54 protein-coding genes and 1 pseudogene (1 of these 55 only partly in view) are annotated in these 56,050 nt (G+C 72.0%); 20 read left to right on the forward strand and 35 right to left on the reverse strand.

Annotated elements, in window-relative coordinates:
* Positions 1-106: 106 nt before the first annotated feature.
* The 7 genes from AAFN69_RS18810 to AAFN69_RS18840 form a co-directional block, all read right to left on the reverse strand.
* Positions 107-1,873, reverse strand: a complete 1,767-nt coding sequence (locus tag AAFN69_RS18810; RefSeq protein WP_347729712.1) for an ABC transporter ATP-binding protein — start codon at positions 1,871-1,873, stop codon at positions 107-109.
* A complete protein-coding gene (locus AAFN69_RS18815; RefSeq protein ID WP_347729713.1) occupies positions 1,870-2,859 on the reverse strand; it encodes an ABC transporter permease in 990 nt (329 codons plus the stop codon). Before AAFN69_RS18815 ends, AAFN69_RS18810 begins: the two co-directional genes overlap by 4 nt.
* Positions 2,856-3,794, reverse strand: coding sequence for an ABC transporter permease (locus AAFN69_RS18820; protein WP_347729914.1), 939 nt, complete (start codon positions 3,792-3,794; stop codon positions 2,856-2,858). Before AAFN69_RS18820 ends, AAFN69_RS18815 begins: the two co-directional genes overlap by 4 nt.
* A gap of 110 nt (positions 3,795-3,904) precedes the next feature.
* Positions 3,905-5,632: an ABC transporter substrate-binding protein gene (locus tag AAFN69_RS18825; protein WP_347729714.1), complete on the reverse strand. Its 1,728-nt coding sequence runs from the start codon at positions 5,630-5,632 to the stop codon at positions 3,905-3,907.
* Between the two features lie 395 nt (positions 5,633-6,027).
* Positions 6,028-6,123, reverse strand: coding sequence for an Ms4533A family Cys-rich leader peptide (locus tag AAFN69_RS18830; protein WP_347729715.1), 96 nt, complete (start codon positions 6,121-6,123; stop codon positions 6,028-6,030).
* A 129-nt stretch (positions 6,124-6,252) separates the two neighbouring features.
* The gene (locus AAFN69_RS18835; protein ID WP_347729716.1) at positions 6,253-7,536 is read right to left on the reverse strand and encodes a DUF3152 domain-containing protein; all 1,284 of its coding nucleotides are present in this window, start codon (positions 7,534-7,536) and stop codon (positions 6,253-6,255) included.
* Between the two features lie 156 nt (positions 7,537-7,692).
* Positions 7,693-8,661 (reverse strand): alpha/beta hydrolase, encoded by a 969-nt coding sequence (locus AAFN69_RS18840; RefSeq protein WP_347729717.1) that lies wholly within the window; start codon positions 8,659-8,661, stop codon positions 7,693-7,695.
* A 183-nt stretch (positions 8,662-8,844) separates the two neighbouring features.
* Between AAFN69_RS18840 and AAFN69_RS18845 the strand changes: the two genes are divergently transcribed.
* The 4 genes from AAFN69_RS18845 to AAFN69_RS18860 all read left to right on the forward strand — a co-directional run bounded on the left by AAFN69_RS18845 (position 8,845) and on the right by AAFN69_RS18860 (position 10,771).
* Positions 8,845-9,156, forward strand: a complete 312-nt coding sequence (locus AAFN69_RS18845) for a hypothetical protein (protein WP_347729936.1) — start codon at positions 8,845-8,847, stop codon at positions 9,154-9,156.
* Positions 9,157-9,301: 145 nt separating this feature from the next.
* Positions 9,302-9,955, forward strand: a complete 654-nt coding sequence (locus tag AAFN69_RS18850; RefSeq protein ID WP_347729718.1) for a TetR/AcrR family transcriptional regulator — start codon at positions 9,302-9,304, stop codon at positions 9,953-9,955.
* A 140-nt stretch (positions 9,956-10,095) separates the two neighbouring features.
* A complete protein-coding gene (locus tag AAFN69_RS18855) occupies positions 10,096-10,323 on the forward strand; it encodes a DUF3107 domain-containing protein (protein ID WP_347729719.1) in 228 nt (75 codons plus the stop codon).
* A 178-nt stretch (positions 10,324-10,501) separates the two neighbouring features.
* Entirely contained in the window at positions 10,502-10,771 is a 270-nt protein-coding gene (locus tag AAFN69_RS18860; RefSeq protein ID WP_347729720.1) for a hypothetical protein, read from the forward strand.
* Between the two features lie 48 nt (positions 10,772-10,819).
* Here AAFN69_RS18860 and AAFN69_RS18865 read toward each other — a convergent pair whose 3' ends face one another.
* The gene (locus AAFN69_RS18865; RefSeq protein WP_347729721.1) at positions 10,820-11,581 is read right to left on the reverse strand and encodes a ferritin-like fold-containing protein; all 762 of its coding nucleotides are present in this window, start codon (positions 11,579-11,581) and stop codon (positions 10,820-10,822) included.
* A 573-nt stretch (positions 11,582-12,154) separates the two neighbouring features.
* Here AAFN69_RS18865 and AAFN69_RS18870 point away from each other — a divergent pair.
* Positions 12,155-14,074 (forward strand): DEAD/DEAH box helicase, encoded by a 1,920-nt coding sequence (locus AAFN69_RS18870; RefSeq protein WP_347729722.1) that lies wholly within the window; start codon positions 12,155-12,157, stop codon positions 14,072-14,074.
* 132 nt (positions 14,075-14,206) lie between these two features.
* A complete protein-coding gene (locus tag AAFN69_RS18875) occupies positions 14,207-15,073 on the forward strand; it encodes an alpha/beta hydrolase (protein WP_347729723.1) in 867 nt (288 codons plus the stop codon).
* Between the two features lie 16 nt (positions 15,074-15,089).
* On the opposite strand, the gene AAFN69_RS18880 is transcribed toward AAFN69_RS18875, so the two are convergent.
* Complete coding sequence (locus AAFN69_RS18880; RefSeq protein ID WP_347729724.1) at positions 15,090-16,001, reverse strand: NYN domain-containing protein; 912 nt, start codon at positions 15,999-16,001, stop codon at positions 15,090-15,092.
* Positions 16,002-16,107: 106 nt separating this feature from the next.
* On the opposite strand from AAFN69_RS18880, the gene AAFN69_RS18885 reads away from it, so the two are divergent.
* Complete coding sequence (locus tag AAFN69_RS18885) at positions 16,108-16,305, forward strand: hypothetical protein (RefSeq protein ID WP_347729937.1); 198 nt, start codon at positions 16,108-16,110, stop codon at positions 16,303-16,305.
* Between the two features lie 226 nt (positions 16,306-16,531).
* Here the strand turns inward: AAFN69_RS18885 and AAFN69_RS18890 are convergent, their stop codons facing one another.
* From AAFN69_RS18890 to AAFN69_RS18905, 4 genes are all read right to left on the reverse strand, one after another.
* Positions 16,532-17,140, reverse strand: a complete 609-nt coding sequence (locus AAFN69_RS18890; protein ID WP_347729725.1) for a MarC family protein — start codon at positions 17,138-17,140, stop codon at positions 16,532-16,534.
* A gap of 158 nt (positions 17,141-17,298) precedes the next feature.
* Positions 17,299-18,159 (reverse strand): PHP domain-containing protein, encoded by an 861-nt coding sequence (locus AAFN69_RS18895; RefSeq protein WP_347729726.1) that lies wholly within the window; start codon positions 18,157-18,159, stop codon positions 17,299-17,301.
* A 117-nt stretch (positions 18,160-18,276) separates the two neighbouring features.
* Positions 18,277-18,915 (reverse strand): DUF6758 family protein, encoded by a 639-nt coding sequence (locus AAFN69_RS18900; RefSeq protein ID WP_347729727.1) that lies wholly within the window; start codon positions 18,913-18,915, stop codon positions 18,277-18,279.
* A gap of 399 nt (positions 18,916-19,314) precedes the next feature.
* Positions 19,315-19,926 carry a suppressor of fused domain protein gene (locus tag AAFN69_RS18905; protein ID WP_347729728.1) on the reverse strand — a complete coding sequence of 204 codons (612 nt, stop codon included), beginning with the start codon at positions 19,924-19,926 and terminating at the stop codon, positions 19,315-19,317.
* A 595-nt stretch (positions 19,927-20,521) separates the two neighbouring features.
* Here AAFN69_RS18905 and AAFN69_RS18910 point away from each other — a divergent pair.
* Positions 20,522-21,646, forward strand: a complete 1,125-nt coding sequence (locus AAFN69_RS18910) for a magnesium and cobalt transport protein CorA (RefSeq protein WP_347729729.1) — start codon at positions 20,522-20,524, stop codon at positions 21,644-21,646.
* Positions 21,647-21,721: 75 nt separating this feature from the next.
* Positions 21,722-22,264, forward strand: a complete 543-nt coding sequence (locus tag AAFN69_RS18915; protein ID WP_347729730.1) for a hypothetical protein — start codon at positions 21,722-21,724, stop codon at positions 22,262-22,264.
* Between the two features lie 30 nt (positions 22,265-22,294).
* Here AAFN69_RS18915 and AAFN69_RS18920 read toward each other — a convergent pair whose 3' ends face one another.
* A complete protein-coding gene (locus tag AAFN69_RS18920; RefSeq protein WP_347729731.1) occupies positions 22,295-23,107 on the reverse strand; it encodes a hypothetical protein in 813 nt (270 codons plus the stop codon).
* Between the two features lie 308 nt (positions 23,108-23,415).
* Between AAFN69_RS18920 and AAFN69_RS18925 the strand changes: the two genes are divergently transcribed.
* From AAFN69_RS18925 to AAFN69_RS18935, 3 genes are all read left to right on the forward strand, one after another.
* Positions 23,416-24,678, forward strand: coding sequence for a CBS domain-containing protein (locus tag AAFN69_RS18925; RefSeq protein ID WP_347729732.1), 1,263 nt, complete (start codon positions 23,416-23,418; stop codon positions 24,676-24,678).
* An 80-nt stretch (positions 24,679-24,758) separates the two neighbouring features.
* Positions 24,759-25,301 (forward strand): DUF1003 domain-containing protein, encoded by a 543-nt coding sequence (locus AAFN69_RS18930; protein ID WP_347729915.1) that lies wholly within the window; start codon positions 24,759-24,761, stop codon positions 25,299-25,301.
* A gap of 42 nt (positions 25,302-25,343) precedes the next feature.
* Positions 25,344-26,477 carry an Mrp/NBP35 family ATP-binding protein gene (locus AAFN69_RS18935; protein WP_347729733.1) on the forward strand — a complete coding sequence of 378 codons (1,134 nt, stop codon included), beginning with the start codon at positions 25,344-25,346 and terminating at the stop codon, positions 26,475-26,477.
* 105 nt (positions 26,478-26,582) lie between these two features.
* Here the strand turns inward: AAFN69_RS18935 and AAFN69_RS18940 are convergent, their stop codons facing one another.
* The 5 genes from AAFN69_RS18940 to sigE all read right to left on the reverse strand — a co-directional run bounded on the left by AAFN69_RS18940 (position 26,583) and on the right by sigE (position 32,632).
* Entirely contained in the window at positions 26,583-27,263 is a 681-nt protein-coding gene (locus AAFN69_RS18940) for a hypothetical protein (RefSeq protein ID WP_347729734.1), read from the reverse strand.
* A gap of 644 nt (positions 27,264-27,907) precedes the next feature.
* On the reverse strand, positions 27,908-28,354 hold the full coding sequence (locus AAFN69_RS18945) for a sec-independent translocase (RefSeq protein ID WP_347729735.1): 447 nt from the start codon (positions 28,352-28,354) through the stop codon (positions 27,908-27,910).
* A 140-nt stretch (positions 28,355-28,494) separates the two neighbouring features.
* Complete coding sequence (locus tag AAFN69_RS18950; RefSeq protein WP_347729736.1) at positions 28,495-30,741, reverse strand: trypsin-like peptidase domain-containing protein; 2,247 nt, start codon at positions 30,739-30,741, stop codon at positions 28,495-28,497.
* A gap of 131 nt (positions 30,742-30,872) precedes the next feature.
* A complete protein-coding gene (locus tag AAFN69_RS18955; protein WP_347729737.1) occupies positions 30,873-31,835 on the reverse strand; it encodes a zf-HC2 domain-containing protein in 963 nt (320 codons plus the stop codon).
* A complete protein-coding gene (sigE, locus tag AAFN69_RS18960) occupies positions 31,832-32,632 on the reverse strand; it encodes an RNA polymerase sigma factor SigE (protein ID WP_347729738.1) in 801 nt (266 codons plus the stop codon). The genes AAFN69_RS18955 and sigE overlap by 4 nt, the downstream gene beginning before the upstream one ends.
* 107 nt (positions 32,633-32,739) lie before the next feature.
* On the opposite strand from sigE, the gene AAFN69_RS18965 reads away from it, so the two are divergent.
* Positions 32,740-33,441, forward strand: a complete 702-nt coding sequence (locus tag AAFN69_RS18965) for an O-methyltransferase (RefSeq protein ID WP_347729916.1) — start codon at positions 32,740-32,742, stop codon at positions 33,439-33,441.
* 143 nt (positions 33,442-33,584) lie between these two features.
* Here AAFN69_RS18965 and AAFN69_RS18970 read toward each other — a convergent pair whose 3' ends face one another.
* The gene (locus AAFN69_RS18970) at positions 33,585-33,752 is read right to left on the reverse strand and encodes a DUF3117 domain-containing protein (RefSeq protein ID WP_003966491.1); all 168 of its coding nucleotides are present in this window, start codon (positions 33,750-33,752) and stop codon (positions 33,585-33,587) included.
* 323 nt (positions 33,753-34,075) lie between these two features.
* On the opposite strand from AAFN69_RS18970, the gene AAFN69_RS18975 reads away from it, so the two are divergent.
* Positions 34,076-34,876: an enoyl-CoA hydratase-related protein gene (locus AAFN69_RS18975; RefSeq protein WP_347729739.1), complete on the forward strand. Its 801-nt coding sequence runs from the start codon at positions 34,076-34,078 to the stop codon at positions 34,874-34,876.
* 153 nt (positions 34,877-35,029) lie between these two features.
* On the opposite strand, the gene AAFN69_RS18980 is transcribed toward AAFN69_RS18975, so the two are convergent.
* Positions 35,030-35,602 (reverse strand): DNA-3-methyladenine glycosylase I, encoded by a 573-nt coding sequence (locus AAFN69_RS18980; protein ID WP_347729917.1) that lies wholly within the window; start codon positions 35,600-35,602, stop codon positions 35,030-35,032.
* A gap of 53 nt (positions 35,603-35,655) precedes the next feature.
* The gene (locus tag AAFN69_RS18985) at positions 35,656-36,009 is read right to left on the reverse strand and encodes a DivIVA domain-containing protein (protein ID WP_347729740.1); all 354 of its coding nucleotides are present in this window, start codon (positions 36,007-36,009) and stop codon (positions 35,656-35,658) included.
* Positions 36,010-36,138: 129 nt separating this feature from the next.
* On the opposite strand from AAFN69_RS18985, the gene folP reads away from it, so the two are divergent.
* Positions 36,139-36,999, forward strand: coding sequence for a dihydropteroate synthase (gene folP, locus AAFN69_RS18990; protein ID WP_347729741.1), 861 nt, complete (start codon positions 36,139-36,141; stop codon positions 36,997-36,999).
* A 90-nt stretch (positions 37,000-37,089) separates the two neighbouring features.
* Here the strand turns inward: folP and AAFN69_RS18995 are convergent, their stop codons facing one another.
* Positions 37,090-37,845: a TIGR00730 family Rossman fold protein gene (locus AAFN69_RS18995; protein ID WP_347729742.1), complete on the reverse strand. Its 756-nt coding sequence runs from the start codon at positions 37,843-37,845 to the stop codon at positions 37,090-37,092.
* 70 nt (positions 37,846-37,915) lie between these two features.
* Positions 37,916-38,995 (reverse strand): succinyl-diaminopimelate desuccinylase, encoded by a 1,080-nt coding sequence (gene dapE, locus AAFN69_RS19000; protein WP_347729743.1) that lies wholly within the window; start codon positions 38,993-38,995, stop codon positions 37,916-37,918.
* Between the two features lie 323 nt (positions 38,996-39,318).
* Between dapE and AAFN69_RS19005 the strand changes: the two genes are divergently transcribed.
* Positions 39,319-40,266, forward strand: a complete 948-nt coding sequence (locus tag AAFN69_RS19005; protein WP_347729744.1) for a hypothetical protein — start codon at positions 39,319-39,321, stop codon at positions 40,264-40,266.
* A 342-nt stretch (positions 40,267-40,608) separates the two neighbouring features.
* A complete protein-coding gene (locus AAFN69_RS19010; RefSeq protein WP_347729745.1) occupies positions 40,609-41,004 on the forward strand; it encodes an ATP-binding protein in 396 nt (131 codons plus the stop codon).
* A gap of 74 nt (positions 41,005-41,078) precedes the next feature.
* Here AAFN69_RS19010 and dapC read toward each other — a convergent pair whose 3' ends face one another.
* The gene (gene dapC / locus AAFN69_RS19015; RefSeq protein ID WP_347729746.1) at positions 41,079-42,176 is read right to left on the reverse strand and encodes a succinyldiaminopimelate transaminase; all 1,098 of its coding nucleotides are present in this window, start codon (positions 42,174-42,176) and stop codon (positions 41,079-41,081) included.
* A gap of 193 nt (positions 42,177-42,369) precedes the next feature.
* A complete protein-coding gene (fdxA, locus tag AAFN69_RS19020) occupies positions 42,370-42,687 on the reverse strand; it encodes a ferredoxin (protein WP_347729747.1) in 318 nt (105 codons plus the stop codon).
* A 113-nt stretch (positions 42,688-42,800) separates the two neighbouring features.
* On the opposite strand from fdxA, the gene AAFN69_RS19025 reads away from it, so the two are divergent.
* Both AAFN69_RS19025 and AAFN69_RS19030 read left to right on the forward strand, forming a co-directional pair.
* A complete protein-coding gene (locus tag AAFN69_RS19025) occupies positions 42,801-43,796 on the forward strand; it encodes a GNAT family N-acetyltransferase (RefSeq protein ID WP_347729748.1) in 996 nt (331 codons plus the stop codon).
* A gap of 76 nt (positions 43,797-43,872) precedes the next feature.
* Positions 43,873-44,733: a transglutaminase-like domain-containing protein gene (locus AAFN69_RS19030; RefSeq protein ID WP_347729749.1), complete on the forward strand. Its 861-nt coding sequence runs from the start codon at positions 43,873-43,875 to the stop codon at positions 44,731-44,733.
* 109 nt (positions 44,734-44,842) lie between these two features.
* On the opposite strand, the gene AAFN69_RS19035 is transcribed toward AAFN69_RS19030, so the two are convergent.
* The 4 genes from AAFN69_RS19035 to AAFN69_RS19050 form a co-directional block, all read right to left on the reverse strand.
* A complete protein-coding gene (locus tag AAFN69_RS19035) occupies positions 44,843-47,071 on the reverse strand; it encodes a hypothetical protein (protein WP_347729750.1) in 2,229 nt (742 codons plus the stop codon).
* Between the two features lie 234 nt (positions 47,072-47,305).
* Entirely contained in the window at positions 47,306-47,716 is a 411-nt protein-coding gene (locus AAFN69_RS19040) for a DUF6113 family protein (protein WP_347729751.1), read from the reverse strand.
* Positions 47,713-48,645, reverse strand: coding sequence for an N-acetyl-1-D-myo-inositol-2-amino-2-deoxy-alpha-D-glucopyranoside deacetylase (mshB, locus tag AAFN69_RS19045; protein WP_347729752.1), 933 nt, complete (start codon positions 48,643-48,645; stop codon positions 47,713-47,715). The genes AAFN69_RS19040 and mshB overlap by 4 nt, the downstream gene beginning before the upstream one ends.
* A gap of 182 nt (positions 48,646-48,827) precedes the next feature.
* On the reverse strand, positions 48,828-49,022 hold the full coding sequence (locus AAFN69_RS19050) for a hypothetical protein (RefSeq protein ID WP_347729753.1): 195 nt from the start codon (positions 49,020-49,022) through the stop codon (positions 48,828-48,830).
* A 196-nt stretch (positions 49,023-49,218) separates the two neighbouring features.
* Here AAFN69_RS19050 and AAFN69_RS19055 point away from each other — a divergent pair, with 196 nt between their 5' ends.
* On the forward strand, positions 49,219-51,354 hold the full coding sequence (locus AAFN69_RS19055) for a prolyl oligopeptidase family serine peptidase (RefSeq protein WP_347729754.1): 2,136 nt from the start codon (positions 49,219-49,221) through the stop codon (positions 51,352-51,354).
* Positions 51,355-51,559: 205 nt separating this feature from the next.
* On the opposite strand, the gene AAFN69_RS19060 is transcribed toward AAFN69_RS19055, so the two are convergent.
* From AAFN69_RS19060 to AAFN69_RS19080, 5 genes and pseudogenes are all read right to left on the reverse strand, one after another.
* A complete protein-coding gene (locus AAFN69_RS19060) occupies positions 51,560-52,591 on the reverse strand; it encodes a dipeptide ABC transporter ATP-binding protein (protein WP_347729755.1) in 1,032 nt (343 codons plus the stop codon).
* A gap of 232 nt (positions 52,592-52,823) precedes the next feature.
* Positions 52,824-53,789, reverse strand: a pseudogene (locus tag AAFN69_RS19065) (ABC transporter ATP-binding protein); the annotation flags it as partial.
* 11 nt (positions 53,790-53,800) lie between these two features.
* Positions 53,801-54,784, reverse strand: coding sequence for an ABC transporter permease (locus AAFN69_RS19070; protein ID WP_347729756.1), 984 nt, complete (start codon positions 54,782-54,784; stop codon positions 53,801-53,803).
* Positions 54,777-55,700: an ABC transporter permease gene (locus AAFN69_RS19075; RefSeq protein ID WP_347729757.1), complete on the reverse strand. Its 924-nt coding sequence runs from the start codon at positions 55,698-55,700 to the stop codon at positions 54,777-54,779. The genes AAFN69_RS19070 and AAFN69_RS19075 overlap by 8 nt, the downstream gene beginning before the upstream one ends.
* A gap of 82 nt (positions 55,701-55,782) precedes the next feature.
* Positions 55,783-56,050: the 3' end of an ABC transporter substrate-binding protein gene (locus AAFN69_RS19080; RefSeq protein ID WP_347729758.1), read on the reverse strand. Its footprint extends 1,364 nt past the window's final position; only the last 268 of its 1,632 coding nucleotides appear in the window; its start codon lies beyond the right edge, outside the window; the stop codon is at positions 55,783-55,785.

Consider the following 56,050-nt stretch of genomic DNA (forward strand, 5'->3'; position numbering starts at 1 on the left):
GTGCGGCGGACGGTTGTCCGCCGCACCACCGGAAGGGGTGAATGCACGTAACTTTCGCCCCCTCACCGCGTTTCGTCGCGCTAAAGAGGCTTTTGGTCACTGAGGGTCAGGCAGCGGCCCATTCCCGGCGCTCGGCGCGCCTGATCCGGGCGAGCTCGGGATCGAGGGTGGGGACGGCGGCGAGGAGCTGCCGGGTGTACGGGTCCCGGGGGGCGCCGTACACCTCGCGCACCGGCCCCTGTTCCACGATCCGGCCCCCGCGCATCACCGCGACCCGGTCGCTGATCTGCCGGACGACGGCCAGGTCGTGGGCGATGAAGACCAGGGCGATGCCGAGTTCCCGCTGGAGCTCCCGCAGCAGGTCGACGACCTGCGCCTGGGTGGTGACGTCGAGCGCGGAGACCGGCTCGTCGCAGACCATGAGCCGGGGCTCGGCGACCAGCGCCCGGGCGATGCCCACGCGCTGGCGCTGTCCGCCGCTGAATTCGTGCGGATGGGCGCGGTACCGGTCGGGGTCGAGCCCGACCCGCTCCAGGGACTCCTGGACGCGTGCCCTGATCAGCCGCTCGTCGCGCACTCCGGTGGCCCGCAGCGGGTCGGCGATCGACTCCCCGATCGAGCGGCGCGGGTTGAGGGAGGCGACCGGGTCCTGGAAGACCATCTGGAGCCGGCTTCGGTGCGGGCGCAGCTCCCGCTCGGAGAGGGCGCCGATCTCCGCTCCGTCGAAGCGGATGGTGCCGGCGGTCGGGTCGAGCAGCCGGACCAGGAGACGGCCGAGGGTGGTCTTCCCGCTGCCGCTCTCGCCGACGACGCCGAGGGTGTCACCGGCGTGCAGGGTCAGGTCGGCGCCCTCCACCGCGACCACCCGGCCGCGCCCGCGCCCGAACTCGCGCCGCAGCCCGGAGACCTCCAGCAGCGGAATGCCCTCCTTGACAGCCGTGACGGTCGTGACAACCGGGGCAGCGGGGGCAGTCAGGGCAGCCGTGGCAGCCGGGGAATGACCCGGGGCCGGCACCCCGTGGCCCCCCGACCCCCTGTCGGCCGCCGCGACCCCGTGCCCCGCCGCGGCCGCGCCCCCCGCCCGCACCCCGTCCACCGTCGGCACCGCGGCCAGCAGCGCCCGGGTGTACGGCCGCGACGGCTTCGCCAGCACCTCCCCCACCGGCCCCCGCTCGATCTCCCGCCCGTCCTTCATCACCAGGATCTCGTCCACGCTCTCCGCCGCCACCCCCACATCGTGGGTGACCAGCAGCAGCCCCATCCCCGTCTCCTCCCGCAGCCCGTGCAGCAGATCGAGGATCTGCGCCTGCACGGTCACGTCCAGAGCGGTCGTCGGCTCGTCCGCGATCAGCAGCCGCGGTTCGCAGACCAGCGCCATCGCGATCAGCGCGCGCTGCCGCATCCCGCCGCTGAACTCGTGCGGCCTGGAGCGGGACCGCCGGGCCGCGTCCGGGATGCCGACCCGGTCCAGCACCTCGACGGCGCGCGCCCGGGCCGCCCGCCGGGAGACGGCGGTGTGCACCCGGTGCACCTCGGCGATCTGGTCGCCGATCGCGTAGTACGGATCCAGCGCCGAGAGCGGATCCTGGAAGACCATCGCCGCCACCGCGCCGCGCAGCTCCCGCAGCTCGCGCGGGCCGGCCGTGCCCACATCCGTGCCGCCGACCAGGACGGTCCCCGAGGTGTGCGCGCCGGTGCCGCGGTGCAGCCCCAGCAGGGCGCCGGCGACCGTGCTCTTGCCGCTGCCGGACTCGCCGACCAGGCCGAGCGCGGCCCCCGGTGCCAGCGAGAAGGAGACTCCGTCGACCGCGTGCACCGGGGCACCCGGGAATCGCACCGTGAGTCCGGTGACCTCCACCAGAGGCGTCGTCATGACAGCACCACCCTTCGGTCGGTGGCGGCATGGATCAGATCCGCGACCACATTCGCCAGCACCACCGCGGCGCCGATCACCAGCACCACACCCACCACCACGGGCAGGTCGATCACTTTCACCCCGTCGATCAGCGTCTTGCCCAGGCCCGGGATGCCGAAGAGCGATTCGGTGAGCACCGCACCGCCGAACATGGTGCCGAGGTCGAGCGCGCTGAGCGCGATCACCGGGGGCACGGCTCCCCGCAGGGCGTGGCGCCCGACGATGGCCCGCTCGCCGACCCCGTACGCCCGGAAAGTGCGGATGTGGTCCTCCGCCAGCGTCTCCAGGGTGGAGCTGCGGGTGAGCCGGGCGTACTTCGCCGATTCGAAGAGTCCGAGCGTCAGCCAGGGCAGCAGCATGTTCCACGCCCACTGCTCGGGGTCCTCGGTCAGCGGGACATAGGTCGGGAACGGCAGCCAGCGGAGCTGGGCGCAGACCACCATCAGCAGCAGCAGTCCGAGAATGAAGACCGGCATCCCGGTCGCCGCGAGGGTGAGCACGGTCAGCGCCCGCTCGGTGAGCCCGCCCCGGCGCAGCGCCGAGAGGAGTCCGGTGCCGACACCGACGAGCAGCCAGATCACCAGGGCGCCGAGGGCGAGCGAGGCGGTCGCCGGGAGCCGCTCCAGGATCAGCTCGGTGACCTGCTGATCGCTCTGGTAGGACAGGCCGAGGCAGGGCGCGTCGCAGTGCACCGTGCCCGTACCGGCGCTGTACTCGCGTCCGGCCACCAGGCCCTGGAGGAACTGTCCGTACTGGGTGAGGGCGGATTCGTTCAGTCCGATCCGCTCCCGGACCTGGTCGACCTGGGCCGGGGTGCAGCGTTCGCCGCAGGCGAGCTGGGCCGGGTCGCCGGGGAGCAGATAGAACAGCGCGTAGACCAGTACGGAGAGGGCGAACAGCACGAAGAACGCGCTGCCGAGCCGTTTGAGCAGAAAGCGTGTCACGCCTTTTCCTTCCGGGTGCCGACGCCCAGCCGGCTCGCCTGGCGCGGGTCGAGCGCGGTGCGGACCGCGTCCCCGAGGACGGTGAAGGCGAGCACGGTCACGAAGAGCAGTCCGGCCGGGAGCAGGACATACATCGGATCGGCGCGGAACCAGGTCTGTGCGGAGGAGAGCATCTGCCCCCAGGACGGTGTCGGGGGCTTGACGCCGACACCGAGGAAGGAGAGCGATGCCTCGACCACGATGTTCGTGGGGAGCAGGATCGCCGCGTAGGTGATCACGGGTGCGGCCAGGGACGGCAGCAGTTCGCGCCGGGCCACCCGCCCGGGGCGGTTTCCGGCGAGCCGGGCGGCGGCCACGAAGTCCAGCCGCTTGAGAGCGAGGGTCTGCGCCCGCACGATCCTGGAGGTGCCGCCCCAGCCGAGCGCGCCGATGACCAGGATCAGCAGCAGCGGGCGGGGGAAGCCGGGGGGTACGACGGCGGTGAGCGCGATGGCGAGCACCAGCATCGGGAGGGCGACCAGGACATCGGTGGTACGGCTGAGGAAGCCGTCCACCCACCGGTTGCCGAGGCCGGCGGCGAGGCCGACCGCCACGCCGATGGCGACCTGGAGCAGTGTGGCGCCGACGGCGACCAGCAGCGAGATCCGTGCCCCGTACAGCAGCCGGGCGAACAGATCGCGGCCGGTGCCCGGTTCGACACCGAGCCAGTGGTCGGCGCTCACCCCGCCGAAGGAGCCGATGGGGACCCCGCCGCGGGCGGAGTCGACCAGATGGTCGTGGTACGTGTTCGGGTCCTGGCCGGCCAGGGCGGTCAGCAGCGGGGCGGCGACGGCGAGGAGGACGAGCAGGGCGAGGACCCCGGCGGAGACCAGGGCGGCGGGGCGGCGGACGAGCCGCCGCAGCGCGCCGGCCGTCGGCACCGCGCCGGCGATCACCGGCACCCCGGCGGGGCCCCCTCCCGGGGCCCCGGCCGGGACCGCGGGCGGCGCACCCGGCACACGTCCGGATGCGTCACCCCCGGTGTTCACCGCGTCGTGCACGACACTCACTTGACCGAGACCTGCGAGATGTCGAGAACGCCGGTCCAGTCACTGATCACGATGTTCTTCACGTTCTTGCCGTACAGCCGCTTGTAGACGGGGTGGAACAGCGGCACGTCCAGGGCCTGCGCGCCGATCCTCTTGTCGAGCGCGCCCCAGCGGACGGCGGCGGCGTCCAGATCGGTCAGCTTGCTGATCTCGTCGATCTCCTTGTTGACCGCCGGGTCGTTCAGCTGGGCGTGGTTGTAGTTGGAGCCGTCCTTCACGATCTGCCGGCCGTCGAAGATCGGCGCGAGGAAGGGCGCTCCGGAGGGCCAGTCGGCGCCCCAGCGGGAGAGGAAGAAGCCGGGGCTGTTGGCGGCGCTCCAGCGGGCCTCGTTGAAGGCGTTGGGTTCGAGACCTTCGAGCTCGACCGTGATCCCGGCCTTCTTCAGTGCCTCCTGCACGGCGGTGGCGACCTCGGGGCTGGTCTGCCGGTTCTGCTCGGTGGAGTGGGTGAGGGTGATCTTCAGATTCTCCTTGCCGGCCTCCTTCAGCAGCTCCTTCGCCTTGGCCGGGTCGCCGGTCTTCCCGGCCGGGAAGTGGTCGTACGGCGTGTGGCCGAACGCCTTCTTCTCCGGCAGGAAGGTGGTGGCGGGCTCGGCGAGCGCGGAGCCGCCGGCCGCGTTGATGACACTGGTGCGGTTGATGGCGTACGAGATCGCCTGGCGCACCTTGATGTCGTCGAAGGGCTTCACCTTCGGGTTGAAGGCCAGATAGTTGATGTAGCCGAAGCGGCCGGTGCCGACGCGGGAGGCGAGTTCCTTGTCGTCCGCGACCCGGGCGAGCTCGGCGGGGCCGAGGTTGGTGTCGGTGGTGACGGCGGAGGCGTCGGCTCCGGAGCCGGTGGAGAGGCGCTGGTTGATCACCGCCGAGTCGAGCCCGGATCTGACGTCGATCCGGTCGGGGTACGCCTTGCGCTCGGCGTCGGTCTTCTCCGACCAGTGCGAGTTGCGCTCCAGGATCAGCCGCTTGCCGTCGCCCTCATTGCTGACGACCTTGTAGGGGCCGGAGGAGACGGGCCGCTCCTCGTACTTCGTGCCGGTGTCCTTGGCCTTGGGGACCGGGGCGAAGGACGTCTGGGTGGCGAGGAAGGGGAAGTCGCCCTGGGGCTTGCGCAGCTTGAAGACGATCGTCCGGGCGTCCGGGACCACGACGGAGGCCAGGCCCTCGCTGTCCTTGAACGGGCCCTGGTAGGCGTCGCCGCCGATCAGCCAGTCGCGGAGGAAGGGCGCGCCGCCGGAGAGCTCGGCGGCGAAGGAGCGCTCGATGCCGTACTTGATGTCGGCCGAGGTGATCGGGGTGCCGTCCTCGTACTTCAGCCCCTCCTTGAGGGTGTACGTCCACTCCGTGGCGTCCTGGTTGGGGCGGCCGGTGTCGGTGGCGAGGTCGGGGACGACCTCGGTGCCGGCCTGGCCGTCCTCGCGATTGCGGGTGGTGAGCGTGCGGAAGACGAGCGAGGGCACATTGCCGCCGCCGGAGGTGTAGAGGCGGGCGGGGTCGAAGTCGCTCTGCGGTTCGGAGTTCAGCACGGTGAGCGTGCCGCCCTTGGCGGGCTTGCCCTCGGCGGAGTCGGCGGCGCGGTCCTCGCTGTCACTGTCCTGCGGTCCGGCGCAGGCGGCGGCGCCCGAGACCACGGCGAGAGTGATGGCAGCCGCTGCCACACGGCGGGATATGAGGGACAGTTGACGCATCGGAAAAACCTCTCCAGTCGGGCAGATCAAGAAAATCGGAATTGTCTGCGCAGGCGACGGGAGCGAGACCGGGTGCCGGGGGAATCCCGGCCCCGGACTCGTGATCCGGTGTACTCGTGATCCGTGACCGTGAACCCGCGTCCCACGCATCGTGGGCGGCGGCCCGTGACCGGTGGCTGATGCACCGGCCCGGGGCGTCCGGACGGAATCCAGGAGGAACGGAAGGAATGCGATGGCCGCGCCTGCGGACGTGCGGAACGCCCGTGCGCGGCGATCGGCCGGAAGATCCGGCCAAGGGAAACCAGCCATGAGACATCGATCGCGGAAGACCTGATCAGAGGATTCTGACCGGGTGGGGCGATCGGGGATACGGCCGGTGCGCGCTCGGGCAGGCGTCAGCGACAGTGAATATCGGCCACGCTGTGCCCGGTCACGCCAATGAGCGCCAGCTCAAGAGCGGCGCGATCGGCGAGGGCGGCGTGGTGCGACATGCCGAGCAATATGTACGACCCCCTCGCCGATGTCAAAGCCCTTCCAGGCCGACTTGAGACGGCCGTCCCGGGAGACGGACACCCCGGGGAGGGTCCGCCCCGGGGGCCGGAGCGGGGCGGGCGGACGGGTCAACTCCCCGGGTGGGGCCAGGGATTGGGGCGGCACTGGATCCCGCCGATCTTCAGTGACTTCGTCTGTTGCTGCATCACCGGGGCGAGTGCGCCCTTCGTGGCGCAGTTCACATGACCGTGACCGAGGCGGTGGCCCACCTCATGGTTGATCAGCATCTGGCGGTAGGCATGCATGGCCCCGGGACCGTAGGTGTCCGAACCCCGCGCCCACCGGTAGGCATTGAGCACCACCCGGTCGGAGAAGGCGGCATCACAGCTGACATTGTCGACGGAGGTGTCGAGACCGGATTTCGCGCACCATGCGTGAGTGGTCATCGGACTGGCGAGCGTGATCACGAATCGCGGCTCCCCGGAGGAAATCCGCTCGAAAGTCATGGCGCCGTTGTGGGCCCAGCTCCGATTGTCATTGAGGGTGCGCTGAACGGCATCGGCGAAGAGTTTTCCGTCCATGCCGAGGCCCTTTTCGATATCCACTCGATAGCGGACCTTGCGGCCCTTGCCGGGCGCCTGGTCGAATCCGGGAACGGCTTCGAATTTCCCGTCGCCCTTCATTTTGGGATCGATCGAGAAACGGGCGGCCATCAGAGTCTCGTAGATGGGCGGCTCGGGGGGCGCGGCGGCGGGGGACGGCGGTTGCCGTTCGTCGGAGCGGGAGGCGGGGGCCTCCTCGTCGGCCCGGTCCCGGTCGCTGGTGGTCGTGCCGGTCCCGCCTCTGCGGTCCTCCGCGACCTGCCCGGCCACGACGACCGCGAGGACGGTGGTGACGGCCGCGGCGGCGATCCCGGTGAGGGTGCGGCCCTTGCCGCCCCGGCCGCCCTTCGCGGGGCTGCCGGGCTCCTCCGCACCAGGGCCGCGGTCCTCCCGGCCGCCGTCGCCGGGGGCGTCCGCGGGGGTCTGCGCGGGTGCGTCGTCGGGCCAGTCGGTGACCGAGGCATAGGGATCGGCGGGGCCCCCGGCGGTCTCCGCGCGCTGCCCCGGTATCCGGGGCCCGGCCGGCGCCGGGGCGGGCCCGCCCCGGCGGCGCGGCCCTCCACGGGGCGGCGCCGGCACGGGCGCACCGCCCCAGCCGCCGCCGGCCTCGTACTGCTCGGGATGGCCGCCCCGGGTGCGGGGGACGCCCTGCGCCGCGGCGGTGTGCTCGGCGGGCGCCTGCGGCGGGGCCGCGCTGTACGCGGCGTTGTGCGAGGCGTTGTGCGAGGCGGTGTTGTACGAGGCCGGCGCGTGGAAGCCGGTGCCGTACGGGGCGGGGGCGTGCGGCCCCGCGGCGTACGGGGGCGGCACGGCGCCCGGACCCCGGGCGCCCGCGGGCCCGGGGTTCCCCGGGGCAGGGGCGGCGGGTCGCTCCCGGCCGGTCTCCGCTGCCGGGGTACGGGGCGGTGCGTTCTCCGGGCCCTTGGGCGCGGGGCCTTTTCGGCTGTGTCGTCCCACGGGCTCCGCTCAGCTCCTACCGGTGTCGTCGAGTAGTTCCCGGACGGCCCGGGCGACCGTCTCGGGATACTCCATCATCGCCACGTGTCCGGCCTCCGGCAGGGTCAGCAGCCGCGAGTCCCGGAACGCCGCGGCGGCTCTGCCCGCCATCCGGTGGGAGACGAGCCGGTCGCGTCCGCCGTAGACCAGCAGGGTCGGCGCGAGCACCCGCTCCGCCTGTCGCCACAGTCCGTGTTGCCCGCCGAGCGTGTACGCGTCGACGATACCGCGCGCGGATCGGGTCATCGCGTCCCAGAAATAGGGGAGTTGACTGCGCCGCTCCATCTCCTCGACCGCGTGGCGGAGCGCTTCCTCGGAGACCCGGGAGGGATCTCCGTAACAGAGTGCTATCACACCCCTGGTCCGCCGCTCCGCCGTCCAGCCCTTGGTGGCGCGGCTGAAGAGCCGGGTGACCCCGGGGAGCGCGAGCAGTCCGGTGGGGACGGCGGTGCGCTGCACGCGGAGCTCGGGCAGGGCCGGGGAGACCAGGGTGAGGGTGCGCACCAGATCGGGCCGGACGGCCGCCACCCGGGTGCAGACCGCGCCGCCCAGGGAGTTGCCCATCAGATGGACGGGCCCCCGGCCCGCCGCGTCGAGATGGCGGATCACCGCGCGGGCGTGTCCGGTGATCGAGTAGTTGCCGTCGTCCGGCGGCGGGGAGTCCCCGAATCCGGGGAGATCGACCGCCTCGGCGTCCACCTCGTCCGCGAGCAGCTCCATCAGCGCCGACCAGTTCAGCGAGGAGCCGCCGAGGCCGTGAACGCAGAGCGCGGGCGGCAGCCCGGTGCGCGCCGGCGGCCTGGACCGGATGTTCAGGGTGAGTCCGGGGAGCGTGACGGAGCGCAATTCCTCCCCTTCGCCCACCCTGACGGCGGCGACCTTGGGGGCCGCCGCTGCGGCAGCGGCGGCGGGAATACCGGGCAGCTCGGTCGAAGACATGGCGGCAATGTTACGAGACGATCACACCGCAGTTCCTGTGTTCGGCATCACAGCCGCATAGCGCCACGATTCCGGAGCTCCTACGCTCTTAGGAAGAGCCCTTAACCGGGCCGTCCGGGTATCAGTCCCGGCACTCGGTGACATCGGGTGCCCGGACGCCTCCCAAGGGAAAGCGGTGCCGCCATGGCTGTCGATCCCGTCGATCCGGATGTCTCCGCCGAGACCGGCGCGCACCCTCGTCACAAGCGGAGTCCGCACGGGCCGGAGCGCCCGGCGCCCGCGGCCCCGCCGAGCGGGGACGGCGGAGCGGGCGGTCAGGAGCATGCCGCCGTCGACCGGGAGGTTCCCGAGGCCGACGCGGCCGAGCAGCGGGCGGAGGTGGTGGTTCCGGAACGTGACGATCCGCTGACGGACATCGATCCCGGAACGGCGAATGAGGCGGACGCCGTGGAGCAGTCACGGGTGGTGGTGACGGACGAGGACGACTACCGGTGACCTGTCCCTCTTTGCCCACGAATAGAGAGCTACCGCGACTGTCCGGTCCGTGAAATTCTGCGTCCGCGACGCGCACGCGGGGGTTACCCAAAAGTACGATGGCGGCGCTGCGCACAGCGCGCACGGAACACATTTGGGAGGCGGCGTGACAGCCATCGAGCAGACAGAGGCGGCGCGCCCGCGGGGCACGCGTCTGCCACGCCGAGCCCGCAGGAATCAGCTTCTGGGCGCCGCCCAGGAAGTTTTCGTGGCCCAGGGTTATCACTCGGCCGCGATGGACGACATCGCCGAGCGGGCGGGTGTCAGCAAGCCCGTGCTCTATCAGCACTTCCCCGGCAAGCTGGACCTCTATCTGGCCCTGCTCGACCAGCACTGCGAGGCACTGCTCCAGGCGGTGCGCACCGCGCTCGCCTCCACCACCGACAACAAACTGCGGGTGGCGGCCACCATGGACGCCTATTTCGCCTATGTGGAGGACGAGGGCGGCGCCTTCCGGCTGGTCTTCGAGTCGGATCTGACCAATGAGCCCGCGGTGCGCGAGCGGGTCGAGCGGGTGTCGCTCCAGTGCGCGGAGGCGATCTCCGATGTGATCGCCGAGGACACCGGGCTCTCCAAGGACGAGTCCATGCTGCTCGCCGTGGGGCTGGGCGGGGTCTCCCAGGTGGTCGCCCGCTACTGGCTCTCCAGTGAGTCCGCGATCCCGCGCGCGACCGCGGTGCAGCTTCTCACCTCGCTCGCCTGGCGGGGTATCGCCGGTTTCCCGCTGCACGGCGCGGAGCCGCAGGCCGACCAGGACTGACACGCCGGCGCCGGCGCATCACGCGCTGTTCGCTCCTGGCGTTCCCCGGGGCGACTGCGCGGCCCCTCCGCCCGGCTAATGTGTGCTGGGTACGGCGCGGCTGACCGCGCAACGCACTGACCGTTCGGAGGGACATAGCCGTGGAGGTCAAGATCGGGGTGCTGCACACGCCCCGGGAGATCGTTCTGGAGAGCGGGCAGTCCGCGGAGGACGTCGAGCGAGCCGTGGAGCAGGCGCTGGCCGGCAAGGAGCGGCTGCTCAGCCTCTCGGACGACAAGGGCCGCAGGATTCTGGTCCCGTCCGACCGGATCGCCTACGTCGAGATCGGCGAGCCCGCCACCCGGCGTGTGGGCTTCGGCGCGCTGTAGGACGCGAGCGGGACGAACAGCGATGTGGGCTGTACGGGGAGATCTTCCCGTACAGCCCACTCTCGTTTCCCGGGTTTCGCCTGGTGTTCACGCGTGCCGGAGGGTTGTTTCCGGCGGGCATCGGGTAGTACGGGCTGTAACCGATTCGCCCCCACCCGTGTTCGTGAGGTGATCAACAGTGCTGCTGGCAGCTCTCGGTTCAGTTCTGCTCGGGCTCGCCCTCGCCTGGGCCGCCGACCGTCATCTCTCCGCACGGCTCCCGGCGCGCCGTCTGGTCTTCGTCACCGGTCCGCTCGGCGCGCTCTTCGGGGCCTGGGTGACCCATGTGGCGCTCGGTCCCGGCCACACCGCCGGGACTCTCGTCGGGGCGGTACTGATCGGGGCGGTGCTGCTGTCGCTGCTGCTGCGGCCGACCGGGCACCGGCTCCGCCGGGCGTTCCCGTTCTGATCATCCCGCCGCGGCGGTGGGGGAGCCCCGGGCTCCCCCGCCGGATCGTCAGGCCGCCAGGCCCAGCGCCGCCATCCGCTTGGTGTGCGCCTTGGTGATCCGGGTGAACATCTCGCCGACCGCCGCCAGGTCGAAGCCGTCGGCCACCCCGCCGACCAGCATCGTGGAGAGCGCGTCCCGCTCGGCCACCACCCGCTGTGCCTGGGAGAGCGCCTCCCCCATCAGCCGCCGCGCCCACAGGGCGAGGCGTCCGCCCACCCGGGGGTCGGCCTCGATGGCGGCGCGCACCTTCTCCACCGCGAAGTTCCCGTGGCCGGTGTCGTCCAGGACCGCGAGCACCAGCGCCCGCGTGTCGGTGTCCAGCCGGGCCGCGACCTCACGGTAGAAGTCACTGGCGATCGAGTCTCCGACATACGCCTTGACCAGGCCCTCCAGCCAGTCGGACGGCGCGGTCTGGCGGTGGAAGTCGTCCAGCGGACGGGCGAAGGGCTCCATCGCGGCGGTGGGCTCGGCGTCGATCGCGGTGAGCCGGTCGCGCAGCCGCTCGAAGTGGTGGAATTCGGCGGAGGCCATCTTCGCCAGTTCCGCCTTGTCGCCCAGGGTCGGCGCGAGCTTCGCGTCCTCGGCCAGCCGTTCGAACGCGGCCAGCTCTCCGTAGGCGAGAGCGCCGAGAAGATCCACGACCGCCGCCCGGTACTGGGGGGCGGCGGAGGCGGCGGCCCAGTCCTGGGCCGCGATCCCGGTGGGTTCGTCGGTCGGGGCGGTCTCGGTGAGCTCAGCGGACTCAGCGGCGTTGTCAGGCGTCTCCATGAAGCGCACAATAGCCCGCCGCTCCCCCGCCGGAAGGGGCTGGTCAGCCGCGCCCTTTCCCCGTCGGGGGCGGTCCGGGAACCCGCCCGGACCCGGTTCCCGTCAAATCGCCCAACACAGATGCGCGAATCCGGGGTACAGTGGTAATGCGCCTGCTGAGCGTTTTCTTGATTCTCGGCGGGCGATCACACTGTTTGGAACCCCCTGTTTGACTGAGGGATTCATTCCTTCTGACCCCCATGTGGATGCCCGGTCGGTGACACGATCGGCTCCGAACCGACCGCCCTCCACGCGGACCGTGTGCCCCACGGCGTACGGCCGCAATACGAGGGGCCCCCTCAGCGGTAAGAGCGCTCGAGCGAAGGCAGTGGTCCCGCACCATCCGGCCAACCCACGGCCGGCCCGCTATTCCGGGTGCGGTACGACCCCCATCGTTCGCCTCAGGCCGCGTCTCACAGAAGAGGCAACACCCTGACTACGCAGCAAACCACTTTCCGGGATCTCGGGATCCTTCCCGAGACCGTCGAAGCACTCGAAGCCGTCGGCATTCTGAACCCGTTCCCCATTCAGGAGATGACGCTCCCCGTAGCGCTCTCCGGCAGTGATGTGATCGGCCAGGCCAAGACCGGCACCGGCAAGACCCTCGGTTTCGGTCTGCCCATCCTCGAACGCGTCACCGTCCCCGCGGACGTCGAAGCCGGCCGGGCCCGTCCCGACCAGCTCACCGACGCCCCGCAGGCCCTGGTCGTCGTCCCCACCCGCGAGCTGTGCACCCAGGTCACCAATGACCTGCTCACCGCCGGCAAGGTGCGGAATGTCCGGGTCCTCGCGATCTACGGCGGCCGTGCCTACGAGCCGCAGGTCGAAGCCCTGCGCAAGGGCGTCGATGTGATCGTCGGCACCCCGGGCCGGCTGCTGGACCTGGCCGGGCAGAAGAAGCTCGACCTCTCCAAGGTCCGGGTCCTCGTCCTCGACGAGGCCGATGAGATGCTCGACCTCGGCTTCCTGCCGGATGTCGAGAAGATCATCCAGCTGCTGCCGCCGCGCCGGCAGACCATGCTCTTCTCCGCGACCATGCCGGGCGCGGTGATCGGGCTCGCCCGCCGCTACATGTCGCAGCCCACCCACATCCGCGCCACCGCGCCGGACGACACGGGTGCGACGGTCGCCAACATCACCCAGCGCGTCTACCGCGCGCACTCCATGGACAAGCCCGAGCTGGTCTCGCGGATCCTCCAGGCCGACGGCCGCGGACTCGCGATGATCTTCTGCCGGACCAAGCGCACGGCGGCGGACATCGCCGACCAGCTCGCCCAGCGCGGCTTCGCCTCCGGCGCCGTCCACGGCGACCTGGGGCAGGGCGCGCGCGAGCAGGCCCTGCGCGCTTTCCGCAACGGCAAGGTCGACGTCCTCGTCTGCACCGATGTCGCCGCGCGCGGCATCGATGTCGAGGGTGTGACCCATGTCATCAACTACCAGTCGCCCGAGGACGAGAAGACCTATCTCCACCGAGTCGGCCGCACCGGCCGGGCCGGTGCCTCCGGTACCGCGGTCACCCTGGTCGACTGGGACGACATCCCGCGCTGGCAGCTGATCAACAAGGCGCTGGACCTCGGTTTCAGCGACCCGGTCGAGACATACTCCACCTCGCCGCACCTCTTCGAGGAGCTGGGCATTCCGGCCGGCACCAAGGGTGTGCTGCCGCGTGCCGAGCGCACGCGCGCCGGTCTGGCCGCGGAAGCGGTGGAGGATCTCGGCGAGACGGGCGGCCGGGGCCGCAAGTCCGCCGCGGGCGCCACCGCGGTGGAGGAGCGCCCCGCGCGCACCCGCACCCCGCGCCAGCGCCGCCGCACCCGCTCGGGCGAGCCCGCCGTCGTGTCGGAGACGCCGGCCGCGCCGGCGGAGTCCGCTGTGACCCCGGTCGCCCCGGACGCGTCGGAACCCCGCACTCCGCGCCGTCGCCGGCGCACCAGGACCGGCGCGCAGCCGGTCGTGGAGCAGCAGGCGGAGGCCGTGGTCACCCCGCTGCCCGAGGCCGCGCCCGAGGCGGAGGCCGAGGCCAGGCCCCGGCGCCGTCGCACCCGTGCGGTGAAGGCGGCGGACACCGTGGAGTCGGCCGAGTCCGCGGCGCCCGTGGCCGCGGCCGAGGCGGTGGCAGTCTCCGCGCCGGTCGCGGAGGCGGCCGAGCCCGTGGCCGCGGAGACCAAGCCCCGCCGGACCCGCACCCGCGCCCCCAAGGCCGAAGCGGTCGCGACCGAGGCCGTCGAGGCCGAGGTCAAGCCGCGCCGGACGCGTACCCGTGCGGTCAAGGCCGAAGCGGCCGAGACCGCCGAGACCGCCCCGGCGGCCGAGGCCGAGGCCAAGCCCCGTCGGACCCGCACCCGCGCGGTCAAGACGGCGGAGGCGGCACCCGCCGCCGAGGCCGTCGAGCCGGAGGCCAAGCCGCGCCGCCGCGCGCGTACGGTCAAGGCCGCGGACCTTCCCGAGGTCTGAGCCGGCCGCTCAGCCGTCTCTCCGATGGCCCGGTTCCCGCATCCGCGGGGGCCGGGCCATCGGCGTACCCCGGGGTCGCCCGGTGCCCGGGCCCCAGCGGCCCGGGCGGGCCCGCGGCGATAGCCTCGCGGTATGAGCCGTCCGCCCACCTTCATCCCGCCGTCCTGCGCCCGCCCCCTGGCGCTGCACACCCCGCGCGGCCGGTTCGCCACGCTCGACGCCCGGCCGCGGAACGGCGCGGCCAGGGGCACCGCACTCCTCGTCCCCGGATTCACGGGGAGCAAGGAGGACTTCATCGCGATGCTCGAACCGCTCACCGACGCCGGATACCGGGTCGTGGCGGTCGACGGGCGCGGGCAGTACGAGTCGCCCGGCACGGGCGAGTCCGGCGCGTATGAGCAGCGGGAGCTCGCCCAGGATCTGCTCGCCCAGGCCGAGGCCGTGGGCGACGGGCCGGTCCATCTTCTCGGGCACTCCCTCGGCGGCCTGATCAGCCGTGCCGCCGTACTCCTCGACGCCTCGCCCTTCCGGACCCTCACCCTGATGGCCTCGGGCCCGGCCCGGGTCACCGAGCTCCAGCGGCAGAAGATCCGGCTGCTGAGCGACGCGCTGGCCACGATGACCATGGCCGCGGTGTGGCAGGCCCTGACCGCGCTCGACCCGCCGGAGGACGCCGGGGCCGAGCGGGAGGCCGGGGCCGTCACCGGGGCCGATCTGGAACGCCGCTGGCTGCTCGGCGATCCCGTACAGCTGATCACCACCGGGCGTCAGCTCTCCACCGAGCCGGACCGGGTCGGTGAGCTGGCCGCCGTACAGCCGCTGCCCAAGCATGTGGTGCGGGGGGAGCGCGACGAGACCTGGCCCACCGCGCTGATGGACGAGATGGCCGAGCGCCTGGGTGCGCCGCGGACCGTCATCAGCGGGGCGGAGCACTCCCCCAACACCGACCGGCCGGGGGAGACAGCCGCCGCCGTGGCCGGATTCTGGGATCGGCACTGACCGCCGGCGCCGGCGGTCAGTACTGGGACTGGATGTGCTGCCAGAAGCCGTCCCGCAGCGCCCTGCGGAGCACCGCATGCCCGCGCAGCGACCGCTGGAGCACCCGTTCCGCCTCGATCAGCAGATCCTGGTCGACCGGGCCCGGCAGATAGGGATGGCCCGGCAGCAGCTCCTCCATCGCGGTCCGGCCGCGTTCCACCAGCCAGGTCGCCGCGATCTGCGCGCCCACGAATCTGACCTCGTCGCGGGAGGGCGGCGGCGCGCCCTCGTTCTCATAGGTCGTCACGGGACGGCGGGTGATGTACGGGCGGCAGAAGTCCAGGTCGAAGGTGCGCTGGCTGTCCACCTCCCAGAGCAGCGGCTCCGCCTGATTGCCGGAGTCGGCCGCCTCGATGCCCCAGAGATGGACCCGGGCCCCGTACCCCTGCGCCGCCTCCACCGCCGAGACCAGGTCCTCGTCCCCGCCCACCAGCGCCGCGTCACTGATCGCGCGGTGCCGGGCGAGGGATTCGAGATCGGTGCGGATCAGCGAGTCGACGCCCTTCTGCTGATTGTTGGCGTTGAGATTGCCGAGCCGTACCTTCACATCCGGCAGTCCGGCGATGGACTGCTGCTCGGGGGTGTGGATCCGGCGCCGGGCGCCGTCATACCAGTAGACCCGCAGCAGCCTGCTGTCCGCGAAGATCGTGCGCGCCTTGTCGATGAACGCCTCGATCAGCCCCTCGGCGTCGAGATCGAAGGAGCGGCGGTCCTCCGTGCCCGTGACCAGCAGTCCGGCGGCGGCGTAGACATAGCCCGCGTCCACGAAGATCGCATGGGTGGAGGGCGTCTTGGCGACCTCGGCGAGCATGCGCTGAAGCAGCTCGTTCGTCCGATCGACCCGGGTTCCGAGCCGGCCGAGGGCGTCGTTGATCTCTGCGTCGTTCATACGGGACCCATTCTCCGGGCGCCCGGGGGTACTCGCCAGTAGTTAGGCAATGAAAGATTTTCTTTAGTGTAGGGAATATTTGAGGGGTGGAAGTCTGTTGACGCTGATGACACCAGTTCTCCAGCAGGAGGATCAGACGAAGGGAGAAGCCATGCGCTTCGAGATCATGCGACTCGACGATGTCACCGGCACCGCCGTGGACAGCACCGTCGTGGACGCCGCCTCCGTCAGCCGGATCGTGCAGCAGGCCGCCGCCACAGGCCAGCGCATTTACATCCGCCCGGCCGAATCACCGGCTTTGTAGTGCCCGGCAGTGCCCGCAGTTCCCTGTTGCGCTTCGCAGTGGCTCGTACCCCTTGTGATCACCGTCCCCCTTGTCACACTTTGTTCACTTGTCCCGCCTGTTCACAGGTCATGATCCCGCACTCCATGACCGGTGACGCGACGCACCCGGAATGACCGGACGCACACCGCGGACGACGGCGCCCCCGCACGGACCACTCCGTGCGGGGGCGCCGTCGCGTCCGGGGTCAGGAAGCGCCCTGCACCACCAGGGTGACGCCGTTGATGATCAGCTGTACGGCGATGGCGGAGAGCATCATCCCGGCCAGCCGGGTGACCAGCACCACACCGCCGTCCTTGATCAGCCGGATGATCACCAGCGAGTAGCGCATGGTCAGCCAGAGCACGGCATGCATCGCCACGATCGCGCCCCAGACCGCGGCCTGCTGCGGGGGGCCGTCCGCGTTCTGCACCGCGAGGATCACCGAGACGATCGCACCGGGACCGGCCAGCAGCGGCATGCCGAGCGGTACGAGCGCGACATTGACGTCCTTGGTCTGCTTGGGCTCGTCCGTCTTGCCGGTCAGCAGGTCGAGCGCGATGAGCAACAGCAGCAGCCCGCCCGCGATCATCAGCGCGGGGACGGAGACATGCAGATAGTCCAGGATCTGCTGGCCGAGCAGGCCGAAGACGGTGATCACACCGAAGGCGACCGCGACGGCCTGCCAGGCCATCCGGCGCTGCACCTTGGCGGGCCGGCCGGAGGTCAGGGCGAGAAAGATCGGAGTGATCCCGGGGGGATCCATGATCACGAAAAGAGTCAGGAAGAGGGAGCCGAAAACGGCGGCGTCGAACACGGTGAGGGCCTTGCGGAGCGAAGGGGAAGGAGGATGCGGCGGGGCCGGAGCCCCGCGGTGCCGGCGCGGGTCGCGCGCGATCGGGCCGCGGCGCGCGCGGCCGGCGGGCCGGGGACCGCGCCGGGCCGTGCGGCGGCTGCCGGTGGTCCGGCGGCGGTCTAGTGGTTTCCGCCGGCGCCGGGCACCGGGAAGGCCCCGGTGGCACGCCGGGTGATCTCGCCGTAGATCTCCGGGTCGGTGGTGTACTCGCCGAGTCCGACGTCCTTGCGGCTGCCGTGGTAGTCGCTGGATCCGGTGGTCAGCAGTCCGGTCTCGGCCGCGAGCGCGCGCAGCCGGTCACGGGTCGGCGCGTCGTGGTCCATGTGGTCGGTCTCGATGCCGTCGAGCCCGGCGGCGGCCAGCTCGGCGATGGACCGCTCGGAGACGGTACGGCCGCGCTTGGCGGCCCCGGGGTGGGCGAGGACGGCGACCCCGCCCGCCGCCTTGACCAGGCGGACCGCGGTGAAGGGGTCGAGCTCGTGCTTGACGACATGGGCCCGGCCGCCGTCGGCGATCCACTCCGGGGTGAAGGCGTCGGAGACGGTGGGCACGACACCGAGCTCGACCAGCGCGGTGGCGATGTGCGGGCGGCCGACCGAGCCGTCACCGGCGATCCGGGCGACCCGCTCCCACTCCAGGGGCACACCGAGTGCCCGGAGCTTCTCCACCATGGCGCGGGCGCGCGGCACCCGGTCGTCCCGCAGCAGCTCGCGCTCGTGGAGCAGTTCGGGCTCGGCCGGGTCGAAGAGGTAGGCCAGCAGATGCAGGCTCACCCCGTCGAGGGCGCAGGAGATCTCGGCGCCGGTGACCAGCGTCAGTCCCTCGGGGAGCGCGGCGATCGCCGCCGCGTGCCCGCGGGTGGTGTCGTGGTCGGTGAGGGCCACCACGTCCAGTCCGGCCGCCGCGGCGTTGCGCACCAGCTCGGCCGGGGTGTCCGTGCCGTCCGACGCCGTGGAGTGGGTGTGCAGATCGATGCGCACAGCGTGACTCCAGGGGCGGGACGGACGGGGGACGCCCCAAGTGTATCGGCCGCCGGAACGCCGCCCGCGCCGGCGGGACGCGGGGGTGCGGGCGGGCTCTGATCCGAAAGAGACGGCCTAGGAGAGCAGCCGGGGGGAGAGCGCGCCGCAGGGGACCAGTTCGACCTCGGCGCCCGCGTCCCGGAGGTCGGTGAGGACCAGCTCCTCGTACATCAGCAGCCCGGACTGCTCGGGCCAGACGATCGCCCACAGCCAGAGCCCGCGTGCCTCGCCCGCGAAGACGGCGCGGTCACCGGGGACGGCCCGGACATGCCAGAGCGGGGTGGGCCGGCCGGCGGCGAGCACCTTGGACTGGGGTGGCGTGTCGACACTGATGTACGGACCGGGGTCGGGGCCGTCGATGCCCGCGTACCGCGCGCCGAGCCCGACCCCCATCTCCTCCGCGACCAGGAGCAGTTCGCCGAGGCCGCCGAGCGGGCCGGGGCCCGAGCAGGCGACCGCGGTGGCCCGGCCGCCGCTGCGGTCGTCACCCGCGTACGCGACACCGGTGAAGAGCCAGCCGACCGGGAGCGGCCAGGGCATCCACACGGGCACCTGCGCGCGGTGCACCACCACGTCGAGCGCCTCGACGCTGGGCGGGATCACCGGCTGGAGCGGATTGACCGCGCCGTGGACATCGCACTGCCAGGCGTCGGCAAAGAGACCGGGCGCCCTGACCCGGCCACCACACTTCGGGCAACTGGGTTCGCCCCTCATAGCGCTCCACGGTCCTACCCGGCCGTCGCCGCGTCAAGGACGATCACCCGTCCGGCGTGTGCCCGTTTTCACCCGGGTGACCGGCCGGAACCGGCGCGGACCGGGCATCGGCGGCCCCGAACAGGGCCCGGACCAGGGGTCGGGCCGGTGATCAGGCGCGAAACCGACCCCGGAAACGGCCCGGAAACGGCCGCGGTCCGCTCCGCGCGGCGGCCGGGGCAGTTCACCCGGCCGGGGCAGAAGCCGGCGGGCGGGACGTCCGGAAGCGTCCGGGGCGGGACCCTCCCGGGCGGGGCAGTCCGATACGGGGCGGTCGGACATCGGACCGTCCGATACGGGACCGTCCGGCGCGGGACCGTCCGGCGCGGGTCAGTCCGGCGCGGGTCAGTCCAGCGCGGGTCAGTCCAGCGGTACGGAGCGGCGGAACGGGTCGCGCAGATCGGTCCCCCGGGCCAGCCAGCGCTCCTGGAGCTCCTGGGCGCCGTGCACGCGTTTCCACGCCGCCTCGTTCGGCGTCATCGGCAGCAGCGGCAGAAACCGGACCGGGTCCATGGGCGCGTCCAGTTCCAGATCCGCCACCAGCCCGCCCGGCTCGGCGACCAGGACCGAGCTGAACGGCGCGTCCGGCCAGAGGGGTTCACCGAGGTCGAGTGAGGCGCCGGGGGCCACGACCACCCCTTCGACCTGGGGCGAGGCGGCGAGCACGGCGAGCGGCCGGAGCACCTTCGCGGTGTCGGCGAGCCCGGAGCGCACCGTCAGGATCAACTCCGCGCGCGGGCCCTCGACGGGGTCGGCGAGGACGGCGGTGGGGTCGGCCATGGGCTGTGCGGACATGCCGAGGGTGGCGTACCGCACCAGACCCTCGTGAGGTCCGGAACCGGCGTCCGAGCGGTCCCGGAAGCGCAGCACCTCGATGCGGTCGGCACCCAGAAACGTCACGGCGGCGCGGGCGTCGGGATCGCCGAGTGCCGTACGCAACCTCGCTTCGACCAGAGCAAGAACATCTGCCATCCGGCGAGCATAGAACGCGTATCGATGGGGCAAAACCAGGGTTTGACCGTCAGCCGGCTGATAGTCTTGGCCGCCGGTCGGGATTGCGTGCTCGGTGCACGCGGAGACGGCGCGCGAAAGCGGTGCCCTCCCCTCCCGACGACTCGCTGTCCCTTACGGGGGACCGGCCGGAGGAGGTGGGGTCTGCGGTGGATCGAAGTCGACCGTGCAGTACCAACCGCTCTTCCGTTCTGCATCACTTCCCGGTGATCTGAGCTCGTCCCCCTTCGGGACGCACGGTATTCCGGCACCTCTCCACTACTCCGTATCCGGAGCTGCGCGTCGTCACACTCGGCGCCACCGGCATGGGGTTCGGGTGCCTCGGTATTCGGTTCTCCGGCCGGGAGTCTCATTTCCCGCGGTCCGGGAACCCGGATTCCAGGAGTTCTGCTCAGCGGAATTTCGCCTGACGGAAGCGCACTTCGTTTTTGCCTGTCTGTAGCGAACGCCGTCACCGCGACCTCGCGGTGCCGCCCGCTTTGCGGACGTAATGTCACGTCCCCATTCCGGGCTGTGCCACGCCACTCGCCGACGGCCTCTCCGTGAAGGAGCCAGCATGTCGATGATCCGTGACCTGCGCGCAGTGGTCCGCCCGGCCCTGCGCAGGACCAGCAGCGCCTACAACTCGCACAGCCCTTACGACGCCACCCGCGATCCGTCCGCCTCCAGCGCCGTCGTGGACTGCGCCGTCTACCGCGACGGCCGCAGGCTGGAGAGCGCGGCCTGCCAGTCGCCGCGCGAGGCGATGCTGCGGGTGCGCGAGGACGGCGGTTTCGCCTGGATCGGTCTGCACGAACCGACCGAGGAGGAATTCGCCGGTATCGCGGCCGAGTTCGGGCTGCACCCGCTCGCCGTGGAGGACGCCGTCCACGCCCACCAGCGGCCCAAGCTGGAGCGGTACGACGACACCCTGTTCACCGTTTTCAAGACCATTCACTATGTCGAGCACACCGAGCTCACCGCGACCAGTGAGGTCGTGGAGACCGGTGAGGTGATGTGCTTCACCGGCCGGGATTTCGTCATCACCGTCCGGCACGGCGGCAAGGGCTCGCTGCGCGCCCTGCGGTACGGGCTGGAGAAGGACGCCGAACTGCTGGCGAAGGGCCCCTCGGCGGTGCTGCACGCCATCGCCGACCATGTGGTGGACGGCTATATCGCCGTGGTGGAGGCGGTGCAGGACGATATCGACGAGGTCGAGATCGATGTCTTCTCCGCGCCCTCGAAGGGCCGGCAGCGCGGCAGCGACGCCGGGCGGATCTACCAGCTCAAGCGGGAGGTGCTGGAGTTCAAGCGGGCCGTCTCGCCGCTGCTGCGGCCGATGCAGCTGCTGAGCGAGCGCCCGATGCGGCTGATCGACCCGGACATCCAGAAGTACTTCCGCGACGTGGCCGACCATCTCGCCCGGGTGCAGGAGGAGGTCATCGGCTTCGACGAGCTGCTGAACTCCATCCTCCAGGCCAATCTCGCGCAGGCCACCGTCGCCCAGAACGAGGACATGCGCAAGATCACCTCATGGGCGGCGATCATCGCGGTGCCCACGGCGGTCTGCGGGGTGTACGGGATGAACTTCGACTACATGCCGGAGCTGCGCTGGCAGTACGGCTATCCCATGGTGCTCACGGCGATCACCGTCATCTGCTTCACCATCCACCGCAGCCTCAAGCGGAACGGCTGGCTCTGACGGCGGGGCGGGGGCGGGAGGCAGGCGGCTCCCGGCGAGGGCCGGGGGCCGGGACGGCTGTCATAGGCTGCGGGCATGACTGAACTCTCCGCTCCCGCAGCCGGCGGCGACACCTCCCCGCTCGGCCCGGCGCTCGTCGAGGAGGCCACCAAGAAGTCCGGCCTCGTCTGGGTCCGGGGCGAGGGACCCGAGCGGGCCCTGTGGCACCTGTGGCACGAGGGAGCGATGTATCTCATCGGCGACGGCGGGGACGAGCAGCCGCTGCCCGGCCTGACCGACGGCGGCACGGCCGAGGTCACCGTACGCAGCAAGGACAAGGGGGGCAGGCTGATCGCCTGGGCCGCCTCGGTGCGCGAAGTGGAACCGCGTTCGGAGCTGTGGGAGACGGTCGCCCCGGAGCTGAAGGGGAAGCGGCTCAACGCGGTCGACTCGGACGGTGTGCTGGACCGCTGGGCCCGCGACTGCCGGCTGCTGTGCCTGACACCGGTCTCCTCGACCACGGACCTCCCCGACGGCTCACTCGCCGCCGCCCCGGCGGACTCCCCCGTGACGACCCGCCGCCCCGCCCCCGCCGCGCTCCCCCGACTGCTGCTGGGACGGAAGCGGAAGCGCGGCTGACGGCCCCGTGGGCGGCGGGGGAACGGCGGCCTAGGGCTTCCGGTCGCCGCTGGACTTCGGCAGCTTCCCGCCGTAGTCCACGATCTCCCCCGCCGAGGGGGCGGCCAGCTCGAAGTCCAGATCCCACTCCCGCAGCGCCAGTACGCCCTTCCCGCCGGCCCTGGCGAACTGAAGCGGGTACGGCTTGCCCTCCAGCGAGACGTCCAGGACGCCGCCGACGCCGTCCTCCGCCTGCACCTTGATCGTCCGCAGGCCGCCGACCTCGGTCCGGTCGCCCTTGCTGAGCTTGCCCTGCATGCCGAGCAGACCCTCCAGGAGTACGTCCATCTCGGTGAAGCCCCGGAAGTCGTTGTACGCCGGATCCCCCTCGGGGACCTTCACATACTTGTCACCGAGCTTGCCCGCGGCTTCCACGTCCTCCTTGGTCGGTGTGGACGGCGCGCCGTCCGGACCGCCCTCCTTCTGGGTCCAGAAACCGGCGTCGGCCTTGAGATAGAGGTCGTCGCCGACGCGCAGCAGCTCGAAGGTGTTCTCCTTGGAGGCCACCGATCCGCTGCCGCCGTCCTCCTTGAGCCGCATGTTCAGCTTGAAGGTGCCGCCCTTGCTGACCAGCGTCCCGGAGAGCCGTACCGCCGTCGCGGCGTCCGCCGTGGCGCGGGCCCTGGCCTCGATCGCCTTGGCCGAGAGCTTTCCGACGCCGTTCGTGCCCTTGTCCGGGTCCGGCTTCTCCTCCGCGCACGCGGTGGCCGACACGGCCAGTCCCGCGCACAACAGCAGGGGGAGAAGGGCCCCGCGGACCCGGGAAACCGAAGGGAGGGGAGTCACCAGCGCGCTGCCTCTCATCTGCTTGTCGCTGCTCGCCGCTCTGCTTGCGGTGGCGGCAGACCGCAGCGTACCCGTGCCGGAGAGGCCGCTGGACAGGCAGTCGTACGGACGCCGTATGAACGCCGTACGGAGGCGTCGCGCCCCCCGGGCGACAGCGGTACGGAACGGTACGGGCTAGCCTGAAGCCCTTGAAGAACGGTGTTTCCCGGCAAAGACCCCGTAAGAGATGGGGTACGGCGGAGGCCGCCGAAGTGCCCGCGGAGACCGGCGGCACGGCGGCGGACTGCGGCGGATGCGAGCGGAACGTGGCAGCGGAGGTGCGGATCATGGTCGCGAGTGCTCATCGTGTCTTCGTCTCCCACCTCGCCGGTGTGCCCGTCTTCGACCCCAACGGCGACCAGGTCGGCCGGGTCCGCGATCTCGTCGCGATGCTCCGGGTGGGCCGCCGGCCCCCGCGTCTCCTCGGCATGGTGGTGGAGATGATCAACCGCCGGCGGATCTTCCTCCCGATGACCCGGATCACCGGAATCGAATCCGGCCAGGTGATCACCACCGGTGTGCTCAATGTGCGGCGCTTCGAGCAGCGGCCCACCGAACGGCTGGTCCTCGGCGAACTCCTCGACCGGCGGGTCCGGCTGGTGGACGGCGACGAGGAGGCGACCGTGCTCGATGTGTCGGTGCAGCGGCTGCCCGCCCGCCGCGACTGGGAGATCGACAAGGTCTTCGTGCGCAAGGGACGCGGCGGGGCGCTGCGCCGCCGCGGGGAGACCCTGACCGTGGACTGGTCGGCGGTCACCGGTTTCTCCCTGGAGGAGGACAGCCAGAGCGCCGAGAGCCTGGTGGCCACCTTCGAGCGGCTCCGGCCGGCCGATCTCGCCAACGCGATGCACCATCTGACGCCCAAGCGGCGCGCGGAGGTGGCCGCCGCCCTGGACGACGACCGGCTCGCCGACGTGCTGGAGGAGCTGCCCGAGGACGACCAGGTGGAGATCCTCGGCAAGCTCCAGGAGGAGCGCGCGGCGGACGTCCTGGAGGCCATGGACCCGGACGACGCCGCCGACCTGCTCTCCGAGCTCCCCGAGGAGGACAAGGAGCGGCTGCTGGCGCTGATGCGGCCGGACGACGCCGCCGATGTGCGGCGGCTGCTGTCGTACGAGGAGCGCACCGCGGGCGGGCTGATGACCACCGAGCCGATCGTGCTCATGCCGGACGCCACCGTGGCGGACGCGCTGGCGCGGGTGCGCCAGCAGGATCTCTCCCCGGCCCTGGCGGCGCAGGTCTATGTCTGCCGTCCGCCGGACGAGACCCCGACCGGCAAGTACCTGGGGACGGTGCACTTCCAGCGGCTGCTGCGGGATCCGCCGTTCACCCTGGTGAGCTCGGTCGTGGAGACCGATCTGCCCCCGCTCTCGCCGGACACCCCGCTGCCCGCCGTGACCAGCTATCTCGCCGCCTACAACATGGTCGCGGCGCCGGTGGTGGACGAGAGCGGTTCCCTGCTGGGCGCGGTGACCGTCGATGACGTGCTCGACCATCTGCTGCCCGACGACTGGCGCGAGACGGAGTTCGAGGAGTCCGCCCATGGCTGACTCCGGCACACACGGATACGGAACGGAGTCCGCCCATGGGTAGCGGGGGCGAGACGGGTACGGAGCCGCAGCGGGAGCGGATGCCGTCGGGGGCGACGGCGGCGCCGCGCCCCCGGGTGCGGCTCGATCTGCCCAAGCTGCGCCGGCGCGGGCTGCTGCCGGAGTACGACCCGGAGGCGTTCGGGCGGCTGTCCGAGCGGATCGCGCGCTTCCTGGGCACGGGCAGGTTCATCGTCTGGATGACGCTGATCGTCGTCGTCTGGGTGGTGTGGAATGTCGCGGCACCGTCGGATCTGCGGTTCGACGAGTACCCGTTCATCTTCCTGACCCTGATGCTGTCGCTCCAGGCGTCCTACGCGGCCCCGCTGATCCTGCTGGCGCAGAACCGGCAGGCCGACCGGGACCGGGTCACCCATGAGCAGGACCGCAAGCAGAACGAGCGGTCGATCGCGGACACCGAGTATCTGACCCGGGAGATCGCCGCCCTGCGGATGGGCCTCGGCGAGGTGGCCACCCGTGACTGGATCCGCTCCGAGCTGGAGGACCTGGTCAGGGAGATGGAGGAGCGGCGGGTGCTGTTCCCGTCGGAGAACCGTTCCGGGAGTGACGAAGCCGACCGCTGACGGGCTTTCCGGCGGCGGGAGGCGGCGCCGTACCATCGTCGTATGGCTACGGAAGACGCGTTGCTCGAAGCGCTCGCGACGGTGAACGACCCCGAGATCCACCGACCGATCACTGAACTCGGCATGGTCAAATCGGTGGAGATCGACGCGGATGGAGCGGTCGCCGTCACGGTGTATCTCACCGTCTCCGGCTGCCCGATGCGCGAGACCATCACCACGAATGTCACGGAGGCGCTGGAACGGGTCGACGGAGTCACCCGGGTCGCGGTCACGCTGGATGTGATGAGCGATGAACAGCGGCGCGAGCTCGCGTCGTCACTGCGCGGCGGCACGGCCGAGCGGGAGGTGCCCTTCGCCCAGCCCGGTTCGCTGACCAGGGTGTACGCGGTCGCCTCCGGCAAGGGCGGGGTGGGCAAGTCCTCCGTCACGGTCAATCTGGCGGCGGCGATGGCCGCGGACGGGCTGAAGGTCGGCGTCGTGGACGCGGACATCTACGGTCACTCGGTACCCCGGATGCTGGGGGTGGACGGCCGTCCCACCCAGGTGGAGAACATGATCATGCCGCCGTCGGCGCATGGGGTGAAGGTCATCTCGATCGGCATGTTCACCCCGGGCAACGCCCCGGTGGTGTGGCGCGGGCCGATGCTGCACCGGGCGCTCCAGCAGTTCCTCGCGGATGTGTACTGGGGCGATCTGGACGTACTCCTGCTCGACCTGCCGCCCGGCACCGGCGACATCGCCATCTCGGTGGCGCAGCTCGTGCCGAACGCCGAGATTCTGGTGGTGACCACCCCCCAGCAGGCGGCGGCGGAGGTGGCCGAGCGCGCGGGGTCGATCGCGGTGCAGACGCACCAGAAGATCGTGGGCGTCGTGGAGAACATGTCGGGTCTGCCGTGTCCGCACTGCGACGAGATGGTGGACGTCTTCGGCACCGGCGGCGGCCAGAAGGTCGCGGAGGGGCTGACGCGGACGACCGGGGCGAATGTGCCGGTGCTGGGGTCCATCCCGATCGATGTCCGGCTGCGCGAGGGCGGCGACGAGGGCAGGCCGGTGGTGCTCACCGATCCCGGGTCGCCCGCGGGCGCGGCGCTGCGGTCCATCGCGGGCAAGCTGGGCGGGCGGCAGCGGGGCCTGTCGGGGATGAGCCTGGGAATCACCCCGCGGAACAAGTTCTAGAGCCCTCAGGGGCCGGTGGGGCGGGCCGGGGCGGTGTCACTCACCGCCCGGGACCCGCCCCGCGCCCGTCGCACCCGCTCAGGCCGGCCGCGAGCGCTCGTTCCGTCAGCTGTACGCGCCGAGGTCGCGCACCTCGGCGAAGCCGAGACCGTACGCGCTCATCCCGCGCCCGTACGCCCCGATGTGCACACCGCCGAGGGTGTAGCCGGCCAGCACCCAGCCGAATTCGGACTCCCGGTAGTGGAACGGCGTCGGCGTGCCGTCCACGGGCAGCGAGAGCGCCGACCACGCGGGGCCGTTCAGATCGTCGGCCAGCTCGAAGGCGGTCTCCGTCTGCTGATTCAGCCAGTCCTCGCGCAGGGCGTGGTCGAGCTGCGGGGGCCAGGTGTGGGCGAGCAGGCCGGAGCCGGCCAGCCAGGCCGCGGACGAGACATCGGTCGCGTCCAGGACTCCCGTGCCGTCGCCGCTGCGCCGGACCGGGACGGCCGCGACGGTGACCACGACCGCGAACCGTTCCTTCTCGCCGGCCGCGGCCTCGGACCGTATCGACGGCTCGTCGCCGTGGCCCAGTGAGCCGTGCTGGACGATGCCGTCCGCCGCGGCCGACGCCTGCATCAGCCTGCGCGGGCCGGTGAACGCGTCGTCCAGCCCGTACCAGGGGAATGCGGCCCGGGCGTAGGTCTCCGCCGTGCGGTTCTCCGTGGCCGCGGCCCGCACGCGCTGCGGGTCCGGGGCGGGGGAATCGCCGACCGTGCCCTGCGCCGCTGTTCGACTGGTCGTCTCCATCTACCCGGCCGCCTCCTCTGTCTCCGAGGTCCGGAGCGGACCCGCCCCCCTCGGGCGTCCTCGCGTCCTGACAGATGGAGAGAATAACCATCCTGTCCCGGCTCGCAGGGATTGACCGCCAAGGGGCGGCGTGTGCGCCCGGCTCGAAACCCCGCCCGTGAGGTGCCGGCGGGGGCCGCCGGGGCCCTGGTCCGGCCCGGTGGGGGCCGGGTCCGGCCGGCGGCCCTCAGGGGGCCGGGAGGGTTCGCGTACGGGCGACCGCGGAACGGGGCGGTGGGGGCTCACCGGACGCGCGATGCGGCCGGAGGCGACGGGGTACGGGTACGGGGCGCCGGCGGGCGGCCGGAGCGGATCGGTCCGCAGCCGCCCGTGCTCGCGATGCGGCCGGGGCGGGCGCGGCTCACCGGCCGGGGGGCGGGCACGGGCCGGAAGCGGGCGCGGCGGTGGCAGTGGCGGGGCGGGAGGCCGGGTGGGCGCCGCCGCCCGGTGGGCGGGGCGCCGGACAGCCGGCAGGGGTACGGGGCCGGCGGCGGGCGCTGCCCGGCCGGGATCGCGGCGGCGGGCCGCCGTGTTCAGGGGCCCGGTGCGGCGGGGCGGTCGCTGTCGTACGAGGTCGGGGTGGGTGCGGGTGCGGGCCGGAGGGCTCAGGTGGCGTCGGCGTCGAACGGCGGGCGGTCGTCGCTCTCGGGCTTGTCGCGCTTCTTGAGCAGATCCGGGGTCGTGCCGGAGCCATTGACCGCCGCGGGCACCGTCTCGGCGGATTCCCTGCCGTTCACCGCGTCGGCGACCTCGTTCATCTCCTTGCGGAGGTCGAAGGAACTGCCCAGCTCCTTCAGTTCGCGCAGGTCGTCGTTCTCGCCGAGCTGCTTGCGGAGGAAGGTCTTGGGGTTCAGGTCCTCGAATTCGAAGTCCTTGAACTCGGGGCCCAGCTCACTGCGGATATCGCTCTTCGCGTTGTCCGAGAACTCACGGACCTTGCGGATGAAGCCGGTGACATCCTGGATGAGCTTCGGCAGCTTGTCGGGGCCGAAGACGAGCACGGCGAGCACGACGAGAGCCACCAGCTCCAGTGCGCCTATGTCATTGAACACCCTGTCGCTCCTCGTGTTCTCGGCTGCCCGCGCGTCGGTTGGGTGCAGGGCCCGATCAACGGTACCCGGCAAGCCTCCGGTCAGTCACGCGACCTGTGTCGTGATCTCGGGTCCGGCACGGCCCGCCGCCGTGCCGGACATCAGCTGCCGCCGCCCGCCGAGCCGAGTGTGAGCGTCATCGTCCGCTCCCGGCCCGCCCGGACCAGGGTCAGTTCCAGACGGTCGCCGGGACGGTGCGCGCGGATCTTGACGATCAGCTCCTCACCGCTGTGCACCCGCTGGCCGTCGACCTCGGTGATGACATCGCCCGGCTTGATCCCGGCCTTGGCGCTGGGGCCGCCGGGGACGACGGAAGGCGTTCCGTCACCGGCCTTCTCGCCGACCCGCGCGCCGTCGCCGCTGTACTTCATGTCGAGGCTGACCCCGATCACCGGATGGGTCGCCACACCCGTGTTGATCAGCTCTTCGGCGACGCGTTTGCCCTGGTTGATGGGGATGGCGAAGCCGAGTCCGATCGAGCCCGACTGGCTGCCCTCGGGGCCGCCGCCGGTGTCCGCGGCACGGATGGCGCTGTTGATGCCGATGACCCGCGCCCGGGCATCGACCAGCGGACCGCCGGAATTGCCCGGGTTTATCGGTGCGTCGGTCTGGAGGGCGTCGACATAGCTGATGTCGCTGCCGTCACCCTTCTCCCCGCCGGCCGTGATCGGGCGCTCCTTGGCGCTGATGATCCCGGAGGTGACCGTGTTCTGGAGGTCGAACGGGGCACCGATGGCGACGACCGGGTCACCGACCCGGACACTGTCGGAATTGCCCAGGGGCAGCGGGGTCAGACCGGAGACGCCGGTGACCTTGACGACGGCGAGGTCGTAGCCGCTGTCCTTGCCCACCAGGGTCGCTCGGGCGGTCTGGCCGCCGCTGAAGGTGACGGAGATGTCGCCCTTCTCGCCGGCCGGGTCGACCACATGGTGATTGGTGAGGATATGCCCCTTGTGGTCGAGGACGAAGCCGGTGCCGGTGCCCTGTTCGCCGGCGCCGCTGACATGGAGGGTGACCACGCCGGGCAGGGCCCTCGCGGCGATTCCGGCGACGCTGTCGGGCGCCCGGCCGCCGGTGTCCCGCGGCGCCTGGTCCAGCTCGACCCGGCCGAGGCCGCCATTGCGCTCGACATAGGCACCGATACCGCCGCCGATACCGCCGGCGACCAGTGCCAGCAGCAGCGCACCGGCCAGCAGCGCACCGCGCCTGCCCCGCCGGCGCTTGGGGGGCTCGCCGGGATACATCAGCGGCGCGCCCGCGCCGGTGCCCCCGCCGGCGCCCCAGGGGTCGTACTGGAGCCACTGTCCGGCCTGCGGCTCCCCCTCCTGCGGATACTCGGGGAGCGGGCCGCCCGCGCCGCCGTGGCTGTACGGCCCCGCCGGGCCGGCCGGATCCGTGTGGAGCGGCGGCTCGTCCGGTCCCGGCGCGCCCGGATACCGCGGCGGCACGGCGGCGCTGTGCGCCGCCGGTACGGGGGTGCCGTCCGCCGGGGTGGGCACGGGCCGCTGCACGGGCGGTGCCGGCGCCCAGGGCCCGGGACGGCCGTACGGCGGCGTGCTGTACTCGTCCGGCTCGTGCAACGGCGCCGGCGCTCCGTCGGTCCGTCCGGCCGGTGCGCCGGGCGGCGCCGTCCCGGCCACGGCGAAGGACCCGGAATCCCCGGCGGATCCGGAATCCCCCGCAGGTCCGGCGGAGTCCGCGGTTCCGGCGGAGTCCGCAGGATGGGCCCCGCTCACCGGAAACTCCCCGGGCGGCGGCGGGCCGAAGCCGGCCGGCACCTCCGGGGGCGCGGAGCCGGCCGGTGCGGGAGCCGGGGCCGGAATCCGGGGCAGATGGACGGACTCCTCCGGAGCCGGTGCGGGAGCCGGGACGCCGGGCGCCGCCGCCTGGTCCGGGAAGGTGCCCCGGCCGGCGATCTCACCGGCCCGCGGTGACCCGCCGCCGGGCACGTCGGACACACCGGGCATCGGGTGATCCGGTGCCGGGACCCGCTCGGGGTCGTGGTCATGACGCCGGGGCCGGTCCGAGGGCTCGTGCGCGCCGGCGGAACCCGCCGCGGCGTCCCCGCCGGACACGGGTGCGCCGTCCGGTGCGGAAGCCTTCACGAAATCGGGACGGGACGGCTCCGGCGAACCGCCGGGGCCCGCCGTCGCGTCCCCGGCACCGTCGTGCGGCACGGACTCCTCCGGCCCGGCCGGGACGTCCGGGCCGGGTGCCGGGTGCCCGGGGCCGGGCTCCGGCGGGTGGGGCGTCGCCTGCTGCCGCTCGGACCCGGAGGCGCCGGTTTGCACCGCGCCGGGCCGGCTCCACCACTTGGCCTTCGCCCCGGTGGGCTTCCCGTCGTCCATGTCTCCCCGCAAAATGCCATCCGCCGCGGCACCCCCGCGGGCACCCCATCCGAGGATTCAACCAGGTTTGCGAATCCGCGCGCAGGGTTGCGCCGGCCGCCCTCCCGGCCGGGCCGGGAACGGGCGGGGTGTCAGCGGCTCGTCAGGGGCGGAAAGTAGGGCGAGGGAGCGACCAGCGGGCTGGGCGCGGGGGTCGCCGGCGGGGTCGGCCCGGGGGCCGTGGCGAGCTCGAAGAGCGAGCCGGTGGGACGTATCAGCGGTGGCGGGGCGAAGACGGAATTGACCACCGTCGGGGTGGCCGGCGCGTGGTGCCGGGGGTCGCCGGGGGTCAGCAGACCGGGAACGGAGCTCCCGATCACCCGCTCGTCGGACCTGGCGGCGGGCGCGAGGCCGCCGCGCCGGCGCTCGTAGTCGACGCTCCGGGCCCCGGAGGTCGTCGGCACTCCGGTGCTCACGGCCCCGCCGGTCGCACCGGTGGTGCCGGCGACCCGCGGCGGGGTGGCGGTGTTGCCCGAGCCGGCGGCGCGGGGGCCCTGCTGGACCGAGCTCTCCAGCGGCAGCGCGCCGCCGAGGGCGATGGCGGCGAAGGAGACCGCGCTGGCCGCGGCGAAGGCGAAGCGGCGGCCCCGCCAGGCGGAGCGCTCGGCCTCGGCACGGCCGCCGACGTCATGAATCCGGAATCCGCCGGAGCCCACCGGGCCGGCCGACGGCGCCTTCGGGCGCCGGTGACCGCCGGGGACGTATCCGAACGTCTCCGGGAGGGGGTCGCCGGGTCTTCCCGACGGGGGACTCATCCCGCCGAAAACGGAGTCGATCAGGGGGCCCGGGCCGAAGGGGGTGCCGTCACCGCCGCCGGGGCCCGCGGGCAGCCCCTGGAGCCGTGCCAGCAGCCCCTCCGAGGGGGGCGGCGGCGCGGTCTGCGCGAAGACGTCCTTGAGCCGGCGCTGGGCGTCGGCCTCGGCCTTGCATTTGGGGCAGGTCGCCAGATGTGCCAGCACCCGGTCCCGGACGTCGTGTTTCAGCTCGCCGTCGACAAGCGCGGCGAGCCGGTCCCCCAGGTGCTGCTCCGCGGGGGTGGGGCTTGTGCCACTCACGCCGACCCTGCCTCCCCTGCCGATCCGGACACTCCCGCGAGGGTCCGCTGCTCGGCACGCGCCTCCGGGGAACGGTGCTTGAGGGCCTTGCGCAGATGAGAACGGCCGCGGTGGATCCGGCTGCGGACCGTGCCGAGCTTGACGCCCAGGGTCGCGGCGATCTCCTCGTACGACAGCCCCTCGATGTCACAGAGGACCACGGCGGCACGGAACTCGGGGGCGAGGGTGTCGAGGGCCTGCTGCACATCGGCGTCGAAATGGGTGTCGTTGAACACCTGCTGGGGAGACGGCTCACGGCTGGGCAGCCGCTCGGCGGCGTCGTCACCGAGCGCGTCGAAGCGGATGCGCTGCTTCCGGCGGACCATGTCCAGGAAGAGATTGGTGGTGATGCGGTGCAGCCAGCCCTCGAAGGTGCCGGGCGTATAGGTGGAGAGCGAGCGGAAGACCCGGACGAAGACTTCCTGGGTCAGATCCTCGGCATCGTGCTGATTGCCCGTGAGGCGGTAGGCGAGGCGGTAGACCCGGCCGCTGTGGGTGCTGACGATCTCCTCCCAGCTGGGAGGGGTCCACGCCTGCGAGTCGGCATCGGATGCGAAGGTCGCGGTGGCCGTCGGTTCGGCGGGAGCGGCACCTCCCGCACCCTTGAGGCCATGGGCGGGGTAACGGTCAGCAGTCTTGGTCACGGATTTCGGCTCACCCGGTGACCTGAGGAAGCGCCTCAGCACTCCCCTGCGATCCGCAGGTGCAGCCGCACCTCCCCTATCGGCTCTGGTGGTGTCCAGCGGAGCCCCTACCATAGCCACCTCGCCCGTTAGCTCCGGATAAGAATCTTTGCGCGAATTTGGGTGCTGCTTCCAGCTCTGATCCATTGCTCCCCCCTGCCTCGTACAACGCCCGGTCCCATCTGCGGGTTCCCGGGGGCAGCGGATACAGTCAACGTCGCGTTCAACTACGGGGACAGGAGAGGCTCATTACCGCAAACCGGCAGACGAGCTGGGCGTTCGCCGACGCCTTTGTCGCCGAGGACGACGCACTGCGCTGGGCCCGCGACCGGGCCCGGGAGTCAGGGCTTCCCTCGGTGTCACCGGGCACCGGCGCCGCGCTGCGTCTGCTGGCCGCCACCGCCGACGCGAAAGCGGTGGCGGAGATCGGTACGGGCACCGGTGTCTCCGGTATCTATCTGTTGCAGGGCATGCGGCCGGACGGCGTGCTGACCACGGTCGATCCGGAGCCGGAGCGGCAGCAGTTCGCGAAACACGCGTTCCGCGCGGCGGGATTCGCCGGGAACCGCGCCCGGTTCATCCCCGGCCGCGCCCTCGACGTACTGCCCAGGCTGGCCGACGGCGGCTACGACCTCGTCTTCTGCGACGGGGACCGGACCGAGTCGCTGGAAGTCCTCGCTGAATCGTTGCGGCTTCTGCGGCCCGGCGGCCTGGTCTGTTTCGAGGGTGTCTTCGCCCGCGGCCGGACCGTCGACTCGGCAGCCCAGCCCGCCGAGGTGCTGCGGCTGCGGGAGCTGCTGCGCGCGGTGCGGGAGAGCCAGGAGCTGCTGCCGTCGCTGCTCCCGGTCGGTGACGGACTCCTCTGCGCCGTACGCCGGGGCTGAGCGGGCCCCTCCGCGCCGGGCGCGGCCCTTCCCTCACGACACGGAGCGATCCCGGGCCGGCGGGCGCGCCCGCCGGCCCGGGAAAAGCGCCGCCCCGGCACCTTGGAGGTACCGGGGCAGTCAGGATTGTGGGGCGCTGTCGCTCAGCCGACGACCTTCTTCAGGGCATCGCCCAGTGCGTCGGCTTCGTCCGGAGTCAGCTCGACGACAAGCCGACCGCCGCCTTCGAGCGGAACGCGCATGACGATGCCCCGCCCCTCCTTGGTCACCTCGAGCGGGCCGTCGCCCGTCCGCGGCTTCATGGCCGCCATGCTCGTTCCCCTTCCTGAAACCAGCTCATCGTCAGCCGTCTGCCCATGGGTGTAGGCACGCGTCACCGGCATCGAACACATTGCTTCCAGGTCATTATCCCGCATGGCGGGACCCGATGACCAACATCGGTCGGCATCGCTTAGGCAACGCGCTCTCGCAAAACCACTCAATTCGGCGATCCGCCTGCGATACTTCGCCCCTTTCGCGTCCACCGGGCGGCACCGCCGCCGGTTTCAGGTTTGACGCAGGTCACACGTCCGTTCGCGTGGATCTCCGCCATGCTGGCCCGGAACACCATCGCCGAGCCGCAAAGGGGACCGACATGGCCGACTCCGTGCTGTACGAGGTGAGCGACGGCCTCGCGACGATCACCATCAATCGTCCCGAGGCCATGAACGCGCTGAACACGGCGGCCAAGGTCGCGCTCAGGGAGGCCGTACTGGCGGCCGGGGCGGACCCCGCCGTGCGGGCCGTGCTGCTCACCGCGACCGGCCGGGCCTTCTGTGTGGGCCAGGATCTCAAGGAGCACATGGATCAGCTCGCCGAGGACCGCGCGTCGGGCGCCGGTGTCACCATGAGCACGGTGCGTGAGCACTACAACCCGACGGTGCGGGCCCTGGCCGAGATGCCGAAGCCGGTCGTCGCCGGGGTCAACGGCGTCGCGGCGGGCGCCGGGCTCGGGCTGGCCCTCGCGGCCGACTACCGGGTGGTCGCCGACAGCGCCAAGTTCACCACGTCCTTCGCGGGTGTCGCGCTGACCGCGGACTCCGGGGTCTCCTGGACGCTGCCCCGGGTGGTCGGCCCCGGCCGCGCCGCCGATCTGCTGCTCTTCCCGCGCACCTTCTCGGCGCGGGAGGCCCACGACTGGGGCATCGCCGGCCGGCTGGTGCCCGCGGACGAACTGGCAGCGACGGCGGCGGAGGTGGCCCGCGCACTGGCGGACGGCCCGACGGTGGCCTATGCGGCGATCAAGGAATCGATCGCCTTCGGCGCCGGGCACTCACTCGCCGAGACGCTGGAGAATGAGGAGGAGCTCCAGGCCCGGGCCGGCTCCTCCGAGGACCACGCCATCGCGGTGGCGGCCTTCGTCGCGAAGGAGAAGCCGAGGTATCTCGGCCGGTAGGGAGCCCCTGCCCGGCCGGCTCCGGGCGCGGCACGACGGGGGCACGCGGCCGGCGTACGCGGACGGGGGCACGGGATGGCTGCACGCGGCGGGCCGGGCACGGAGCCGGCCGGGCGCCCGAACCCGCCCCCGGCGCCCGCCACCCCCGGACGCTCAGCGTCCGGCGCCCCGCGCCACACACCCCTCCAGATGGTCGTCGACCAGCCCGCATGCCTGCATCAGCGCATACGCCGTGGTGGGACCGATGAACCGCAGCCCCTTCCGCTTGAGCTCCTTGGCGAGGACCGTGGACTCATCGGTCACCGCGGGCACATCGGCGATGGTGCGGGGCACCGGCCGCTTCGCCGGGTCCGGGGCGTACGACCAGATCAGCCGGTCCAGCTCGCCGGCCGGCCAGCCGGCGATCAGCCGTGCGTTGGCCAGGGTCGCGTCGATCTTGGCGCGGTTGCGGATGATGCCCTCGTCCGCCAGCAGCCGGTCCCGGTCGGTGTCGGTGTACTCGGCGACCGTCGCGATCCGGAAGTCGCCGAAGGCCCGGCGGAAGCCCTCGCGGCGGCGGAGGATGGTGATCCAGGAGAGACCGGACTGGAACGCCTCCAGACAGAGCCGCTCGAAGAGCGCGTCGTCACCATGGACCGGGCGGCCCCATTCGTCGTCGTGGTAGGCGACGTAATCCTCGGTGGAGAGGCCCCAGGGACAGCGCTGTTCGCCGTCGGGACCCGCCAGGGTGCCGCCCGCGGCCTCCTCGGCGCCACCGCCCCCGCTGTCGCCGCTGTCGGTCACTGCCCCGGCTCCTCACCGTGCTTGGTGAACGGATCGGCTCCGCTCCCCGTCTCCGTCCGCGCCCCGGCCAGGGCCGATTCCAGCTCGGCGATCCGCTCGTCCCGCTCGGCGAGCTCGGCGGCGAGCCGGCCGAGCGCGTCGTCCACATCGGCCATCCGGTAGCCGCGCAGGGCCACCGGCAGCCGCAGCTCCTCGACATCGGCGCGGTTGACGGGACGGGTGATCGGCAGCGGGTCGACCAACTGCTCGGGCGCGGTCTCGGGCAGCGCGCCGCTGTCGCCGCCGCCGATCACGGCGAGCGTGACCGCTCCGACGACCACGACCATCGCGATCAGCAAGAACAAGAACACGAGCGACCCTCTTCCCGGCTCCCGGGTGCTCCCCGGACGGAAACTCTTCCCGGCTGATCGTGCCACGCCGGTGTGACAGTTAGGGTCGCAGCCGGACGATGCCGGACGACTGGAAGAGGAAAACCGCTGATGCTGCGGCTGGGACGGCGTGAATTCGCGGAGCACGAGCCGGTGATCATGGCGATCGTGAACCGTACGCCCGACTCGTTCTACGACCAGGGCGCCACCTTCCTCGACGAGCCCGCGCTCGCCCGGGTGGAACAGGCGGTGTCGGAGGGGGCCGCCATCATCGACATCGGCGGGGTGAAGGCCGGTCCGGGGGAGGAGGTCACGGCCGGCGAGGAGGCCCGGCGCACGGTCGGTTTCGTGGCCGAGGTGCGCAAGCGCTTCCCCGATGTGGTGATCAGTGTGGACACCTGGCGGCACGAGGTGGGAGAGGCGGTCTGCGAGGCGGGCGCGGATCTGCTGAACGACGCGTGGGGCGGGGTCGACCCCCGGCTCGCGGAGGTCGCCGCGCGGTACGGAGCCGGTCTGGTGTGCACCCATGCCGGAGGGGCCGAGCCGCGCACCCGGCCGCACCGGATCGCCTACGACGACGTGGTGGAGGACATTCTCCGGGTGACGCTGGGCCTGGCCGAGCGTGCGGTGGAGCTGGGCGTGCGGCGGGACGCGATCATGATCGATCCCGGCCATGACTTCGGCAAGAACACCCGGCACTCGCTGGAGGCGACCCGGCGGCTCGGCGAGCTGGCGGAGACGGGGTGGCCGGTGCTGGTCTCGCTCTCGAACAAGGATTTCGTCGGGGAGACGCTGGACCGTCCGGTGAGGGAACGGGTGATCGGGACCCTGGCGACGACCGCGGTGTCGGCCTGGCTGGGCGCCCGGGTCTACCGGGTGCACGAGGTGGCGGAGACCCGTCAGGTGCTGGACATGGTGGCGTCGATCGCGGGCCACCGGGCCCCGGCGGTGGCCCGCCGCGGCCTGGCCTGAGCCCGCCGCCCGGGGCGGCAGCCCTGCCCGGGCGCGGATCCCCTGCCGGGGACCCCCGGGTGCGGTGAGGCCCCGCACCCGGGCGCTCCGTCAGTCCTGGTGCCCGGTCTCCTTGGTGACCAGGGAGACCGCCTCGTCGACATCGTCCGTGACATGGAAGAGCAGCAGATCCCGCTCCGACGCCTTGCCCTGCGCGACGACCGTGTTCCGCAGCCAGTCGACCAGCGGGCCCCAGTACTCCGTGCCGAAGAGGACGATGGGGAACTTCGTCACCTTGCCCGTCTGGACCAGGGTCAGCGCCTCGAAGAGCTCGTCCAGGGTGCCCATGCCGCCGGGCAGCACCACAAATCCCTGGGCATACTTCACAAACATCATCTTTCGGACAAAGAAGTAACGGAAGTTCACCCCGATGTCGACATGCTGATTGAGGCCCTGCTCGAAGGGGAGCTCGATACCGAGTCCCACCGAGATGCCGTTCGCCTCGCGGGCGCCCCGGTTGGCCGCCTCCATCGCACCCGGACCGCCGCCGGTGATCACCGCGAAGCCGGCCTCGACCAGCGCCGTGCCGAGACGGATGCCCGCCTCGTACTCCGGGGTGCCGGGCGCGGTGCGGGCGGAGCCGAAGACACTGATGGCGCTCGGGAGTTCGGCGAGCGCGCCGAAGCCCTCCACGAACTCCGACTGGATGCGCATGACCCGCCAGGGGTCGGTGTGCACCCACTCGGAGTCGCCCTCGGTGTCGAGCAGCCGCTGGTCCGTGGTGCCGGGCTCCACCTGTTCCCTGCGCCGCAGCACCGGACCCTGCCGCCGCTCCTCGAACGCCCGTGAACCCTCGGGGTTGCCCATGACCTGCTCCCTCCACCGAACATCGTTGCCGCAGCCAGGGTAGGTCCGGGGAGGCGACAAGCGGGGAAACTCAGGACGTCAGCCACTCCCTGAGCCGGTTCTCACAGTGCGTGATCTTCGCCACGGCCACATGCTCGTCCCGCTTGTGGGCGAAGAGCGGGTCCGCGGGGCCGTAATTGACCGCGGGCACCCCGAGGGCGCTGAAGCGGGACACATCGGTCCAGCCGAACTTGGGCCGCGCGGTCCCCCCGACGGCCTGCATGAACGCCTCGGCGGCCGGGTGGGAGAGTCCGGGCAGCGCGCCGGGCGAGTGGTCGTCGACCACGAATTCGGCGACCCCGCACCCCGCGAAGACCTCGCGCACATGGGCGACGGCCTCCTCCTCGCCGCGGTCCGGCGCGTAGCGGTAGTTGACGACGACCGTGCAGGCGTCGGGGATGACATTGCCGGCCACCCCGCCCTCGATCCGCACCGCGTTGAGGCCCTCGCGGTATTCGAGGCCGTCGATCACCGGCCGCCGCGGCTCGTACGCCGCGAGCCTGGCCAGGATGGGCGCGGCGGCGTGGATCGCGTTCGACCCCATCCAGCTCCGCGCGGAGTGCGCCCGCTCGCCCCCGGTGCGGAGATGGACGCGCAGGGTGCCCTGGCAGCCGCCCTCGACCTCGGCGTCGGAGGGTTCGAGGAGTACGGCGAAATCGCCCGCGAGCCATTCGGGGTGGGCCTCGGCGACCTTCCCCAGCCCGTTGAGGTGGGAGGCCACCTCCTCGTTGTCGTAGAAGATGAAGGTGATGTCCCGGTTGGGCTCGGGGACGGTGGCGGCGATCCGGAGCTGGATCGCGACGCCCGACTTCATGTCGCTGGTGCCGCAGCCCCACAGGATGCCGTTCTCGTCCAGCCGGGAGGGCAGGTTCCCGGCGATGGGGACGGTGTCGATGTGCCCGGCGAGGACGACCCGCTCGGACCGGCCGAGCCGGGTCCGGGCGACGATGTTGTTGCCGAGCCGGTCGACGGTGAGGTGCGGCAGGGCGCGCAGCGCGGTTTCGACAGCGTCCGCGAGGGGCTTCTCCGTGCCGCTGACCGAGGGAATGTCGACCAGGGCCGCGGTGAGCCCGGGGCCGTCGAGGGTGAGATCGAGTGCGGTGTGGGGCATGGCGACGACCCTAGCGCGGCCGGCGGGAAGCGGGTCCGGGACCTGTGGGCCGGTACGCGAACCCCTCCCCGAGCCCCTCCCGGAACCTCTCCGCGAACCCCTCCCGGAACCTCCCCGCGCCCCGGTGCGCGGCGCACTCCGCCCGCCGCTCCGCGGGCACTTCGGTGAATCCTTCCGGGTGCCTTTCGCCGGGACCGCGACGAGCCGCGCCGGACCCTCCCCGGCGCCCCCTCCGGCCCCCGGGGCGTCCTGGGCCCCGGTACGGACCCCGGCGGTACACGGCCGGGCGAAAGTGGCCGAATACCCTCCAGTACGGTGGTGCCGTGCCCGAGAACGCCTCCCCCACCCGGCGCAGCCGCTCCCTCCGTCGTGCGACGGGGGCCGCCGTGCTGCTCACGCTGGCCGGCTATGTCGGGGTGCAGCACATCACCGACCGCGGCGCCCCGCACTGTGTCGTCCGGGCCGGCGCGGGCACGGGCGGGCCGAGTTACGCGCTGAGCACCGAGCAGGCCGCCAACGCGGCCACCATCGCCGCCGTGGGCACCACCCGCGGAATGCCCGAACGCGCCGTCACCATCGCGCTGGCGACCGCGCTCCAGGAGTCCTCGCTGCGCAATATCAGCCATGGCGACCGGGATTCCCTGGGACTCTTCCAGCAGCGGCCCTCCAAGGGCTGGGGCACCACCGCCCAGATCCTCGACCCCGTCTACTCGGCCGGGATCTTCTACGACCGGCTCGCCGAGGTCCCCGGCTATTCGCGACTGCCGCTGACCGAGGCCGCCCAGCGGGTCCAGCGGAGCGGTTTCCCGCAGGCGTACGCCAAGCACGAGACGAATTCGGCCCTGCTCGCCGCCGCGCTGACCGGCCGGGCCGGTGCCGCCCTGACCTGCGTACCGGACGGCAACGCGGGCCCCGGGAACCCGGACCGGGTACGGGCCGAGCTGGTGCGCGCCTTCGGGCCGGGGGTGCTTCCCGGCCGGGCCGGCGCCGCGGGTTCACCGGCGGCGCGGGAGTTCACCGTGCCGGTGTCCTCGGCGAGGACCGGCAAGAGCCCGGACGAGGCCGGGAAGCGCGGCCGGCAGCTGGCGCACTGGGCGATGGCCCGGGCGGACGGGCTCCGGATCGACGAGATCTCGTACGGCGACCGGATCTGGAGCGCGGACCGGACCGGGGAGGGCTGGCGGAAGTCCGCCGGCGCCCGGCCGGCCGGCGGCGCCGAGCGCGACCCCGCGGGCTCCGCTCCGGTCGTACAGCTGCGCATCGCACACTGATCCGCCCCTTCCCCCGTACGGGGCGAACCGGCGCTCCGCTCCCCCGCCGCGGGCACTCCCGCGCGCCGGCCCGCCGGACGGCCGCCGGATCCCTTGCGCCACAAGGGAAGTGACGCTTCGGCGACCCACCACCCAATTGGGCGCTTTGCCCGCCTTTGCGTGGATAGGATAATGCGACGCATTGCCCATTCTTTGCCTTGGGGCACCGCAACTTCTCCCGCCCCCCGAGCGGTTGTCACTGCGTCCGATCACACGGACCGGCTCCTTCCGGAAAGCCGGACCCCTGTCGGCCGTGACCGGACGTCAGTGAAACTCTCCGCATCTCTCGCCCCAAGGAGCATCATGTCCCTCCCCCTGACCCGTCGGATCGCCCGTGCCGCGCTGCTCATCGCGGCGGGAGCAGCCCCCGTGGTCGGCGCGGCCGGCTCCGCGAGCGCGGTGGACCTCGCACCGGTCAACCCGGTCGGCAGCGTGAGCGCCGTCGAGGCCGACGCCCTCGGCGGGACCGTCGAGGCCGCCGGCGGCCAGGCCGCCGGTCTCGCGGGCAAGACCATCGGCGAGGCCGGCCGCGCCGCCGCGCCGGCCGCCCGGCAGGTGGCCGGTGAGACCGCCGGAGCCGCGGTGGGCACCGTCGGCGAGACCGCGGGGAAGGCCGTCGAGACCCTGCCCGCCGGTGAACTGACCGCGGGCGAGGTGACCCCCGGCGAGCTGCCGCTCGCCATCAGCCCGCTCAGCTGACCGCCGAACACCGAAGGGGCTCCGGGAGATCACTCCCGGAGCCCCTTCGCATGTCCTCGGCCGGCCGTACGGGCTCAGCCGCCCAGCCGCTTGACCGCCGCCGCCACCCGTTCGTCGGTCGCCGTGAAGGCGACCCGGACGAAGCGCTCGCCGGCCGGTCCGTAGAAATCACCGGGCGCGACCAGAATGCCCAGCTCCGCCAGGTGCGCCACCGTCTCCCAGCACGGCTCGTCGCGCGTCGCCCAGAGATAGAGGCTCGCCTCGCTGTGCTCGATCCGGAAGCCGTGCCCCTCCAGCGCGGCCCGCAGCACCGCCCGCCGGGCCGCGTACCGCGCCCGCTGCTCCGCCACATGGGCGTCGTCGCCCAGCGCGGCGACCGTCGCGGCCTGCACCGGCGCCGGGGTCATCATGCCGCCGTGCTTGCGGATGAGCAGCAGTTCGGCCAGCACCCGCTCGTCACCGGCGATGAAGGCGGCGCGGTAGCCGGCCAGGTTGGAGCGCTTGGAGAGGGAGTGGACGGCGACGATGCCCTCGTACGTACCGCCGCAGACGTCCGGGTGGAGCACGGAGACCGGTTCGGCCTCCCAGCCCAGCTCCAGATAGCACTCGTCGCTGAAGAGCAGCACACCGTGCTCGCGCGCCCAGGCGACGGTGCGGGTCAGTTCGTCCTGGGACAGGACGCGGCCGGTCGGGTTGGACGGCGAGTTGAGCCAGAGCAGCTTCAGCCCGGCCGGGTCCAGCTCCGCCGGATCGTCGTAGTCGACCGGGGTCGCGCCGCAGAGCCGCGCGCCGACCTCGTAGGTCGGGTAGGCGAGGCGGGGATACGCGACCCGGTCGCCGGGGCCGAGGCCGAGCTGGGTGGGCAGCCAGGCGACCAGCTCCTTGGAGCCGACCACCGGCAGTACGTTCGCGTCGGTGACACCGGTCGCGCCGAGCCGCCGCTCCACCCAGCCGGTGAGCGCGCCCCGCAGGGCCGGTGTCCCCCACACGGTGGGATAGCCGGGCGAGTCCGCGGCCTCGATCAGAGCGGTGCGGATGAGCTCGGGGACCGGATCGACCGGGGTTCCGACGGAGAGGTCCACGATGCCGTCGGAGTGCGCCGCGGCCCGCTCCTTGTACGGCACCAGCCTGTCCCAGGGAAAGACGGGGAGGCGGGAAGAGACTGCGGACAAGGGCTTTCTCTTTCTCGTACCAGTTCGTACCGGTTCGAAAATATCCTTACCGGTTCGTACCGAATTGCACTTACGGGTATGACTCGGTCCCGTACGGACGACGACCGTACGGGACCGGAGGGCCCACGGGCCCGCCTGCCAGGGCCTCTCTCTCGGATCTCGCTGGGGCCCAGCCCGATCCGAAAGAAGGCCCCTAACCCTGCGGCGGCAGCGAGGCGATGAAGGGGTGATCGCGCTCGATCAGGCCGAGCTTGGAGGCGCCACCGGGCGAACCGAGCTCATCGAAGAACTCGACATTCGCCTTGTAGTAGTCCTTCCACTCCTCCGGAGTGTCGTCCTCGTAGAAGATCGCCTCGACCGGGCACACCGGCTCACAGGCCCCGCAGTCGACGCATTCGTCCGGATGGATGTACAAGGACCGGCTGCCCTCGTAGATGCAGTCGACGGGGCACTCCTCGATGCATGCCTTGTCCTTGACGTCGACACAAGGCTGCGCGATGACGTAGGTCACGCTGTCGTTCCTCCTCGGTAGGGCTGGCTTGCGCGGGAGCGCGGCGTCGTCGATGCCCGCATCTAGTATCTCCGTTCCTGGGGACGTTCCGAACAAGAGGGGCTCACGGAACAGTGGAATTCACTGGCAGTGGACGGCTCGAAGTCCGCATTACACCCGCTGACGTGGGCAAACGGGTATCAATCAGACGCCTCGTCGACCCCGCCGCGGCGGGCGGGCGGTTCAGCGACACCGTGGGCGTTCTCATATCGTGGGACGGCGGTGTGCTGGTGATCACACGGCGTACGGGTGACACCGTGCGGATTCCCGAGTCCGAGCTGGTGGCGGGGAAGGTCGTCCCCGCCGCGCCCGCCCGGCGGCGCGGCCCGGCCACCGACTTCAGGGAGCTGTCCCGGGTGACCGCGCGCGCCTGGCAGCCGGTGGAGAGCGAGCGGCTCGGCGAGTGGGAGCTGCGGGCGTCCGCCGGATTCACCCGGCGCGCCAATTCCGTGCTCGCCGCGGGCGATCCCGGACTGCCCCTGGACGAGGCGCTGGCCCGGGCGGTCGAGTGGTACGCGGCCCGCGGACTGACACCGAGGCTCCAGGTGGCCACCGGGGCGGAGGGGACACAGGAGTACCTCTGCCCGGAGCTGGAGGCGCGCGGCTGGGTCCGCGAGGTCTCGGCCGAGGTGCGGATCGCGGGGCTCGCGCCCCTCGCCGACCTGGACGCGGACGCGGAACGGGTCCGGCTGACGCGTTCCTTCGACGAACCGTGGCTGCGGCGCTATCAGCGGTCCGGCGAGGCCGGGGCGCATGTGCTGAAGGTGCTGGGCAGCGGCCCCTCCGTGTGGTTCGCCTCGGTGCCGGGGGCGGGTGAGGTGCCCGCCGCGATCGGACGGTGTGTGATCGACGGACGGTGGGCCGGATTCATGGCGGTGGAGGTCGACCCGGCCCACCGCCGCCAGGGTCTGGGCACCGCGGTGATGGCCGCACTCGCCGCCAGGGCGCTGGAGGAGGGGGCCTCCGCCGCCTGGCTTCAGGTCGAGTCGGACAATGAAGGGGCACGGGCGCTGTACTCCGGTATGGGCTTCGCCACCCAGCACGCCTACCACCACTACCGGTCCGCCTAGCCGGGCCGGGGCGGCCGGCCGGGGGTGCGTGGCGCCGACAGGGTACGGGGCACGGACAGACGGGTACGAGTGGCAGATGCACGACGATGACGCCTTGACCGACGAAGACGCCGACGACCACCGGGGCCGGTTCGCCGCGGAGGCCCGCTCGGAGCGGCCGGATCTCTCCCTGCTCTGCCTGCTGATGAGCGCGGTGGCGGATCCCTCACTGGGCTCGGCCGGCGTGGACGCGGACCAGATCGAACTGGACCGGCTCGCCGGGCAACTGCCCTACGGCCCGAAGGATCCGCTGGGCTGGGCGAACGCCCTGGCCGGGCTCCTCGGTGAGCGCCACGGCTTCCACGGCTCCCCCACCGACTATCAGCGGCTGGAGTCCTCCCTCCTGCACGAGGTGCTGCGGCGGCGGCGCGGTCTGCCGATCCTGCTCTCCGTGGTCTGGATCGAGGTCGCCCGGCGGGCGGGGGCGCCGGTGTACGGGGTGGCGCTGCCGGGCCACTTCGTGGTCGGCTTCGGCGACCCGGAGGACCCGGCCGGACAGGTGCTGGCCGATCCGTTCGCGGGCGGCCGGGTCCTGACCGGGGGCGAGGCGGAGGTGATGGTGCGCGGGGCGACGGGCGCGCCGCTGGATCCCTCGATGCTGACTCCGGCCGACCCGGTCGATGTGGTGGTGCGCGTCCTGAACAACATCCGCGCCTGGGCGGCGGCGCGCCGGGAGCAGTCGGCGGTCGGCCTGTGGGCGATCGAGCTCTCCCTGCTGCTGCCCTCCCACCCGGCGCGGCTCCGCTACGAGCGGGCGCAACTGCTGATCCAGCGCGGTGACTTCCTGCGGGGGGCGCGGGATCTGGAGGCGTACGCGGAGATCGTGGCGGCGGTGGAGCCGTCGACCGCGGAGACCCTCCGGGGGCGGGCCCGGGCGGCCCGGGCGATGCTGAACTGACGCCGCGCCGCCGGGACCCCGGCGGTGCGGGCGGTGCGGCGCATGAACGAGCGATGCCCGGTCCACCCTCACGGGGGACCGGGCATCGCGCGGTGTTGACGCCGCCGGATCAGCCGGGGTCGAGATCCATCACCAGGGTGCGCTCCTGCGGGGTCTTGCCGCGCAGCAGGGGGCCCATCGCCTGGGCGATGTCGTCCGGGCCGAGCTGGTGCTTGTTGCCGTCGCCCTTGGTGATCATGACACCGGTGAAGGTGCCGCCGATCAGCTCCTCGATGGCCTTCTTGTCGTAGACCTCGACGAGCTTTCCGTTGATCGCCTTCATGGAGAGAATCCTCGGCAGCGACTTGGCCGGACCGAACTGAATCGGCGTGCCGCCCGCCTGGATCGTGATCAGGCCGGACATCGCGGGCTCCGCGAACTCCTTCATCGCCCGGTCGATCTCGGCCTGTCCCACCGTGGGCTCCACGGCGGCCACCGGCAGCTCGACCACATTGGGGCGGCCGGTCTCGACCTGGGCGCGGAAGGCGTCCTTCACCGAGATCATGGAACGGGCGACATCGAGCGACTTGCCGGGCTTGCCCGGCACGGCGATGACCTTGTTGGGCTCGAAGCGGATGGTGCCCTCGACCGCCGAACCCGACTGTCCCGCGAGATCCTTGAGCGCGACGCCGAGCTTCTCCTCGTCGACCGGGATCTCCGGCTCCACGACCCGCTCGCCGCCGAAGAGGGAGCCGATCACGGAGACCGGGTTGTAGTCGCTGCCCGCCGCCTTGCGGACGGTGGCCTGGCTGTCGAGCACCAGCCCGGCCTTGTCCGGCGCGAGCTGCTCCTTCTTGCCGCCGACGGTCAGCTGGAGCGGGGTGGCGGCCCGCTTGCCGAGCGCCTTCTCCAGCTTGACGACGGCCTGTTCCTTGGTGCCGCCGCCGATGTTGACGCCGAGGACCATGGTGCTCTTGGGGACCTCGGAGTGGTTCAGCAGCAGCCCGGCGCCGTAGGCGATGCCGCCCAGCACGACCACCGCGACACCGGCGAGAACCAGCTTGGAGCGGCCCTTCCTGGCCGGCGGCGGGGCCGGGCGGGAGGCGGGGGCGGGGGCCGGTGCAGGTTCCGCTTTCGCCGCGCCGGGGTGGGCGGGGCCGGCGGGGAAGGCCGCGGTCTCGGGACCGCCGGGGCCGCCCTGCGAGGGAAAGGCCGGGCGGTGCTCGGCCGGAACCACCGGGATGCCGCTGGTGAGAGTGGAACCGGAGACGTTCCCTCCGGAACCGTCGGCGGCCCGCTCGGCGGCGGAGAGCTGCGGGGTCAGTACGGCGGTGTCGTCGAACCGCCGGGGAGCGGCCGGTGCCGGGGCCTCCGCCTGGCCGGCGAGTCCGGCGGTGAGACCACCGGGCACACCGCCCGAGTAGCCGTTCCGCGCGGGCAGCTCGGGACGGGGACCGGCGCCGGCCGGGGATCCCTGCGGAGCGCCCTGGCCGCCGCCCGCGGGGGCGGGGGCCGCCGAGGGCCCGCGTTCGCCGCCCTGGCGCGGCAGGACCGGCATGGTGCCCGTGGCGGGGCCCGAGGTGGCCCCGGACGGGCCGCCCCGGGGGGCGCCCCCGCCCTGCGGCGCGTAGCCGTTGGGCGCGGCGGGGGCCGGCGGGCCGGTCTCCCCCGCCAGATCGCTCAGCGCGCTGTGCGGCCGGCCGCCGGGGCCGTCCGGCCGGTCGGTCTCGGAGAAGTACGGCTGTCCGGGCGCACCGGCGGTCCCGGCGTACGGTCCGCTTCCGTCGGCGCCGCCCATGGGGGCGGGGATGCCCGCGCCGTCGGTCCCGTCGCCCGGGGAAGGGATGCCCGCCCCCTGCGTACCGCCCGCCGGGGAGGGGATGCCCGCGCCGTTCGTGGAGCCCCTGCGGGGGGCGAACCAGTCGCTGGACGGGGGCTTCTCACCCGGCTGCGCGGCGGTGCCCGGTTCCGGGCCCGGACCGGCGGCCGGCTCGCCGCCCAGCACCGGCATCGCGGCCGTGCGCTCCGCGTCCGCCTCGGCGGCGGGCGCGCCCGGCGGCTGCGGCGACGGGTCCACGTCGTTCATGGGTTTGCGCATGACCACCGGCGGGATCGGCCTCGATCCCGGGATGTTGATACGGATACGCGTGGTCAGCGTCGTCTCGGTCTTGGGCTCGGATCCGTCCGGCTTCGGCGCACGGGCACCGCCCTCGCCGTCCGCCGCCGCTCCGTCGGGAGCGTCCTGCGCCGGATGCGGTGACGGGTACTGGCGGGATCCGTACGGCGGCGTCCCCGAGGGGTACGCGGCGCCACCGCGCCCCTGGGGCCCGGAGGACGAACTGTCAGTTTCACGGCTCAAAGCAGGTTCTCCCGGTTGGCTTCGCCGCCCGTTTCTTACTGGATGGCTACTGCTGTGGGCGGCTCGGCGGCGCGCACCACCATACTTGCCGCCGCGGACACGCATTCCGCGACTGGGCGAAGCTCACTCCGCCGACCGTACGGGGACGGCCGGTTCGGGTGGCGCGCTCTGCGTGGCGACCCACCCTAGGGTGCCCGGGGAACCCGTCACTCGTCAGGGGTCCCGTGTCGTCTCTCATCCCTCAAGTCGGCCGGTGCGGTCGCCCGGTTGCGCGGGCCGCCCCAAGGTGGCACACATCACAGCGATGGCCATGCCGCCGACCATGAAGGCGAGCGGCCCGACACCGGCGGAGAAGAGCCCGTCGCCCTCCGGCCGTCCGGAGCTCAGCAGCAGAATGGCGATCAGCCAGCCGGCCCCGGCGGCGGCCACACCGAGCTGGGTGCCGGTGGCCCGGGAGGAACCGAGGAAGAGCCCCGCCGATCCGAGCAGCGCCAGCAGCAACCCGCCCGGGAACCAGGCGTCCTGGACGAGCGAGCCCGCCGTGCCGACCACGGCGCCGAGAACGGCCAGCCCGAGATGAGCGGCGATCCTGCCGGGTCTCACGGGGCCGGTGAGCCGGGCACCGGGGACGCCCCGGCCGCTCATCCGGCTTCTCCCGCCGCCGGGGCCCCGGCGATTCCGGCGATTCCGGCGATTCCGGCGAACAGATCCTGCTCGCGTTCACCGGCGGGGGCGCCCGGAGTGCCCTGGACGAGCTGGTAGTACTCGGTGGTGAAGATCGGCTGGCCCAGATGGTTGGAGAGGGCGAAGTACGAACCCGCCACGGAGATTTGGGTGGCATGGGCGCGCATCGCCGCCGTCTTGCGGCCGGCCTGCGCGGTGCCGTCGATCTCGGTGGTGATCTCCGTGTCGTCCACCACACCGGGGATGTCGCCGAGCGCGGCGATTCCGGGGAAGGCGGTGCCGGCCTCGGCCCGGAGCCGGGCGAAGCCCTCCTCGGCGGCCGAGCGGGGCACCCGGGTCCAGTAGATCTTGGCGATGGTGTGCGGTTCGCCCAGGTCCCGGCGGAAGGCCCGCTCGGCGGCGAGCTCGGCGGCGCGCGTGGCGACCCGGTGGGCCTGGATGTGATCGGGGTGTCCGTACCCCCCGTCGGGGTCGTAGGTCACCAGCACCTGCGGGCGGACCTCGCGGATGATCTCGACGAGATACGCGGCGGCGGCATCGACGGGGGTCTGCCAGAACGCGTCCTCGCGGTGGTTCTGCGCGACGCCCATCATTCCGGAGTCGTGGAAGCGCCCGGGACCGCCGAGGAAGCGGTGGTCGGTGACGCCGAGCTCCTTCATGGCCTCGGTGAGCTCACCGATCCGGTGCGGACCGAGCCGGTCATCGCGGTCGGCGGTGAGATGGGCGAGATGGGCCGGAATGACCTCGCCCTCTTCTCCGAGGGTGCAGGTCACCAGGGTGACCCGCACGCCCTCGCCGGCGTACAGCGCCATCGTGGCGCCATTGGTGATCGACTCGTCGTCCGGGTGCGCATGCACCAGGAGCAGACGACGGGCGGAAAGATCCTTCATGAGGACAGCCTACGAGGCATGCCCGCATCACGGCGGGAGTAACCGGCAAGCACACGATCATCCGGGCCCGGGGTCGTCGCCCATCGGGGCTGTCACGACGCCGGCCGGTGCGCCGTGACGCGGCACGTCCGGCGCCGTGCCGGTCCCGCCGGCCCGCCGGCCGTCTCGTCATCCGGAAGTGATCAGAACTTGAAGTCTCCGATCATTCCGGCCACGTTCGAGGTCAGGTCGGAAATCGTCGGGGCGATCGACGAGCTCGCCAGATAGAACCCGAGCAACATACAGATCACCGCGTGCCCGCCCTTCAGTCCGGACTTCCGGATCAGCAGGAAGACGACGATCGCCAGCAGCAGCACCACCGAGATGGAGAGTGCCACGGCGGTTCACCTCCACACATATTCGGTCGGGACGGGCAGCTTGCGTGTGACAGATGGTTCCTACCCACCTTGCGCTACGGATCATAACTATCCGTGCGAACGCATCGATCGGTGCACGGCAGCACACGGGGGCGCACACGCGTCAGCGCACGCCAGGCGGACGGGACTTGGCGGGCACGTCCTAAGGTTCGGTCGTATGACCTCCAGGACGCAACTCTCGTTTCCGCGCCAGCATGCCCGGACCCGGCGTTTCACTCTGGGCGCCCCCCGCTCCTTCACCGTCACCCCGGACGGATCCCGGGTGATCTTCATCCGGACGCCCTCCGGCACTGATCCGCAGGGCGGACTCTGGACACTCGATCTGACCGGGGAACAGCACCGGGAACGGCTGATCGCCGACCCCCGGAGACTGCTCGGCGGGGCGGAGGAGGAACTCTCGCCCGAGGAGCGGGCCCGGCGCGAGCGCAGCCGCGAGGGGTCGGCGGGGATCGTCGGCTATGCGACCGACCGGGCGGCCGGACTGGCCGCTTTCGCACTGTCGGGGCGGCTCTTCGCGACCGGTGTGGACACCGGGGAGACCCGGGAACTGCCCGCCCGGGGGCCGGTCATCGATCCCCGGCCGTCCCCCGACGGCCGGTGGGTCGCCTATGTGTCCCGGGGCTCGCTGCGGGTGACCGGCGCGGCCGGGGAGGGCGACCGGCCCCTCGCGGAGCCGGAGGACGAATCGGTCACCTACGGGATGGCGGAGTTCGTCGCGGCCGAGGAGATGGCCCGGCCGAACGGTTTCTGGTGGTCGCCGGATTCGGACGCGCTGCTGGTGGCCCGGGTGGACGACCGCGCGGTCACCCGGTGGTGGATCGCCGACCCGGCGCACCCGGAGCGGGAGCCGCAGCCGATCGCGTATCCGGCGGCGGGCACGGCCAATGCGGAGGTACGGCTGTTTCTGGTCACCCTGGAGGGTGTCCGCACGGAGGTGGACTGGGACCGCGGCCGGTATCCGTATCTGGCCCGGGTGCACTGGTCGGCGGGGGGCGCGCCGCTGCTGCTGGTGCAGACGCGCGACCAGCGGACCCAGTGCGTACTGGCGGTGGACGGGGAGACGGGCTCCACCCGGGTCATCCGGGTGGAGGAGGATCCGGCCTGGCTCGAACTGCTCCCCGGGGTGCCGGCCTGGACACCGGACGGACGGCTGGTGCGGATCACGGACGAGGACGGTCCGCGGGTGCTGAAGGTCGGCGACCGGACACTCACCGGGCCCGGTCTCCAGGTGCGGGCGGTGCTGGACATCGGGGCGGACGATGTCCTGATCTCGGCCTCCGCCGGTATGGAGGCGGCCGATCCGGAACTGGGCGAGATCCATGTCCACCGGGTGAGCGCGACCGGCGTGGAGCGCGTCTCCGAGGAGCCGGGAAGCCACACGGCGGTGCGCTCGGGCGCGGTGACGGTGCTGGTCTCCGCGCGGCTGGAGTCGAGCGGCGCGGAGTTCTGGGTGCTGCGGGACGGGAAGCGGATCGGGTCGGTCGCCTGCCGGGCGGAGCGGCCGGTGCTGACCGCGCGCCCGCGGCTCCGCGAGGCGGGTGAGCGGCGCATTCCGTCGGCGGTGCTGCTGCCCTCGGGGTACCGGGACACGGACGGGCCGCTGCCGGTGCTGATGGATCCGTACGGGGGTCCGCACGGTCAGCGGGTGACGGCGGCGCACAATCCGCATCTGACCTCGCAGTGGTTCGCGGACCAGGGTTTCGCGGTGATCGTCGCCGACGGCCGGGGCACACCGGGCCGCTCGCCCGCCTGGGAGAAGGCGGTCAAGGACAACTTCCCGCTGACGCTGGACGATCAGATCGACGCCCTGCATGCGCTGGCCGAATCCTTTCCGCTGGACCTCGGCCGGGTGGGGATCCGGGGCTGGTCGTACGGGGGGTATCTGGCGGCCCTCGCGGTGTTGCGGCGGCCGGATGTGTTCCATGCGGGGGTGGCGGGCGCGCCGGTGGCCGACATGGCGCTGTACGACACCCACTACACGGAGCGGTATCTCGGGGACCCCCGGGAGCAGCCGGCCGTATACGCGGCGAATTCGCTGGTCACCGATGGCCGGCTGATCGCCGCCGAGGAACCGGCGCGGCCACTGATGATCATTCATGGGCTGGCCGACGACAATGTGGTGGTGGCGAATACGCTGCGGCTCTCCTCGGCGCTGCTGGCGGCGGGACGGGCGCACGAGGTGCTTCCGCTGACCGGGGTGACGCATATGGCGTCACAGGAGGAGGTGGCGGAAAACCTGCTGCTGTTGCAGGTGGGCTTCCTGCGGCGGGCGCTGGGGCTCGGCAAGGACTGACCCGGGCGGCCGGATCACGGGCATGGCGGCCGGCCGGGGATCACATGGCGGATCCCCGGCCGGCCCACGGCACCCGCACGGCCGTGGGACGCAGCCTGGCGCGTCCGTATATCGGCACCGCGACGGGCGCGTTGCCCGCAGGTAAAAGGAGCGCGCGGGTGATGCCGGCCGCGACGGCCGGCATCACCCGTACATCGCCCGGAAATCACCCTGACGGCGGAACCACCTGCCGCTCCTCGGCGAAGTGACAGGCCGATGGGTGCTTCGCGAGACCCTCCCCGAGCCGGAATTCGGCGGGCACCGCCAGCAGCGGCACCTCCAGGGCGCACCGCTCCTGCGCCTTCCAGCAGCGGGTGCGGAAGCGGCAGCCGGAGGGGATGTTCGCGGGTGAGGGCACATCGCCCTGGAGCAGGATCCGTTCGCGGTGCTCCCGCGCCTCGGGGTCGGGTACGGGGACGGCGGACAGCAGCGCCTGGGTGTACGGGTGGGTGGGGTGGTCGTAGATCTCCTCGTCCCGGCCGAGCTCCACCACCCGTCCGAGATACATCACACCGACCCGGTCGGAGATGTGCCGCACGATGGAGAGGTCGTGCGAGATGAAGACCAGGCTGAGGCTGAACTCTCGCTGGAGACCCGCCAGCAGATTGATGACCTGGGCCTGTACCGAGACATCGAGCGCGGAGACCGGCTCGTCGGCGACGATGATCTCCGGCCGGAGCGCGAGTCCCCGCGCGATGCCGATGCGCTGCCGCTGGCCGCCGCTGAACTGGTGCGGATAGCGGTTGATGTACTCGGGGTTGAGGCCGACCACATCGAGCAGATCCTGGACCCTGCGCCGCCGGTCGCCCTTGGGCGCCACCTCCGGGTGGATCTCGTACGGCTCCCCGATGATGTCTCCGACCGTCATCCGCGGATTGAGCGAGGTGTATGGGTCCTGAAAGACCATCTGGATGTTCCGGCGGACCGCCTTGAGGGCTCGTCCGGAGAGCTTGGTGATGTCTTCGCCCTTGTACCGGATCACACCGGCCGTGGGGCGCTCCAGATGGACGATCATCTTGGCCAGGGTGGACTTCCCGCAGCCCGACTCGCCCACGATGCCGAGGGTCTCCCCGGTGAGCAGATCGAGATCGACACCGTCGACCGCCCGGACCGCGCCGATCTGCTTCTTGAAGAGGATGCCCCGGGTGAGCGGGTAGTGCTTGGCCAGGTCGCGGACCTCCAGAATCGCCTCAGCCATCGGTCCGCTCCTCCTCCGGGGCGACGGGGGTGTCCGGTGCCTTCGCGAGATCCGGGCCGCCCGGCCCGGCGGGGGTCTCCCGGCCGCCGGAGGGCCCCGGGCCCGTCACGGGGGCCGGACCGCCGGAGGCTCCCGGGCCGCCGGGGTGCTGCGGACCCTGCGAGGGCTCCGGTCCGCCGGAGGGGGACCGCGGACCGCCCGAGGGCTCCGGGGAGGCGGCCGGCCGCTCCCCCAGCGTCTCCCGCCAGAAGTGGCAGGCACTGCTCCGCTCCCGGTCCACCTCGTACAGCGGCGGCTCGTCCGTCCGGCAGATGTCCTGGGCCATCGGGCAGCGCGGATAGAAGGCGCAGCCGGCCGGGATGCGCATCAGATTGGGCGGCAGGCCCTTGATCGCGTAGAGCTCCGCGCCCTTCTGGTCCAGACGCGGAATCGACTCCAGCAGCCCCCGGGTGTAGGGGTGCGCGGGGGCCCGGTAGATGTCGTGGACCGGGGCGGTCTCCACGATCCGGCCCGCGTACATCACGGCGATCCGGTCGGCGACATCGGCGACCACGCCGAGGTCGTGGGTGATCAGGATCAGGCCCATGTTGAGCTCCGACTGGAGCTTGGCCAGGAGCTCCATCACCTGCGCCTGGACGGTGACATCGAGGGCGGTGGTGGGCTCGTCGGCGATGATCAGCGCCGGTTCCAGGGCCAGCGCCATGGCGATCATGATGCGCTGGCGCATTCCGCCGGAGAACTGGTGCGGATACTGCCGTACGCGCTCCCTCGCCCCCGGGATGCCGACGCGCTCCATCAGCTCGACGGCGCGCTCCCGGGCCTCCTTCCGGTTCAGGCCCCGGTGGACGGTGAACATCTCGCCGAGCTGATCGCCGACGCTCAGCACCGGATTGAGGGAGGAGAGGGCGTCCTGGAAGATCATCGCCATCTCGGCGCCGCGGATCCGCCGCCGCTCGCTCTCCTTGAGCTTGAGCAGATCCCGGCCCCGGAAGAGAATCTCGCCGCCGGAGATCCGCCCCGGAGGTGTGTCGAGAATGCCCATGACCGCCTGGGCGGTGACGGACTTCCCGGAGCCCGACTCGCCGAGCACGGCCAGCGTCCGGCCCTCGTCGACCGCGTAGGTGACACCGTTGACGGCCCTGGCCACTCCGTCCCTGGTGCGGAACTCGACATGGAGATCACGCACTTCCAGCAGCATCGCGGGCCTCCTCAGCGCAGCTTGGGGTCGAGGGCGTCGCGTACCGCGTCGCCGAGCATGATGAACGCGAGCACGGTGATCGCCAGCGCTCCGGCCGGCCAGAGCAGCATGTGCGGGGCGTTGCGGATGTAGGGCGACGCGGAGGAGATGTCGATGCCCCAGGAGACGGTGGGCGGCTTCAGCCCGACGCCGAGATAGGACAGGGTCGCCTCCAGCGAGATGTAGGTGCCCAGGGCGATGGTCGCGACGACGATGACCGGGGCGATGGCGTTGGGCGCGATATGGCGCAGCAGCATCCGCGCGTTGGAGGCACCGAGCGCGCGGGCGGCGTGGACGTAGTCGTTCTGTTTGGCGGTGATGACCGAGCCCCGGGCGATCCGGGAGATCTGCGGCCAGCCGAGCAGCACCATGAAGCCGACGACCGGCCAGACGGTCGTGGAGCTGACGACGGAGAGCAGGACGAGGCCGCCGAGGATGACCGGGATGCCGAAGAAGATGTCGGCAAGGCGGGAGAGCCCGGCGTCCCAGCCGCCGCCGAAGAATCCGGCGAGGCCGCCGAGGGCGGAGCCGAGGAGGGCCACCCCGAGGGAGGCGCAGACACCGACGGTGACCGAGGTCCGCGCCCCGTAGACGGTACGGGTGTAGACATCACAGCCCTGGCCGTTGAAGCCGAAGGGGTGGCCCGGCTGGGAGCCCTCCTGGGCCTTGGCCAGATCGCACTGGAGCGGATTGCCGGAGGCGATCAGGGAGGGCCAGATCGAGATGACGATCAGAAAGAGGATGACCAGACCGGAGAGGATGAAGACGGGGTTGCGGCGCAGATCGCGCCAGGCGTCCGACCACAGACTGCGCGGCCGGTCCGACGGACCGGTGCCGAGCGGCCCGCCGGGTGTCTTCTCCAGCGACTCGCCCTCGCTGGTCGCGAGGTCCATCGGGCCGCCCGCGCCGGTGGCGGCGATGGCTCCCCCGTCGTCGTACGGCGGTGGCTCAGGCATAGCGGATCCTCGGGTCGAGTACGGCGTACAACAGGTCCACCAGCAGATTCGCCAGCAGGAAGACCAGCACCAGCACGGTCACGAAGCCGACCACGGTCTGCGTGTTCTGGCGGACGATGCCCTGGTAGAGCTGGTAGCCGACGCCATGGATGTTGAAGATGCGCTCGGTGACGATCGCGCCGCCCATCAGCGCGCCGACGTCGGTGCCGATGAAGGTGACGACGGGGATGAGCGAATTCCGCAGCAGATGCCGGGTGATCACGCGGTGCCGGGGCAGTCCCTTGGCCTTGGCGGTGCGGACATAGTCGGAGCGGGCGTTCTCGGCGATGGAGGTCCGGGTGAGCCGGGTGACATACGCCAGTGAGACGGAGGCGAGGACCAGTCCGGGCACGATCAGCTCGTCCAGCGGGGCCTCGGGGGAGACGGCGGGGTTGATGATGCCCCATTCGACGCCGAGGAGGAGCTGGAGGAGGAGACCGGTCACAAAGGTGGGGACGGAGATGACCACCAGGGTCAGCAGCAGCACACCGGTGTCGACGGGCCGGCCGCGCTTGAGTCCGGTGAGCACGCCGAGGGTGATGCCGATGACGATCTCGAAGAAGATGGCGACCAGGGTGAGCCGGATGGTGACGGGGAAGGCGTCGGCCATCAGTTCGGTGACCTTCTGGCCGTTGAAGGCGGTGCCGAAGTCCCCGGTGAACACATTGCCCATATAGGTGAGGTATTGCTGCCAGAGCGGCTTGTCGAGGCCGAACTCCTTGCGCAGTTGGGCGGCGGTGGCGGGGTCGCACTGGCGCTGTCCGCACAGGCCCTCGATGGGGTCGCCCATCACATTGACCATGAGGAAGATGAGCAGGGTGGCGCCGAAGAAGACCGGGATCATCTGGAGCAGACGCCTGATCACATAACGTCCCATGGAGGGCTCCGGGTTCTTGGGTCACGGTGGGAAGTGGTGCGGCCCGGCGCGGGGTGCGTGCCGGGCCGTCGCCTCTCCCGGGTCAGCCGACCTTGATCTCGTTGTAGACCGGGACGCTGAACGGATTCAGCTCGACATTCGAAATACGGGCCGAGTAGCCGGCGCTGCCGTTCTGGTACCAGAGCGGAATGGCGGCCATCTGGTCGCGCACGACCTCCTCGGCCTTCTGGAAGGTCTCGACCGCCTTCGGGACATCGGATTCGGCGTTGGCCTCGTCGACGAGCCTGTCGAAGTCCTTGTTGCTCCACTTGCCGTCGTTGGACGAGGCGTTGGTGTAGTAGAGCGGCTGG

Source organism: Streptomyces sp. CAU 1734 (assembly GCF_039888735.1).
GTDB lineage: Bacteria > Actinomycetota > Actinomycetes > Streptomycetales > Streptomycetaceae > Streptomyces.

What these genes read in the sequence shown, in the direction of transcription:
- AAFN69_RS18910 (WP_347729729.1), top strand. Translation starts at nt 20,522, where the DNA reads ATGTCGATGATCCGTGACCTGCGCGCAGTGGTCCGCCCGGCCCTGCGC.
- AAFN69_RS18950 (WP_347729736.1), bottom strand. Translation starts at nt 30,741, where the DNA reads ATGGACGACGGGAAGCCCACCGGGGCGAAGGCCAAGTGGTGGAGCCGG.
- AAFN69_RS19055 (WP_347729754.1), top strand. Translation starts at nt 49,219, where the DNA reads ATGACCTCCAGGACGCAACTCTCGTTTCCGCGCCAGCATGCCCGGACC.
- folP (WP_347729741.1), top strand. Translation starts at nt 36,139, where the DNA reads ATGCTGCGGCTGGGACGGCGTGAATTCGCGGAGCACGAGCCGGTGATC.
- AAFN69_RS18830 (WP_347729715.1), bottom strand. Translation starts at nt 6,123, where the DNA reads ATGTCGCACCACGCCGCCCTCGCCGATCGCGCCGCTCTTGAGCTGGCG.
- AAFN69_RS19075 (WP_347729757.1), bottom strand. Translation starts at nt 55,700, where the DNA reads ATGGGACGTTATGTGATCAGGCGTCTGCTCCAGATGATCCCGGTCTTC.
- AAFN69_RS18840 (WP_347729717.1), bottom strand. Translation starts at nt 8,661, where the DNA reads ATGTCTTCGACCGAGCTGCCCGGTATTCCCGCCGCCGCTGCCGCAGCG.
- AAFN69_RS18920 (WP_347729731.1), bottom strand. Translation starts at nt 23,107, where the DNA reads ATGAGAGGCAGCGCGCTGGTGACTCCCCTCCCTTCGGTTTCCCGGGTC.
- AAFN69_RS18905 (WP_347729728.1), bottom strand. Translation starts at nt 19,926, where the DNA reads ATGGCAGATGTTCTTGCTCTGGTCGAAGCGAGGTTGCGTACGGCACTC.
- mshB (WP_347729752.1), bottom strand. Translation starts at nt 48,645, where the DNA reads ATGAAGGATCTTTCCGCCCGTCGTCTGCTCCTGGTGCATGCGCACCCG.
- AAFN69_RS19070 (WP_347729756.1), bottom strand. Translation starts at nt 54,784, where the DNA reads ATGCCTGAGCCACCGCCGTACGACGACGGGGGAGCCATCGCCGCCACC.
- AAFN69_RS18925 (WP_347729732.1), top strand. Translation starts at nt 23,416, where the DNA reads ATGGTCGCGAGTGCTCATCGTGTCTTCGTCTCCCACCTCGCCGGTGTG.
- AAFN69_RS18915 (WP_347729730.1), top strand. Translation starts at nt 21,722, where the DNA reads ATGACTGAACTCTCCGCTCCCGCAGCCGGCGGCGACACCTCCCCGCTC.
- AAFN69_RS18845 (WP_347729936.1), top strand. Translation starts at nt 8,845, where the DNA reads ATGGCTGTCGATCCCGTCGATCCGGATGTCTCCGCCGAGACCGGCGCG.
- AAFN69_RS19060 (WP_347729755.1), bottom strand. Translation starts at nt 52,591, where the DNA reads ATGGCTGAGGCGATTCTGGAGGTCCGCGACCTGGCCAAGCACTACCCG.
- AAFN69_RS18970 (WP_003966491.1), bottom strand. Translation starts at nt 33,752, where the DNA reads ATGGCGGCCATGAAGCCGCGGACGGGCGACGGCCCGCTCGAGGTGACC.
- AAFN69_RS18865 (WP_347729721.1), bottom strand. Translation starts at nt 11,581, where the DNA reads ATGGAGACGCCTGACAACGCCGCTGAGTCCGCTGAGCTCACCGAGACC.
- AAFN69_RS18940 (WP_347729734.1), bottom strand. Translation starts at nt 27,263, where the DNA reads ATGGAGACGACCAGTCGAACAGCGGCGCAGGGCACGGTCGGCGATTCC.
- AAFN69_RS18825 (WP_347729714.1), bottom strand. Translation starts at nt 5,632, where the DNA reads ATGCGTCAACTGTCCCTCATATCCCGCCGTGTGGCAGCGGCTGCCATC.
- AAFN69_RS19030 (WP_347729749.1), top strand. Translation starts at nt 43,873, where the DNA reads ATGCACGACGATGACGCCTTGACCGACGAAGACGCCGACGACCACCGG.
- AAFN69_RS19040 (WP_347729751.1), bottom strand. Translation starts at nt 47,716, where the DNA reads ATGAGCGGCCGGGGCGTCCCCGGTGCCCGGCTCACCGGCCCCGTGAGA.
- sigE (WP_347729738.1), bottom strand. Translation starts at nt 32,632, where the DNA reads ATGGTAGGGGCTCCGCTGGACACCACCAGAGCCGATAGGGGAGGTGCG.
- AAFN69_RS18885 (WP_347729937.1), top strand. Translation starts at nt 16,108, where the DNA reads ATGACACCAGTTCTCCAGCAGGAGGATCAGACGAAGGGAGAAGCCATG.
- AAFN69_RS19010 (WP_347729745.1), top strand. Translation starts at nt 40,609, where the DNA reads ATGTCCCTCCCCCTGACCCGTCGGATCGCCCGTGCCGCGCTGCTCATC.
- AAFN69_RS18930 (WP_347729915.1), top strand. Translation starts at nt 24,759, where the DNA reads ATGCCGTCGGGGGCGACGGCGGCGCCGCGCCCCCGGGTGCGGCTCGAT.
- AAFN69_RS18870 (WP_347729722.1), top strand. Translation starts at nt 12,155, where the DNA reads ATGACGCTCCCCGTAGCGCTCTCCGGCAGTGATGTGATCGGCCAGGCC.
- AAFN69_RS18900 (WP_347729727.1), bottom strand. Translation starts at nt 18,915, where the DNA reads ATGAGGGGCGAACCCAGTTGCCCGAAGTGTGGTGGCCGGGTCAGGGCG.
- AAFN69_RS18995 (WP_347729742.1), bottom strand. Translation starts at nt 37,845, where the DNA reads ATGGGCAACCCCGAGGGTTCACGGGCGTTCGAGGAGCGGCGGCAGGGT.
- AAFN69_RS18810 (WP_347729712.1), bottom strand. Translation starts at nt 1,873, where the DNA reads ATGACGACGCCTCTGGTGGAGGTCACCGGACTCACGGTGCGATTCCCG.
- AAFN69_RS18975 (WP_347729739.1), top strand. Translation starts at nt 34,076, where the DNA reads ATGGCCGACTCCGTGCTGTACGAGGTGAGCGACGGCCTCGCGACGATC.
- AAFN69_RS18880 (WP_347729724.1), bottom strand. Translation starts at nt 16,001, where the DNA reads ATGAACGACGCAGAGATCAACGACGCCCTCGGCCGGCTCGGAACCCGG.
- AAFN69_RS18935 (WP_347729733.1), top strand. Translation starts at nt 25,344, where the DNA reads ATGGCTACGGAAGACGCGTTGCTCGAAGCGCTCGCGACGGTGAACGAC.
- AAFN69_RS18875 (WP_347729723.1), top strand. Translation starts at nt 14,207, where the DNA reads ATGAGCCGTCCGCCCACCTTCATCCCGCCGTCCTGCGCCCGCCCCCTG.
- dapE (WP_347729743.1), bottom strand. Translation starts at nt 38,995, where the DNA reads ATGCCCCACACCGCACTCGATCTCACCCTCGACGGCCCCGGGCTCACC.